The sequence below is a fragment of the Roseivirga sp. E12 genome, assembly GCF_017592825.1.
Lineage (GTDB): Bacteria > Bacteroidota > Bacteroidia > Cytophagales > Cyclobacteriaceae > Roseivirga.
Genome location: NZ_JAGFMD010000001.1, coordinates 403,701 through 461,371, shown reverse-complemented (window position 1 = coordinate 461,371; position 57,671 = coordinate 403,701). Strand labels below are relative to the sequence as shown.

The following is a 57,671-nucleotide window of genomic DNA, read 5'->3' as shown; positions in this document are numbered from 1 at the left end:
GGTGTTTAAGACAGATAACATTCTCTTGTCTTGGAACAACTATGAAAATGTGGCTTCCTTCTACACACTGTCTTTTGGTTACCTTATTTATATATCCCGATTAATTAACAACAGCCACACAAACCAGTTTAATCAATTGTTGAGCTATACAGATCTCTCTGAATCTCAAAGAACTGAGTGGTCAAATGAATTTAAACAACACAGAAGACTCTGGCCAGAAACCCTTATTGCCGCTGCCGTGGGCTTTGGGCATGCCTATTTTGCCATTATTAGAGTGATTCTTAAGGGAGAATCCACTTTTGAATATTTAAGTTGGTGGCGTGCTTTTCACCTGATCATGATCTGGATAATCATCACCCAATCTATCTCCATTTACACCAGAAATATGACCATCATGAATAAGCTATCTCAGCATATCAAGGTGGACCTTTTAAATCTCCAGCGCTTTATGCCATTAACAAGTGCAGGTGTTATCAGTATGCTTGCATTTACCGGAGTCTATGCCATTCTGTTCATATTTGCCTTCAATGTAAGTGATCTAACGACTAACCCTGCTATGTTGGTCTTGCTGCCCACTATTTGGATCATGATACGTAGGCCATTGAAAGGGGTCAGAAAAAGAATAATTGAAGCCAAACAACGAGAGATTACCTTGATTGAAGCCGCCATCGAAGGAGACAATGAAGCACTGAAACAATCTCGTATCGGCAATAACCTGCAGAACATTAATGTAATTGACCTTATCGGTTATAAGAAGACTATCGAGAACACCCTAGAGATACCTGTTAATATACCTACAGCATCGCGGTTTATCTTCTACCTTATTATTCCCGTACTGACTTGGATTGCTGCATCAATGGTCGATAAAGTCATTGACTACCTGATCAAGTAATAACAAACGTTTGCAGCCACAGAAGGCCTAATCACCATTTGAATAGTTTCAAGTATTCTTAAGAATTCCTTAGTTTTCTAATTCATTCAGACGCGCAAAATGAAAAACTCAAGCAGATTCTTTGTTCTTATCATGCTTTTCTCACAGGTCGCCTTTAGTCAGAAGCTTCCTGAACTTAAGATAGAACCACCTTTTTGGTATGCGAACATGCCTACGGAGAAACTTCAAATCTCCATTTATGGCAAAGATATTTCTTCCTGGAGAGCTAGTATTGATGCTTTGGGAATCACTTTGGTAAACCAAACCATAGGTGATAGTCCAAACTACCTATTCCTAAATCTTGAGATTAGTCCTGATGTGGCTGCCGGAAGCTTCAATTTAACCTTACACAAAAAGAAAAAGGCCTTACCTATTCAGTTTGAATTAAGACAAAGGCCTTCGGATAGCAATAGGAACCAAGGCTTTACTAGTGAGGATGTTATCTATCTCTTAATGCCTGATCGCTTTGCCAATGGGAATCCAGACAATGACACAGTTGAAGGAATGCTAGAGCCTGCACGAAGAGACGACCCTAGCGGACGCCATGGCGGAGATATTCAAGGTGTCCTTGAACAACTCGATTATATTAAAGAATTAGGTATGACAGCCGTTTGGTTGACCCCCGTTTTTGAGAATGATCAAACACCCGAATACAAGGCTTATCATGGTTATGCAGCTACCGATATGTATAAGATAGATAGGCGTTTTGGTAGTAATGAAGAATTTGTAGCGTTTGTAGAAGTTTGTCATGCTAAAGGACTGAAGGTCATAATGGATATGATTCATAATCATATTGGAGATCAGCACTGGTGGATGAAAGATTTGCCATTCAAAAATTGGGTGCATGATCAAAGTGTATATGGGAATACCAGCTACAGAGGTCCTGTGGCGTCAGATCCATATGCATCAAAACACGACAAGGACAGATTGATAAAGGGTTGGTTTGTGGATGAAATGCCAGACCTCGATCAACGCAATGAAACTTTAGCGGACTATTTAATTCAGAACACACTCTGGTGGATAGAATATAGTGGTGTTGATGGTATCCGTATGGATACTTATGTATACCCCTATAAAGAATATATGGCCCGCTGGGCAAAAGAGGTCATTGAGGCCTACCCCAACTTTAATATTGTGGGTGAATCATGGGTGGAAACTGTCGCTCATGAGTCATACTGGCAAGAAGATAGGGCTGGTGAAAATGATGGCTACAATTCTTATTTACCTAGCGTTACAGACTTTCAAATCCACTTTGCCGTCAGAGATGGCTTCAATTCGAATTTTGGTTGGGAAAGCGGTCTCATGAAACTTTACTATGCCTTATCTCAAGATCGTCTATATTCTGACCCAATGAAGAATGTCATCTTCTTAGACAATCATGACATTGGAAGAATCTTTTCTACCCTGGGAGAAAACCCCGACCATTTGAAGATGGCCTATACTTTTCTCTTGACCACTCGTGGGATTCCGCAGGTATACTATGGTACTGAGTTAGCTTTTAAACAAGGAACTCAAGGAGGAGATGGAGATAAAAGAGCCGAAATGCCTGGAGGCTGGGAAGGCGATGAAAGGTCTGTTTTTACTGCTTCAGGAAGAACGGAAGCTGAAAACGACATGTTCGACTATGTCAAAAAGATCACCAATTGGAGGAAAACCAGCGAAGCGATCCACCATGGAAAGCTTCTTCATTTTGTACCAGAGAGCAATAGTTACGTCTTTTTCAGATATACAGACAATGAACGGGTAATGGTCATTATGAACATGAATGACGAACCACTGACAATTTCCAGGCAAAAGCATATAGAAATGCTACGAGGTTATTCAGAAGGACATAATGCAATAACTGACGAAAAAGTCGATATTAGCAAGGACTTTACAGTGGCTGGCAAAACGACTACTGTATTAACCTTAAAGTAAAATATTAGCTTGGACACTTCGGGTTTACAGAATAGTTGCGATAATACCTTCTATGAATCGCTATTTCGAACCTTAGCCCCTACCATTCGAAACTTTCTCATCTATAAATACAGAGATGCCGAAAGAGCTGCTGATATGGTGCAAGAGGCTTTCCTCACCTTATGGAAGAACTGTGAAAAAGTGATGCCAGATATGGCAAAGGCCTATCTCTACAGAGTTGCTCAAAACCAAATGTTGAAGTTGGTGGATAAGGACAAGGTCAAACAAAAACACATCCAGTTCATTTCGAAAACTACTCACAACGAAGACCCACAATTTCAGATGGAGTTTTCTGAATTTGATGTGCAAATTCAGAATGCGATCAATGGACTATCTGAAGGGCAGCGGGAGGTTTTTCTTTTAAATAGAATTGAGAAGAAGACATATTCTGAAATAGCCGAGATGCTGGAGGTAAGCGTAAAGGCCGTAGAGAAGAGAATGCACAAGGCTTTAGTGAAAATTAGAGAAATTCATAAAAATATTTAAGACAGAGGTAGGGTAAAAAAGACCAGAACGTATTCAAGAGCATAGTTGGTATAAATGGCCGATAAAATAAACGATAGCGAAGACTTTCTAGCCAGATGGCTAAGTGGTGAATTGTCACCAGAGGAACAACGTGAATTCGAGAGTTCTGAGGAAGGTATTGCCTTTTCGAAGATTGTCGAGTCCACGGATAAGTTGGCTATGCCACAATATGATGTAGAGACTGAATTAGCAAAGCTAAAGGACAGACGCTCGCAAGAGGCACCAACAGAAACTAAAGTCATACGCCTTGGTGGATTCTTTAAATATGCCGCTGCTGCAGTTGTGGTAATAGGAATTTCCTTGATATACTATCTGACACTGCCTAACTATACTGTTTACGAAACTCTGGCGGGTCAAATTGAGACAATCACATTACCAGACCAATCGATCGTTACACTGAATGCTAATTCCAAGTTACGCTTTGACCCTGACGAGTTTGGTGAGAATAGACACTTGCTCCTTACGGGAGAAGCATTCTTCGAGGTTACAAAAGGCATAAACTTCGAAGTTGAAACAGATCAAGGTACCGTTAAGGTTTTAGGTACATCATTCAATGTTTGGAATAGAAACAACCTACTGGATGTTGTATGTTATACTGGTAAAGTAAACGTTAGTGAACAGGAGTTCTCCCAGGACCTTATACCGGGCGATGGCGTCAGAATTGATAATGGTTCGTTTAAACGTTCGTGGAAAAAGCAACTGAATGACGGTAAGCCTGTATGGATTACAAGTGGGGTAACCGAACTTGAAAACGTAACTCTAAAGGAAGCTCTGAATGAACTGAGTAATGTTTTTGGGATAGACATAAAATCAACACCAGAAATTGATATTATTCCGTTTACAGGTAACTTCCCTAATGATGATGTTATCGCGGCAATTAAACTCGTTCTAAGAGCTGACAATATTGAATATCAATACGACTCAACAAATCAAAAACTGGTACTTTCTGGTATCAAAGGCCAGTAAGCGCATAGCTCTACTCCTTTGTTTACTTATCCTACCCCTAACTGTTCAAGCACAGTCAGATGGTCAATACACAGCATCTAACCGTTCTTTAAAGCAAGTACTCAACGATCTTGAAAAGCAATTTTCAATTTACTTTTCTTACAACCCAGATGAGGTACGGGAGGAACGAATAAGCATTTCTGGTAACTACACCGGTCTTTCCAGTCTTTTGGGGCTTATCATTGGCCAAACCAGCTTAGAACTAGAACAGATCAAAGATGAATTCTATGTCGTAAAGAGACCTGAATCTAAGTACTTAGACATTCAGGTAATAGACGATGAAACTGGCGGACCTCTGCCCTATGCTACTTTTAGATTACTGGGCACCTCTCTAGGTCAAGTTGCTGGTATGGATGGGGCCATAAAGCTGGTCTTACCTAATCCAAAATCTGCAGTACTGGAAGTGTCATACCTGGGTTTTCAAACCACAACGGTAAATGTTGAAAGTATAAATACAAACGATCGATTTGTAATAAACCTGAAGCCCACCCCAATTGAACTAACTGACTTTGAAGTTAAGGAATACATTAATGTTGGAATTGGCTCTGATCCAAAAGCCAACAGTTTCAGAATACTGCCTCAGCAAATGGAAATATTGCCTGGTTTGTCTGAGAGAGATGTGCTTCTATCGGCACAAATAATATCAGGACTCACTTCCAATGATGAATCTGCTTCCGGTATCAACATAAGAGGTAGTGCGCCTGATAATACTCTGCTCTATTGGAATGATGTTCCTGTATATCATTCGGCCCACTATTTTGGCAATGTATCGAGCTTTATACCATCCTCAACAGGTTCTTTGGATATCTATAAGAATTACATTCCAGTCAGATATGGCGGAGCTACTGCTGGCCTTATTTCCATTGCCTCCAGGAATCAGATTGATGGAGAAACTAGAGCTGAAGCAAGTGTAAATATGACGCATGCCGATGTCTATGCGAAACTTCCGTTTAAAAGGGACTTAGGTTCATTTATGGTCGCCTTAAGAAGGTCTTATAACGATGCACTGCCCACATGGACCTATAACTCGTACTCCACAAAGCTCTTTGGTAGTGAAACCAGAGATGGGCAAGGCCTCTATCAAGTGACTGATAATGTAGCCGATTTCGAGAATAATCTAAGTTTTTACGACATCAACCTCAAATGGGATTATCAGCCCAATAGTCGCTCTTTGTTCACCGCAAGCTTTGTGAACAGCTCTAGCAGGTTTAGCTACCAAGAAGATGATGATTTAGAAGATGTCAACATTCAACAAAACCATGAAATCAAAAGCTATGGTGGTAATTTTGGTTATTCCTACCGCATCAATGACAAAAACTCTTTGAAGTCAAGTCTAAGTTACTCTAACTATGACATGTCATACGCTTTTAGCAACCTTCGAGACGATGTATCAGAAGATGATAATGACGAGTCTACCAGAAGTAATGCCATCAGGAACTTAGAATTGAGACTTTCAAATTCTTGGAGAATCAATGATTCAAACATTCTTGAATATGGCTACCAACTCAATCACTTTAATATTGACAATGTAATCTCGGAAACAGAATTCTTTGAAGAAGATGCTGTAACGGACATTAATTCAAATGGGCTTGTCAATGGGCTTTTCTTTGACTTAAATCACCGACCCAATGATAAATTGGAAGCAATCGTCAGTGGTCGGGTTACGCACGTTGGCACCTTAGGAGAAGCCTATTTTAGCCCACAAGCCAAGCTCAACTACAGTTTGAAGCCCAATTTGATTCTTAAATCATCTGTAGGACTTTATCATCAATACTTGAGTACCATTCAAGAATCTGATTTTACTTTGTCCAATGCCGTTGAAAGGCATTGGTTGCTTTCCGATCTTAATGAAGATGAGGACGAAATAGCAACAGTACCCATCATATTCAATCGCCAAGCCACTTTGGGCTTTATCTACAATGAAAAATCTTGGCTGATAGACTTAGACCTTTACCTCAAAGACATCGATGGTATTTTGGCCATAAATCAGGGCTTTGGCTTTGAAAGTGACCAGGCTTTTGAACCTGGCTTCGAGCTTATTCAAGGTATTGATTTAACCATCAGAAAACGTTGGAAGTACTTACGTGCGTGGATGAGTTACAACTTCCAAGACTCGAAAGTTGAGCTTAATTCTATCTTTGATAATCCATTTCCATCTTCTTTTAACATTAAACATCAACTAAGACTTTCAACCACTTACAACTGGAAAAATTGGGAATTTTCTCTTGGCTACATCTTTAAAACAGGCTTGCCATTCACTCCAACTCCAACCCTCACTACTACTACTGATTCTGACGATGATGACGATGATGATGACGATCCTGACACAGGAAGTGATGACATTATATACGACCTTGAATACGTCTCCCCTAATACCCAGCGCCTCCCCAACTACCATAGAATTGATCTCTCTGTTTGGCACAAGTTTGGAAGCGATAATAGTCGTATAAAAGGTGAAGTTGGACTCAGTATTATCAATTTGCTCAACCGCAAAAACACTTTTAACAGAAGTTATTCAGTTGATTTTGATCGCAATAATCAGATCTCAGTCCTTGAACGCACGAAGTTTTTCCTTGGGTTTACCCCAAATATCAGCTTCAGAATTTGGTTCTAGAATCCATCATGACAAGCATATAAAAAGGCCATCTCGATAATTCGAGATGGCCTTTAAGCTTATTGAGATTGACTAGTGACTACTCGCCATCGTCATCATCATCTTCTCCATCGTCATCGTCTTCCGTGTACTCACTGACAAAAGACCCATCCTCAGCAAAGATTAGCACAACATCGTTTGACAACTCTATATAATACTGCATCTCCTCAGCATCATACCACGCCTCTTCAATTTGCTCTCCAGCATAATTAGCGGTCACGTAATCCGAAATAGCAGTTGGTAGGTCAGCAAGATCAACTTCTTCACAGTCGTCTTCATAGTCACCATCATCCTCATCTTCTTCAATGAAATTGCCATCCTTATCGAAGATCACTACAATCCCACTATCTAAGAAGATCAAGTATTCCTCATCTTCCGTATCAAACACGGCAAATTCAATAACAGCGCCAGCATAATTAGTCGCTATATAGTCCTTAATAGACTGTGCTAAAGAATCAATCTCTACGTCCTCGTAGTCATCATCCTCGTAATCGTCCTCGTAGTCATCTTCATCAAACTCATCTAAAAGTGTTCCATTAGTGTCGAAAACAAGCACTATTCCAGATTCTAGTACAACCACATACTCACCGTCTTCAGCATTAAGACCAGCGATATCTATTCCGACTCCATTGTGATTGGCGATTAGGTAATCGAGTATAGGCTGTGGAAGTGATGCAGAATCTACTTCTTCAAAATCATCTTCAAAACTACCGGCATACGCCTCTAGATTAAACGAGATGATAAACTGCTCTGAAGCATTAAAAACAAGCACTGTATCATCATCAAGAAGAATTATATACTCACCGGTTGTGGTTAACCATGCTTCCTCAATTGTCAATCCAGCGTGATTGTCCGTTACATATTGTGTAATAGCGTCTGGAATAGTCGTTACTTCTTGCCAGCTATCCATGCCAGAAGTATCATAGTCCTTAGAATCGACAAACCTTAATCGAGACTTACTAGCTGCATTAGCCTGGACTTCAGTAGGAACTGTATCCGTATTTTGATTGTCACATGACATTACAACTGTCATGATTGCCAGGGTCATTAGCCCCATCATTGTTCTGAATTTTTTAATCATTTTCATCATTATTAGTTTAGAATACTTTAAAATCAATCATTCACTTGGGCGTGGCTGGTGACCAAACCCTCTACTTCATTGGTACTCTTAGGTGAGGACTTTTCAGTTAATCATCGTTGTCATCATCGTTATCATCGTTCTCGTTATCATCGCCACCCATGGTGTCTCCTTGTGTCACTTGAACATCCGATCCACTGGCAGTTCCGTCTGCCTGTGGGTTAATTTGTTCACAGCTAGTAAAGCCAATGATGGCCAATAGCGTAATGAGCATAGTTAGTCTTTTCATTTTCATATCGTTTAAGCAAAAACCCTTAGCATATTGCCATTCAACTCCGTATTGTAAATGGTTAGGCCATTTCTTCCATTTCCATTCAATCCCGCGCCATCCAATCTAAAGCGGGCACCATGAGCAGTACAATACCACTCTCCATTCCTAAGAATCACTTCCTTTCTTGGGTCATGTGAACATGTCCTGGTTGCAGCTACATATTCCCCAGTTGTGGCCCTAGCCACTACAACCTGATTATTGACTATTACATATCCACCATTATTTGATAGATTTGAGTTCACTGCTGCATTAAGATCTAGTGTAAAGTCGATTGCAGTAGATGTACCCGGTTGATCAGGGTTGATGTTCTCAACAGCACAACCTCCGAGGCAAGTGGCGGTGAGTGCAAATGCAGCTCCCCCTCCTAGTTTTTTTAAAAAGTCTTTACGTTTCATATTATTTTATAATCATTATTACATATTAACATTTATTCATACATACATATATTATTTTATTAGAATGTAAAGTTCATCCCAATACTGAAAATATCTGCAGTCAAGCTTGGCGTTCTTGTATAATGCCCATATTTGAAATTGATCTCTTTGAGCGTAAGAAGTCTATTGTTTCTACCTGGTAGTCTCATGGCCCCAATTCCATCCGCTGGAGAATACCTCACGCCTATACCATATTGATGACTAGAGAGGTTACTTAAGTCATAGTCTGATGTGTAGTACTGAAATTCACCGGTGTGCTGCCCAAAGGATGCGAAATAGTTCGCCTCGGATTGGGTGTGGTACCTGTAGAAAGGATAAATCGAAAAGAAGCGATTCAACTTGATTGGTGCTTCTAAGGCAAGCGTATGTCCTATAATTCCCCAATCATCCCAATAGAAACGATAGTAAGCTCTTAGCAGCAAGTAATCAGTCGCGTAATAGTTTAAACGAACACCTACAGGGATTTTCAATCGATTAAACGGCAGCCTCTCCACCCTGGCTTCAGTCTGGTTAGTGAAATACACTCTATGGAATGGCGTACTTAGCAGCCCAGATTGTGTTACTACATCAGCAGATATACTTGCCTGCATACGTCTATTGATAACAGTAGAGAAGCTTGCTGATATACTGTAGGACCTTCTTTGATCCGTAGTTACCCACTGTCTATCTCTGAGCTCCCTCGGATATATAATCTCCCAACGATCTATGAAAGCCTGAGCAGAAAGCCCGAAGGTTCGATTACCATCAAGTGAGGTCTTAGAGACATAACCGGATAGTTGTATGGAATTATAATCATACTCTGTAGAACCACCCACCTTAAATCCCCAAGTCAAATCGTTCTTTGCTTTGCGGCTATATCCGAAGTTTGCATGAACACGCGTATCCTTGCTGGATGCAGAAGACACGAAGTCATCTATATTATCAGTTGAAGCCGAAGAATACATGTCAAAACCTCCATCTATCGTAACTGTGTTCTTTTCGTCCAGCACAAGATTGACAATGATCTTGGATGTCAAATCAGTTAACTGCTCGGTTCCTAAGCCACCCGTAACTGGTGAGTTGTTACCATCTTGCGAATAGTAACTAAAGAGAAGACTGATGTCTGACTCTGCCAGTTTCTTTATCTCAAATGCAGAGCTGTCTGCTTTTGACTTTTCACTTTGAGCCCACAGTTCGCCTGTCCATGCAAGCAGAAGAGAGAGAACTATTACTTTCCTTAGTTGCATCCGCATCCCCCACCTACTTTACCACCGTTAGCGCCAGAGGCACCTTCTCGATAAGATTGAAAATTGATACAGAAATAGTCTATCGACCGAGCGCTCAAAGACATCTCTTGATCGTTTAGATACATTTTTTGATACCCTTTGACGCTTGTGCAAGATTGTGAAAGCATGAAGCCAGCTCCTGCCAATACGCCAATAAGTAGTCTTTTCTTAGTCATGATTTTATCCTTAATGTGATCTTAGTCGTTATGATTTGTTGCTGATCTCCAATCGATCTGATGTCACTAATTCATCCCCATCTGTGATGATTAAGCATTCGACTCCCTCTAATTGATTGATGAGATAAATTCCTTTTTCTACTCCGAGCACAAACACACTTGTCGAGAGTGCATCCGCTAACTCCGGGTTTGCACTTACTATGGTGACACTCTTTATTCCTGTGGTTGGGTAACCCGTTCTTGGGTCGATGATATGAGCATAGCGAACTCCACCAAACATGACGAATCGCTCATAGTCTCCTGATGTGACAACAGATGTATTGTTTACCGCAAGCCACGATAAGACTTTCCCCTTTTGTCTTGGGTCAGCAATTCCTACTTTGAATGTTTCTCCATCAACGTCTTTACCCCAGGCAATCAAATCTCCCGCTGCATTCACTACCCCACTTTTGATGCCTAAGGCAGACATTTTTTCTTTAGCTTTTTGAGCGGCATATCCTTTGCCTATAGCCCCAAAGCCTATTTTCATTCCTTTTACCTTTAAATAAACTTCTTGCTTTGTTGGGTTGAGTTGGATGTTTCTAAAGCCAATTTTAGACTTAGCCTGAGCGACTATTTCCTCTGATGGCATGGCTTCCATTGATCCATCGAATTTCCAAATCCGATCCATGGAAGCATATGATATATCGAATGCACCATCTGTAATAGCCGATATCTGAATCGCTCTTTGAATTAATTGATACAATTCCTTATCAACCTTTACAGGTTTAATACCTGCATTCTTATTGATCAAAGAGGTCTGAGAATTTGGATCCCATGAAGAGATGAGCTTTTCTATGCGGCTTATTTCTGTAATACCCGCATTGATGCCATACCAGGCCCTTTGCGCATCTGTATGAAATGCACTGATCTCAAACCTAGAGCCCATTAACTCCAGTACTTTGTGGTGCTTCTGAGGCTGTTGTGCCAAGGCGGCACAACAGCTTATCAGAAGACTCACGGTCAAAAACTGTCTCATTTTAAAAATTGGTTGAATTGAAGAATGTAATCTTGAGGAGTCTTGGTTTTATCGAAACCAAAAGTGCCTAATGCTTTACCTGAGGCATCAGTAAATACAGCTAATGGAAACTCTCCATTTGGATTGTACTTGGCTGCTAGAGCCTCATTGTGTAGTGTCTGCTCTTTAGAAAGCTTATTTTTCTTTCTGTAAGGAAAATCGGCCTTTACAAGGACCAGGTTTTCCTTCGCATAAACGATAAACTTATCTGATTCAAATAGTTCCTTGTGCAGTTGTATACATGGCTTGCACCAGTCAGATCCTGAAAAAACAACCAATATGGTTTTTTGTGATGTTGCTGCCTGAGCTTTTGCTTCTTCGAAGTCGAAAGTCCAATCAACTGAATCGTTGAAAGGTAGCAGTGTAAATGAGAGTATCAGAAGTAAATTTTTCATCTAGTGTTTTGGTATAATCACTAGAGAATACTGGAGCTGCGACTTTACCCCACCCCTTGCTCAGAAAAAAAATATCTAACGCGAAAAGACTTCTTAATTCATCAATGAGAATGTACTCAGAGGAACTTTTAGGGACTTACCCCTCAATTCGATCTCTCCAATACTTCTTTTTTCAAAAGGTATTTTCTCAGAGAATAGATCAAATACATCTTCCGAAGCTAATAGCGACACCTTTAGCTCATTACATTTAGCCTGAATTCTAGCGGCCGTGTTCAATACATCGCCAGAATAAGTAATATCTCTTTTGACAATGCCGATCTCACCTGCAATAACTTTTCCAGTATGTATCCCGGCCTTAAATTCAGGTATAAATCCATACCGCTCTTCGTATACGGCCTTCTTTTCTTGGATCGATCGCTTGATATCAAAGTAACACTTCAGGCAGTGATGATCAGAAATGCCATCCTCTACTGTCCAGGTAATTACTACCTCATCTCCCACATACTGATAGATCTTGCCCTTATTGAAAATTATGGCATTGGTCATGTCTGAAAAGTAGTCTCTCAGAAACTTATGATACTTTAGATTACCAAGCTTTTCTGCCGTTGCCGTTGAGGATTTTAAATCGAGAAACATAAATACACGATCTTCTTCTCGTGCTTTATGATATTTTCCTAAGATTAGTTTACCCAGAAGACCATGTCCGAACTTATCATTGATCTGAAGGAGCAATTGAGTAGAACCAACAACTATGGACCATAGCATTATGTTTCTTAGATGTATTGAGTCAAGCAAATAGGCCCTATAAGCATCAATAAAACCCTCTTGCCCAATGGGGATCCCAGCATTTAAAGGCACGAGTATGAAACCCATAACAAAGGTTATAACACTCACTACGGAAATATAAACCATGACTATTGTCAATATTCCGTGCCAGTACGGCCGATCGATTAAGCGGTCATGGAGATAGAACACTAGAAATGAGGCACCTATAGCAATCGCAATGAGCGTTGATATAATATGAAAGGTCAGGTTCCCTCCGAAGGAGTACAATGCAGTAGTTCCCAATGAATAAGACGAATTGACTGTCCAGTGGTCTACAAGGGCAAAGACTATTGATATAGATAGCCAAGCCACTGAGATTACTCTCATCTTCGACCACTTTATCCTTAGTTTCTCATTCATTGCATACAAATTAGTGATTATAATTGATTGCTTACCAGTAGCAAATCTATATGTGTTAATACAGGAATACTAATTTCAATAGATTACTAAAATATTTAGTAAATTAATATAATGAATCGATCAGGACATGCTGATTTACCTCTTCACTATGGTACTGTACCACCTTGGCTAGCCACTAGAATGGCCCAGCTAGGAAGGGCAATCACCGAATCCATCCTTATTGAATATGGACCACACACTTTTATTCAACGTATGAGTGATCCACTCTGGTTTCAATCTTTAGGTGCTGTTATGGGAATGGACTGGCACTCTTCAGGCATTACCACTTCGGTAGTCGGTGCTTTAAAAAGAGCCATCAATCCTATCTCCGATCAGTTAGGTCTTTATGTATGCGGAGGCAGGGGTAAATATTCGAGACAGACACCTCAGGAACTGATGAAGATTGCCATGAAGACCGGCCTGGACGGGGATGAATTGGTCAGGTCGAGTAAATTAAGTGCTAAGGTAGACAACACGTCCATTCAAGATGGCTTCTCCATTTACCTACACTCCTTCTTCTTAGCCAAAGATGGTCAATGGTCGGTGGTGCAACAAGGAATGAATGGTGCTACAGGATATGCTAGGCGATATCATTGGCACTCGCAGGCTTTTCAAGATTTCTTAAAGGAACCTCATACTTCCGTGGTTGGTCCAAATCAGGGAGAAATACTCAATCTCACCGCCAATGAGGCAGATAAGACAAAAGATGGGATTCTTGAATTGACTAAGGAAAAGCCAGGCATAATCTCACGGGAAGCACAGCGATATGTGTTAATGCCTCCGCATCATGAAGTAAGGGCTAAGGATATTGACCTTAAGAGGTTAGGAAGCGTTTTGGCACTTGCTCACGATTCGGATATTAACAACTTCGAAGAATTACTTCTATTGAAGGGTGTTGGTCCGCGAACTCTCCAGTCTCTGACACTAGTGAGCGAGGTAATCCACGGTACACCATCCAGATTTACAGATCCCGCTCGGTTTTCCTTTGCCCACGGTGGAAAAGACGGACATCCCTTCCCTGTGCCATTAAAAACTTACGATGAAACGCTTAACATCTTAAGGACTGGTTTAGAAAAAGCCAAGATTGGTCACAGTGACAAACTAAGAGCAGTAAAAAGTCTCAGTCAAATTGCACAGCGCCTAGAAGACTCATTCACTCCTAATGCCAACTTTGAAGAAGTCATCGCCAAAGAAAGAGCAGAAAGCTACAAGTATGGAGGAATGACAGTGAAGGGTCCCGCAAAAAAACCAGCCGCAAAGTCGAGCCCACAGCTACAACTCTTCTAGTGCATTAAAGGTGACTCATCACTGAATTCTTGCCCTAGATTGTGAAGCTTTTTAGTATGCTGAACTAAGGCACTGGCGAAAGTCTTATGGCTATAATATGGCACCCCAAATTCAGCTGCGGTTTCCCTTACAATCTTAGAGAGTTTTCTGTAGTGAACATGGCATATATTGGGAAATAAGTGATGCTCAACCTGATAGTTAAGACCACCAATAAGCCAAGAGAACACACGGCTTCCTGGAGCATAGTTGGCTGTAGTTTCCAATTGATGGACAGCCCAATCTTTTTCAATAGCTCCATCCTCATCCATTTTCGGAAACTCAACATCTGGCATGATATGGGCTGTCTGAAATACCGCGCTAATGCAGATCCCTGTGACCATATGCATACTTAGAAAGGCCAAAAAGATAATACCCGGACTGAACGGCAGAAAGATCATTGGTAATACCAAAGCATAGATATAATAAAGTGTCTTCCAAATCGCAACCTGAGCCATTTGCTTTCTATAAGTCCCTTTACAACCTACAAGGCCCATTTTCCAGTATCTATGTACTCTTATGAAGTCCTTGGTTGTAATCCATGAAATGGTAGAGATAGAATAGAAAAACCAAATATAAATGTGCTGATAGCGATGTGCTTTCATCCATTTTCTATTCGGAGAAAACCTTAAGAATGGTGGTGTATTGATATCATCATCAGCCTCGTCAATATTAGTATATGTATGATGCAATACATTGTGCTGGATTTTCCATACCCCAGCGTTTGCACCAATGACATTCATAGAATAGCCCAGTAATCGATTGACAGTCTTATTCTTAGAATAAGAGCCATGAATTGCGTCATGCATGACGCCCATTCCAATACCAGCCATACCAAAGCCACTGGTCAAATAAAGCACAAAAAGGAGTCCTATACTGGTAACTACTCCGACATTGATGAGTACAATAGGCACTATAAATAGAGACAACATCAAGATGGTTTTGAATACCATACCTGCATTGGCTTGTTTACAAATACCCTTTTCTGAAAAATAATTGTTCACGCGACTCTTTACAGCGCGAGAAAATTCAGAGCCTTGGCCCTTCTGAAATTTAGGATGCTTGATAGTGATAGTTTTTAAAGCAACTATTAGGCCTCAGTGCTGAGATTAATCTCACTCGTTCTTCTGAAAGGAAACAACTAATAGTCAATAGTTTTCGTCTGATTTACCTTCTTCGGCCCCTGTTTCTTCGGCCTGCAGGATTTGCGGAGTGTTTAGACCTATTATTACCTCCCCGGTCATTCCTATTGTTGCTTTTTCTATGATTTTGCCTGCCTGAAGGCTTTCCTTCTTCGTCTCGATTGACACGAATTGAACGTCCTTCGACCTCAATATACTCAAAGTGTTTGCTCAAACCATCATCATGCTTAGAATCTAGGTTAAAAAAGCTACAATTTTTTTGAATCGATAGGTCTGAGAAGAGTCTACGGCCAATTCCGGTAACATCCGACAAGAAATGAATCAAGTCGGCTTCCGTGATCCCGTCCATAGTCCCAACATTGATGAAATAGCGGTTCGCCCCTTCTTTTGTCCTTGATTGACGATCTTTTCTTGGCTTGTCTCTTTCGCTTCCTTTTCCTTGACCTTCGTTAAGGTCGTCCATACCTCCACCTTGTACCATTAAATGATCAAGTTGAGTGGTGATTAGTCGTTTGAGAAGATCTTCCTTGCTCAATTCAGCAAACTGACCGTGCAAACTATTAAGAATCTCTTCTGCTTTTTCGTCAACCTTGGTATTGAGAATCAAACTTGCCCAATTATTTAGGCGGTTCACTTTCAGTTCGTCAATCGTTGGGATAGTCACCTTTTCAAAGGTGATATTCATCTTCCTTTCAATATCAGTGATCTTTCTCCCCTCACGTGGATTGATAAAGGCCATGGAGATACCTTTATTTCCAGCTCTTCCCGTTCTTCCACTCCTGTGTGTATAGCTTTCTAATTGGTCAGGAAGCTTATGGTGGAAAACATGGGTTAAATCATTGACATCAATACCTCTTGCCGCTACATCGGTGGCAATTAATAATTGCATAGACCTGCTTTTGAAACGCTTCATGACGGTGTCGCGCTGTCTTTGAGATAAATCGCCATGTAAGGCCTCAACAGAATAACCAATCTTCGAAAGCTCATCAGCAATCTCTTGAGTATCCATTTTAGTTCTGCAGAACATAATCCCCTTCATATCAGGTTGAATGTCCAAGAACCTCTTCAGTGCCGAAAGCTTATTATCGGACTTAGTAACTACATACTGATGAGAAATATCTTTGTTACTCTTTTGTTCAGCATCTACAGCGACCTCCAGAGGGTCTTTCATGTAGGTCTTTACCAATCGTCTTATCTCCTTTGGCATGGTGGCTGAAAAGAGCCAAGTAACTCTATTCTCTAATGTATGTGATAGAATTTCATCGATATCCTCTTTGAAACCCATATTGAGCATTTCATCTGCCTCGTCCAAGACAACATACTCTACATTCTCAAGCTTAATTGCTCTTCTTTTGATAAGGTCCAATAAACGACCTGGAGTTGCTACTACAATTTGAGTAGGTCTCTTCAGTGCTTTAATCTGGCGGCTGATATCAGCTCCACCATATACTACTTCTACATTGACGTCCTTCTTACTCTTGGAGAAGTTAACCAACTGCTGTGCCGTTTGCTGACCTAACTCTCGTGTCGGAGCCATAATCAAGGCTTGTGTAGCCGGATTCTTGGAATCTATAAGATCGATCAGTGGTAAACCAAATGCTGCAGTTTTTCCTGTACCGGTTTGTGCTAAGCCAATAAAGTCTGTTGGATTGTTTTCCAACAACATGGGTATGGCTTTTTCTTGAATTGGGGTGGGCTGTTCAAAGCCCATATTTTGTAAAACATCACAGATTGGCTGTGACAGTCCTAATTTGCTAAAATGACTCAATGGGAATTATTATATGATTCGCAAAGGTAACCATATGCTTTGGTAATCCCTCTAAGTCTGTGATTTATCTACAAACCTTAAAACAGCTCACCTTGTACGCCAAGAGAAACTTTAAGGCGCGAGATGGGTGCTCTCGACTTCATAGGTCCTATATCTAACCTTGAGGTTTTAGTAGGTCTTTTCAATGTCATTCTACCTGACTTCCCTAATGCCTGATCGATTAACTGTTTCTCAAAATGAATCAAGCATTTAAGGTTTTCTAATGCGGGCTCTCCATCCGTCAAGTGAATCAATTTTTGATCTATGCGATGTACAGCATCCTTGGCAAGCTTCAGCCCTTCTCGATAAGCTTGTGGAGCTTCTTGCTTACTGCATGCAGCAATACTCGATGGAATACCAATGGCTAACAGGCTGATCTCATTGATCAAGCCCGCCATGTTGGTTTGTGTGTATTTACCAGCCAATTGATGTGTAGCAGCCACGATTTCCATGCCTTGCTCCAATATTTTTAAACTTCCAAAAGTCTTCATCTTAAATATTTTAAACCTAACGCCCCTTTCAATCTCCGCCACCTGGTATGGCGGAGACTGGCCAGTTAAAACTGGCACGGGACTAACCTAAACATTAATTAAGCCCTAGCAACTCTCCTTCTGATTTAGCAAAGGGCAGTGTCGTCAAACTTTCCCAGGTATTAAAAGGTGCTTTTCTCTTTAGTATGTGTAATCGAGTAATTCTAAAATTGTTAGTATAAGGTGTATGCTCGTAATCGCGTACGGCTTCCATAAACTGAAATGCATTTAAATCACGGGCAATATTCATTGCAGGCTGATAGTGCTTATTCAGAAATGCAAGTGATATAAGCTCCTTAAAAAGCCTCAACCTCAGTTGATGATAAACATCTAGAAGTGATTGCTTATTAAGGACATCGAGGAACACACTCTTGTCCATTCCATTGAACCCAAACCCATTCAAAAAAACCTCAAAGCCTTTTACTTCATCTAGTACATCTTGAGTGGCCCTTAATATCCTGTCTTCTCTTTCTTCTGGCTGAAAGAAGGATACTAAACGAATGTGAGCACATGAATTCTGACCTGAGTATGATCCATACTTCATGAAGAATTCCTTCTTGAACTTCTTGACTTCTTCATTGATTTCGGCATAAGGGAGCGCGATAACCAAGTACTCACTGAGGGTGGTATAGGTGAACATGTTGCTGGTGTTTTCAGTGATCATGATTCAAATATACTAAATATATTAGTATTGTAAACTATTATTTTTAGTAATCATTAAAAAACACTCCTACCCGCATAAAAACCCCATTTCAAAAAAACAAGGTAGGGTAAAAGTGTCTCAACAGTATTCATATCAAAGACCAAAACCATGAGAAAAACATCAGTGATACTAATTTCATTAGCGCTTACTATAGCAGCCTGCAGCAACTCTCCTGCGCCAGAGAACGATTCACAAGATCAGCTTACTAATACATTGAGCAATGACAGAATGCTCTTGGTATTATCCGCACCGTCAGTTAGCGATTCTTATTATTCACCCGCCTTTCAATTGATTGTTGATTTTCAGATAGCTTATGCTAAGCAAGTCATGAACAATGATAATATTGTTGTAATCGTGGATAGTGAAACAAAGCGTTTCTATGAAGGACATCTTCCAGAAGATATATTAATAACAGCAGATGTCTATGATATCTGGATGAGAGATTTCAGTACAATCAACCCCCTCTCCCCAGTACAGTTTACCTATACATGGGCTTCTATGACCCGTCAACAGAGCAGAGAAGTCCAAGGTAGCTTTAGCGAATTGGCCAACAGGCTAAACATACAACGCGCCAATACAAGTCTCTTGATCGATGGTGGTAATATTGTAGACAATTATAAAGGAAGGGTAATCACGACAACCCGCTTCTTAGAAGACAATAATCTCACACATGCTCAAGGCGTATCCCAACTCAAAGAATTGCTTGGAGCAAATGAAGTTGCCATCATTGAACCAGACGAAGAAGTACTGGCACATTCAGATGGGATGGTTAGCTGGGTAGATGACAATACGCTACTTATTAACGACTACAGCAATGACCCTGCTTTCAGGACACGAGTTTTGGATGAGCTTAACCGTGCATTCCCGGGTATAGCCATTATCGAAGTACCTGTTGACTATACCACCAACCCTCCGGGACAGTGGGACGGTTTCGAATCCGCCTGTGGCATCAACCTCAATGCAACCATCACTTTCAATAATATATATGTGCCTGTTTTCGGAATGGATCATGAACAAGAAGCACTCAGGCTTATGAGACAGAACACTTCAAAAAACATAATAGAAGTAAATGCGGAAGGAGTTTGTGCCATGGGTGGCAGTGTTAGGTGCTTGACATGGCAATTGACTGGAGCAAATGCAGAGAAGCTAATTTTAGCCGCTAGAAGTTAATAGGGCTTGCATTAAGCATTGGATTTTAAGAACTTCCTGTGATCATTTTTTAATTGACTATGGAGAAGAAAAACATTGAGGAATACTTTTCGAACGACTCCCCTCACCCTAAATCAATGCGCTTCTTAAGGAGCATCATCATGTCCTTTCCGTTTGAAGAAACTGTCAAATGGGCCTTCCCGGTTTATACGATCAATGGGAAAAACGTTGTGGGCCTTGGAGGCTTCAAGGCATATGCAGGTATTTGGTTTTTTCAAGGCGTGTTTCTTGAGGACGCTTCGCAAAAGCTAATCAATGCACAGGAAGGGAAAACACACGGAATGCGTCAATGGAGATTTATGTCCTTGGAAGAAATTGAAGACAATGAAGACTTGATCAGACTTTACGTTCAAGAAGCGATTGATAACCACTTGGCTGGAAAAGAATTCAAACCACAAAAAAAGGCTTCCAAGCCATTAGTAATTCCTGAAGAACTACAAGAAGCTTTAGATAGCATTGAAGGATTGAAAGAGAGCTTTGAAGCCTTTTCGCTAAGCAATAAAAGAGATTTTGCGGAGTACATTGCGAATGCCAAACGAGCAGAAACAAAACTAAGTCGACTGGAAAAAATCACCCCTATGATAAGTCGAGGCGAAGGGCTTAATGACAAGTATAAGCGCTAAATTACTCCTACTGGCACCGAACTTGTAGTGTCGACCTAAAAAACATTATGAAAAGGATTTATACAATTGCATTGATGGCACTGATGTCCGCTGGACTCTTTGCGCAAGAGCAAGAAGCCAATACTTTAAAAGTTCAGGGTTCAGCACAAATCGAAACGATTCCTGACCTGTTCCAATTTGACCTGAGGTTTACGGTCACAACAGAGGCACAACGTCAGTCTGTTGATAGTCTTGAGCATATGACCAACTATATGATTAAGTGCCTTAACAAAAAAGCCAAAATCAGTAAGGACAGTCTCAAAACGATCGGTTTCTATACGAATATCAATGACAACCGATATAGACCTGAAACAAAGACAACTTATACAGCCAGCCAGACATTGCAATTAAAAGTCAGCGCTGATAAAGAGCAGATTATAAAAATCTTAAATGTCATTGCATACACGAACCTACCTGTTAATGTAAATACGAGCAGCTATTTCAGCGATAAAGCAAAAGCCCAATCTGAAGAAGCATTAATCAATGCGGCATTTGACAACGCAAAGCGACAAGCTCAAATGCTCGCCAAGGCCGGTAGTTTCGAAGTCGGTGCAGTAAGAAGTGTTGACTATACACAAGGTGAACCTTTCCAGGTAAACGCCTTGGCTAGAATGGAGTCTATGGCCCTTAAATCGTCTGAAGATAGAAGCTTTGCTAATTTCAACCTAGCACCACAGACACTTCAGAAGAGTATCCGAATCTCATATTTCATTTATCGAAAAGAAAACTAGTGAAAGCCCTACTCTGCCATCAATTTGGTGAACCCGAGTCATTGACTATGTCTGATACTGAGACACCTAAACCAGGCCCTTCTCAAGTATTGATTAAGGTAAAAGCCTGTGGCGTCAACTTTCCTGATACACTGATCATTCAAGACAAGTATCAATTCAAACCGGAACTTCCCTTCGCCCCTGGTGGAGAAGTGTCTGGTATTGTCGAAGCCATCGGTTCGGAAGTCAAACATGTGAAACCGGGAGACAAAGTATTTGCTTTGACAATCTGGGGCGGTTTTGCTGAATTTGTCTTGGCCGATGCGCACAAATGCCTACCAATGCCTGACGGGATGGATTTTGTAACAGGTGCCATTACAATGTACACTTGTGGCACTTCATTACATGCCTTAAAACAACGAGGTACTCTCCAAGCTGGTGAAACATTGGTGGTATTAGGAGCAGCAGGTGGTGTTGGTCTAGCCGCAGTTCAAATCGGAAAACTCATGGGTGCACATGTCATTGCAGTGGCGAGCTCCGATGAAAAGCTCAATCTTTGCGAGGCATCTGGAGCTGATGAAACAATCAACTACACCACAGAAGACTTGAAGACACGCATCAAGGAATTAACCAAGGGAAAAGGAGCTGATGTTATTTATGACCCAGTTGGCGACAAATACTCAGAGCCTGCTGTCAGATCATTGGCATGGGGTGGTAGATATTTGGTGGTAGGATTTGCTGCAGGTGTACCCGCATCCATTAGACTGAATCTTCCATTGTTAAAGGGAGCTTCTATCGTAGGAGTTTTTTGGGGAGCCTTCGCTCAAAAACAGCCTAAAGAGAGTTTTGAGAACTTTCAGCAGATTCTTGGATGGATCAAATCAGGACAGTTAAAGCAGAACATCTATAGAGAATATCCACTTGAAGAAGGCGGACAGGCGATTCGAGATCTAATGGACCGTAAAGTGATCGGCAAAAACGTTGTGGTAATCTAGACCTCGTAATACGCAATACATTCTACACTATACGCAATACGCAATACGCAATACGCTCTGCAATCATCACTTCTCACAAAACACACCCTTCGGAAAGTAGATTTGGCGCAGATAGAAATCCATAATGCCATTTTTCACCAGTTTATGTTCACCAAAGGCTGACTCGTACTTTTTCAGTTCAGCCTCGGTGCCTTTGAATATCACCACTTGGCCTTGATTACCATCAAAAGCCATATCGCTCAAAATTTCTATGTCCTTTAATTCCTTCTGCAGCTTCTTCAGGTGGGTCAATGTGAAACGATTGGTCTTTGCTGCATAAGCACCATCCGTTTCAAACTTGTTTGTATAACGCACAATGAAGTATGTGGTCATTTCTATGGTCTCTTCTGGCACATCCCATAAAGTGCAGATTTTACCCATTTCCATATTGAATGGAATCACCTCCAATTTAAATCTACCAGCAGCAACAGCCGGGTCCGTATCGAGCACTGCCTGGGTTTGTTCAAGGTTAGTATCGAAGAGAAAAATTCCGCCACCGCCATAGAATGGTCCAGCAGCAATCATCTTTCTAGCTTTCACCAGCCGATTGATATTATCCATATGACCAGCTTGTAAACTATCAACCTGTGCCTTAGGAAGCTCAGCCCTATCCTCATTGGTATTAAGGAATACAAATGTGTATCGCCCCGCCATTGGGTCTTGCCCAAACAAAGAGGTGCTTATAACAAGCGCAAAAAGTACAGTAAGAAGTCTCATGATTAAAAAGTAGAATTCAAGTTAACAAAATTACACCGCTCTGTTTCTAATTGAAATGGAACACTTGATTTAGGGGATTCTTTCTCCCAGTAAACTGGGATCAGAATGACGTACCCTATTTATATACGCACTACTCATTACCCTATACGCATTACGCACTACCCAATACGCCCCAACAACCAATCACATCACAATTTGACTGTCCTTCAAATCATTAGCCTTGCCAATGTTTTAGATTGATTAAATTAAGGCTGAACTATTATTACAACTATGCTTCAAAAGAGAATCACAATCCTCCTATCTCTATTACTCACAGTTTTTACCCTTTCCGCCCAGGAAAAGCTAAACGACAAAATGGGGAACCAGCGCTTTCGATTTATCGGACCCGAGGGCAACCGAGCCATTGCCATTATCGCAGAGCCTGATAACCCGCAGGTTGCCTATATAGGTGCGGCCTCTGGTGGCCTTTGGAAAACCGAAGACATGGGCATCAACTGGCGACCGATTTTCGACCAGCAAGACATTTCCTCAGTTGCCGCGGTAGAATTAGCCCCTTCTGATCCAAAACAAGTTTGGGTGGGCACTGGAGAAACATTTGTGATTCGTCCAGCCCATGCCATGGGTAATGGTATTTACTTCTCACCTGACGGTGGAAAAACCTGGGAACACAAAGGGCTAGAAAAGACAGGTAGAATTGGTCGCGTGATCGTCCATCCAGAAAACCCTAAAGTGGTGTTTGCAGGATCACTTGGTCATACATATGGACCACAAAAAGAACGTGGTGTATACCGCACAAAAGATGGTGGTGACAATTGGGAACAAGTACTCTTTATTGACGAAGGTACTGGTGTGTCAGACATGGCCATCGACCCAGAGAACCCTGATATCATTTACGCTGCCATGTGGTCTGTTAACATCAACACCTGGGGTTTAAACTCAGGAGGTGCTGGAAGTGGCATCTATAAGTCAGTTGATGGTGGCGACAACTGGGAGCCATTGAATAAATACGGTTTAAATTTTGGTGCAGATCGACCTGTTGGTAAAACTTCGGTAGCAGTAGCACACAGCAACCCTAACATTGTTTATGCACTTTTCGAGGCTGAGAGTCCGGAAGTATGGCGCTCAGAAGATAAAGGCCAGAGCTGGACACTGATGAGCCAGGAGCACGCATGGAATGAGAGAGCCCCCTACTACACCCGCTTAAGAGTTAATACTGGCGACCCCGATGAAATTTATTCTATGACGGTTCGCTTTACACACTCGCTAGATGGTGGTAAAACACGTAATAGAAGACCTCCAAGAGGTGGTGGCGACAATCATGACATTTGGATCAACCCAAAGAATCCGGATCATTATATGGTAGCCCATGATGGTGGTGCCAGTATTACCTATAACCATGGTAAATCATTTCAACGTGTAGTCTTGCCGATCGCTCAGATGTATCACGTCTCAGTAGATGACCAGATTCCTTACAATGTATTTGGCAATAGACAAGACGGCTGGTCATATATGGGACCAAGCAACTCTTTGCAAGGCTACATTCCATTAGGTCTGTGGAAAGGCGTGGGAGGCTGCGAAAGTGGCTTTGCTAAACCCGATCCTAATGACAATAATATCATATGGTCTGGTTGTTATGATGGTGGACTGGATAGACATGACCTAAGAACAGGCCACTCAAGAGATGTTCGCGTATGGCCTGAAGCCGGTTACGGTTGGGCACCTGCCGACATGAAGTATCGTTGGCACTGGAACTTCCCGCTAAGTTTTTCTACGCATACAAAGCACCGTGTTTATACAGGAAGCCAATTTGTTCACCAATCAGATGATGGTGGCCAAAGCTGGCAAATCATCAGCCCTGATCTAACACTGAATGACAAAAGCCATCAGCAAAGTTCTGGTGGTGTTGCCATTGACAACCTGATGACCTTTGACGGCTCTACCCTTTTTGCTATTGAAGAGTCTCCCCTACAAGCGGGTATGATTTGGGTAGGCACTAATGATGGTCAGGTGCAATTGACAAAAGATGGAGGCAAAGAATGGGTAAACCTGACAGCCAACATCCCAGACCTACCAAAATGGGGTACTATCGCAAACATTCACCCTTCGAAATATGAAGCGGGAACGGCTTACATTACTGTTGACCTGCACCAAATGGGTGATTTCGATCCATACATCTATAAAACGGAAGATTCTGGCCAGTCATGGACAAAAATTTCAGATGGCATTCCTAAGTCAGAATCAAGTTTCGTTCATGTAGTAAAAGAAGACCCCAAGAGAAAAGGACTCCTTTATGCCGGTATTGACAAAGGAATATATGTCAGTCATAATGATGGTCAGACTTGGGACAGGTTAAGGCTTAACCTTCCTCCTGCACCTATCTATTGGTTGGAAGTCCAAGAGCGCTTTGACGACTTGGTGGTCGGCACCTACGGACGTGGTTTCTATATACTCGATGACTTAAAAGCTGTAAGAAACGCAGACAAATTGAGTTCCAAAGCCCAAATGGTGGACATTCGAGACACCTACAGGTTCAATAATCGCGAAAGTATCAAGACAGATGGACCGAGTAATAACTCTGGTCAGAACCCTGCAAATGGAGCGATCATTAACTACTACTTACCTGACAAAGTGGAAGGTAGCGTTAGCATAGAAATTAAGGATAAGAATGGCGAATTGATCCGTACCGTTAATGCCAGAAATAACAAAGGTGTAAACCGAACGGTATGGAACCTTCGATACGAATCGACTTATCGACCTAAGCTTCGCGTGGCACCTCCGGGCAGACCTTGGGTACAGCTAAATGGCGAAGGATGGAGACCATTAGTACAATGGGACCTAGACTTAAATGCGGGTCAGTTAGGCCCTAGAGTTGCTCCTGGTAGCTATGAGGCTCATTTGGTCATTAAAGACAAAGAAGGTAATGTGACTGAGTCAATGAGCAAGCCATTGACTGTGCTGAAAGATCCAAGAGCTGAAGGAACACAGGCTGATATTGAAGCACAGGTGGCCTTCTCGCTTGAGTTGAGAAATGCAATGAACTTGGCCGTGGTGAACATCAATGCGGTTGAAGTGCTGCGCAAAGAGCTTGATGCTATTATTGCAGAAGTAAGCGACAGAAGAACGCAACGCGAGGCCGTTCGATTGAAAGCCGTAGCAGAAGAAGTAGCAAGCAAACTCTATGACATCCATTTAACTGGAGCTCGTGAAGATGCCTTCCGCTCTCCTATTAAGCTCTATGGCCGTTTGAGTGCCTTGGCCAGTGATATTAACAGCAGTGGCATCGACTTTAAACCTACCAATCAGCAAGGCGAGGTAAAAGAAGTGCTTAGCGATAGGCTAGAAAATGCCATTGCACAATTCGATAAGCTGATCAAAGAGGACATTGAGAAGTTCAATAAGGCCCTCCAACGTAAGAACAGAACCATCGAGATAGAGAAAACTGGCGGGGACAAGTAGTTCGTTATCAGAAATCAGTAAATAAGAATGAGGTGTGAACAATTGCACCTGAATTCTGGTTTGCTGATTTCTAGTTTCTACTTTCGAAACCCTATGCTGATCGCCTTATCTATCATTGTTGCCCTAGCCCTAATCGTCTGGGCCTTCCTCAACTTCAACCCTCAGTTTGGAGCTAAAGTGAACAAGGACCTAGTCAAAAGGTATTCAGAATCTCCTCAGTGGAATGGAAAGATCTTCGAGAATCAGTCCGAAACGCTGATGGACATCAACCTCAAAACTCTACCTGGGTTACTGAAACAACAGTTTACAGGCAGAAAACTAAGAAGTCCTGAGCATGCTCTTCCCATCATTCCATTCGATCAGGAAGCCTTTAATCAAAATCCTGACAAACCCAAGTTTATCTGGTATGGTCACTCAGTGCTACTGCTTCAATTGAATGGAAAGAATCTATTGATAGATCCTATGCTTGGTCCGAATGCAGCTCCCATCGCTCCTTTTGCAGTAAAACGATTCAGTGACAATACGCTAGATATAATTGATCAATTACCTCCTATTGACATGCTTTTGATGACGCATGATCATTACGATCACTTGGACTATGCCAGTATCAAGAAGCTCAAATCAAAAGTAGATACCTGGTATGTGGCCTTGGGTGTTTCCAGACACTTAGAAGCTTGGGGTATTCCTGCTGAGACCATTTCCGAATTTGATTGGTGGGACAGTAAGACCTTCGAAGGCATTGACATTACTTTCACACCGAGTAGACACTTCTCAGGTCGTGGAATTAGCGATCGTGCCAAGTGCTTATGGGGAGGCTGGGTTTTCAAAACAGCCAACCACAACATCTATTGGAGTGGTGACAGTGGCTACGATGAACATTTCAAGGAAGTGGGTGAACGTTTAGGGCCTTTCGATTGGGGTTTTATGGAATGCGGACAGTACAATGAGCTCTGGCATCCCATTCACATGTTTCCGGAAGAAACGGTTCAATCGTCCATTGATGCAAAAGTTAACATCTCAGTTCCTGTTCACTGGGGAGGTTTCCCTTTGGCCCTACATACTTGGAAAGATCCCATTGAGCGTTTTACAGATAGTGCAAAGGCACAAGATCAGAAGATATCCACACCTGAAATCGGCTAGGTTGTGACATTTGGTAATGAACCAACAATCGATTGGTGGTCAGGTTTAAAGTAGCGTTCTTAAATCAACCCCTCTGTATCTCCCCTTGATAAGGGGAGAATTCTAATAAATATTAATTAGCCCGCATAAGCTTCTAATTACGCATCAGCCTTAATCATATGCCGACTTCCTTCCCAACCGAGAGTTCACTATTTTTAGATAGAAATACACACTATTATTATGAACGAATCAACAATAAAGAGTCCTGGCGTATACATCGATGAGATTAACGCCTTCCCAAGCTCAGTGGTCCCAGTAGCTACTTCAGTCCCTGCTTTTATTGGTTATACACCGCAAGCTTCTTATGAAGGAAAGTCCCATACCAATGTCCCAACCAAGATTACTTCTTTTGCTGATTTTCGAGCGATATTTTGTCTTCCAGACCCCGCGCCTCCAGCCGACCCAGCCAAACAATACAGCCCCCAATACTATTTGATAGCTCAGAAAGACAAACCAGAAAAGGGAGACTATCTACTTATTGGCACAACGTATTACTCAGTAGTCCCTGATCCAAACACAATCTATTATTTATATAATAGCATTCGCTTGTTCTATGAAAATGGAGGTGGTGACGCCTATGTTATATCTGTTGGAGAGTATGGACCAGCTGCAGAAAAACCAATGGAACTGGGCGATCAAATCATAAACCCAAATGTTCAACTTAACGATCTAGTAAATGGGCTCGAAATCTTAAAAAATGAAGAAGAGCCGACCATGTACATCTGCCCAGAAGCGACATTACTCTCTGTTGAAAACAATGGAACATTGATGCAATCAATGCTATCGCAATGTGAAGAAATGGAAACCGCCATTTCTATTTTCGATGTGATTGGTGGAAGAAACCCTGACCCAATCTTATGGACTGAAGACATTCAAACCTTTCGAAATAGTACTGGAGCACAGGGGCTGAAATTTGGCGCTGTTTATTACCCATTCATTGGGACTACTATTATGCAAAACAGTGACTTGGACTACACCAACTTTTTCGGTGGTGACTTGAAGCAACTTCAAGCTATACTGAGTCCAAAAGACACCCCAAATACTACTGTCAATACGATTATTCAAAATATTGAAAACCCTTCAGGTTCACCGTTGACGGTAAGCCAATACAATCAATCGTTACTCGTGGCTAGCCCAACTTACAGTACCATTATGGACCAGGTCTTGCAAGACGCCAATTTACTACCGCCTAGTGCGGGCATGGCTGGTGTTATTACAACGCTCGACAACCAAGTTGGGCCTTGGCAAGCTCCCGCTAATACATCAATTGTAGGTGCAGCTTCATTGCCTTTGAAAATTTCAAGTTCACAACAAGAAGATTTAAATGTAGATGCTGTTTCAGGAAAGTCAATCAATGCTATTCGCTTCTTCAATGGCCAAGGGATTCTCATTTGGGGGGCCAGAACCCTCGATGGCAACAGTATGGATTGGCGATATATTCCAGTCAGAAGAACCGTGACCTTCCTTGAGCAAAGTTGCAAACTGGCAGCACGGGCCTATGTTTTTGCTCCGAATGACAAAAACACTTGGGAATCGGTAAAAGCCATGATCAGTAGTTTTCTGACTTCCATTTGGAAAGAGGGAGGCTTGCAAGGTGCCACCGCTGGAGATGCCTTCTCAGTGGAATGTGGATTGGGTAGTACTATGACCGCAGAAGACATTTTAGAAGGTTTTATGAACGTGACTGTCAAGGTGGCTATAGTTCATCCTGCCGAGTTTATTGTACTCACATTCCGACAGGAAATGGCAAAGTCATAGCAAGAATCTGTCTTAAATCCTTTTGAGAAGACAACAACCCCTCTGTATCTCCCCTTGCTAAGGTGAGAATTTCCTCATGTGGTTTGTCCTTCTTTACGTCATTCCGAGGGAGCTTCGACCGAAGGAATCTCCTGATCTAGATGCTGAAACCTGCCTTTGTCGGCAGACAGGCAAGTTCAGCATGACGTAATCAATTAATTATGAGTTGTTCTTTAGACTTTCTGAGCCTGAGCGAAGAATCTACGTCCTGACGGAACTACTAACAAATCGAATAGGCACGTTATGCTGAGCCCTTTTGACGAAAGACAGGTTCAGGGTGACATATAAATTCAACGATCCGATCCGTTAGACTTTCTGAGAATAAAACGATTCCTTAATTTCAAGCCCAAAGCAGCTTTCAACCATTGAAAACGAAAACCTTTTTACTACTTCTACTCCTATCAGCGAGTACTTTTGCCTTCTCTCAAGACAGGTTTACCATAAGTATCCTTACCTGCTCTCCTGGCAGGGAAGTATATTCAGTTTTTGGTCATTCATCAATGCGTGTGATCGACCGACAGAAAGGAACCGATCAAGTCTATAACTTCGGCATCTTCGATTTTGATACACCCAACTTTGCTTACAAATTCCTAAAAGGGAAACTTCAATACTCCTTGGGCATCCAGCAGACACCACGCTTCATTCAAATTTACACTTCAGAAAACCGACTGGTTTCTGAACAGGTCTTAGACCTTACTAAAGAAGAGGAAATCGTGATAGTAAGACGACTTAATTATCTCTATTTACCAGGAAACAGGTTTTACTATTACTCATTCTTGAACAAAAACTGCTCTACGGAACTAAGGGATTTGCTGGTCAACATAAATGTGATACACTACGGTCAAGAAATGTCAATGTCAAATCGAGAATTAATCAACCCGTACCTTAATCATATTCCATGGATGCGATTAGGAGCAAATATGCTAATGGGAACGATGATGGATAGGCATTCGGATGACTTTCAAAGTATGTTTCTGCCTGATTACTTAAAAAGCGAAGTGAATCAGATGACCTTGAATGGGAATGATATCGTTCAAAATGAGTCAAACCTAAACCCTACACCGGAGGATCTAGGTACTAGTTATCAGAAGATTTTCTCGCCACTTCGAGTATTCTCAGCACTCTTCCTGATTTTGATTTTCTGGAGACCGAAATCCGTTCAAATTGCACTTTGTAGCCTTATTGGGATTGTGGGGCTATTACTTGGCTTGCTATGGATATTCTCAGGTCATCCTGAAATCAGGAATAACCTGGACATCCTGTGGTGCAACCCGCTTTACCTGCTTTATATCCCATTACTGATTCGAAACAAGAAGAGCAAAGCGCTTGCCTACACGCTCTTTGCAACCCTTATCCTAACTGTCATTATCTGGCTTTCAGGTGTTCAACAGTTTGATATCGCGGTAATTCCGTTAATGCTGATTTTGGGCTTGATTAATTATAAGGCACGCACAGCACCACCGACACGTCACCCTGCTCCGAACCTTCGGAGTGTTTCAGGGACTACCTAATTGAGATACTGAAACCTGCCTTTGTCAACAGACAGGCAAGTTCAGCATGACGTTTTATTTGTATGTAATGGAAGGTCTAAAGAGTATCCAATTCAATCTTTATATCTATTCAAGAGACTCTTTCGGATTGTCGTTCCTCCAATACCTCAGAGTGACGATCTTATTTATTTTGTACTACTAATTTTGGGTTACTATCTTATGCTTAGAAAATCAATACTTGATGGATTATCAAACATTTCAACCTCACCCAGATTTAAGTGCTCTTGTGAAATTCTATTGGACTTTGGAAGTTCCATATGACCCCAATAATCAAAAGCAAAAAATCATTCCCGATGGGTGTATTGAAATGACATTTAACCTTGAAGACAAAATCAAACGCTACATAACTGAAGACGAATACATCGTTCACCCACAATCCATGATCATGGGCCAAAGAACGAAATCATATTTCATAGAGCCCTTGGGTAATGTGAAATCATTTGCAATCTGTTTTTACCCATATGGTTTTGCAAACTTTGTAAGCACTCCTCTGGAAGATCTAGTAGATATTGAAACACCCATAGAAAGCCTTTTCGGGGAATCTGATGCCAAAGAGTTAGAACAAAATATTATCCAGGCCTCTAGCACTGCAGAACGAATTGCGGTTATTGAAGCCTTTCTTCTTAAGAAACTAAATCAGAATACCACAATCCAAAACATAGTAAAAACAACCGTTGATACACTTGTTTCCACAAATGGAAGTGCTTCGATCACTCAAATAATGAATGGCGACTTATCAAAAAGGAGGCAACTTGAGAGGTATTTTAAAAAAGAGATTGGTATTAGCCCCAAGCAATTAGGCAGAGTATTGAGGTTGCAGACAGCTCTAAATTTGCTTCTAAATAGTGATAAAAATCTCACCAGCATAGCCTACGAAAGTGAGTACTTCGATCAAACACATTTCATAAAAGACTTTAAAGAATTTACAGGCATTACCCCAAAAGAGTTTTTAGGAAATGAAAACATGGAGCTTTCCAGCCTTTTCTACAAATAGACCTAGTGTCGCATTTTTACAATTTCGTTTCTCGCCAGTCACGTTTTTTTGTCTTTACATAATTCCTTTCAAATCATGAGAAAAACTAGATTAACCCTCTCGATAATAGCTCTTACATTTTTTGTTTGTGCTTGCAGCAATAAAAGCAACTCGAGTTTAGAGGCAACCGCAGTTGATCCAATCACAAAACAAGATTCACAAATTATGAATAGCTATGTATCCATTTTTGAAATCCCTGCGACTGATATCTCTCGAGCTATAGCGTTTTACGAAGCCATTTTAGGGCTAGGAATTGAAAAAATAGACATACCTGGTATGCAGATGGGTCTTCTACCTTATGAAGATCAAGTGGTTACAGCTGTTATCATTCAAGGTGAAGGATATGAGCCTTCAACCAAAGGAATCACCATATATCTCAATGGTGGTAATAACCTTCAAGGCATACTCGACAAGGTCGTTGACAATGGCGGAGAGATTATCGTGCCCAAGACTCCTCATGCAGATGAGAGTGGCTTTTTTGCTTTGTTCATTGACTCTGAAGGGAACAGAATGGGCCTACATTCTCCCAACTAAATAGCAACATCTACCTCGGGAAACCTCAATTCCCTTGATCAGTCTCTACTGTTTCGGTTTTCTCTTCGTCTTTTTCCGGATAGAAGTGCTTATCATAGAAGTCAAACATACGTTGCCATTGATCATAATAATCACTTTCTACACTGGCCCAGCCTGCACCATGACCACCACGCATATAGTTGACCCACTGCACGTCTTTTCCTAGACGTCTCAAGGCATAATACATCTCACGTGAGTTCGTTCCGGGCACATTCCAATCGCCTTCACCACTTAAAAGCAAGTGAGGCGTATTAACACGATCAGCAAAAAACACCGCTGAAGTATTAAAGTATTTGATTGGGGCGTCCCAGAATGAGGCTCCTATCCTATCTTGCCCCACTTCTGCAGCAGCATAGTTTCTCGTTCCGATCTTCGGACTGTCACCCAAAAAACTGATAATATTCACCTTACCTGAGATATTGATAGCTGCGGCAAAGCGATCGGTTTGCGTGATTATCAACGAGGTAGCATAACCACCATAACTGGTACCATGGATACCCACTTTGTCATTATCTACCATTCCCTTGTCAACCAACATATTGATGGCTGAAGTAGCACCTTTGAGCCAACCTTCACCAGGATAACCTTGCTCCAAGTTCACCGAAGGTCTAAGCCCGAAGTAACCCTGATTAGCAATCAGGTTCATAGAAGAACGATAGCCATTGTTAAAGAATGTTTCATAAACCTCGAGTACCAGAGGATATTTCTTGCCTGGCTCATAGTCCACAGGATAATACAAGATGCCCTTAAGTTCTTTTCCATCTGCATCGCGGTAGCTGATCAATTCTGTATTTGTCCACTTCTTATTAACCACCCAAGGGTTAAGGTCAGTGAGCTGATTCTCAGCATTGAAGGCAAGTGTATTAGCAAAAACCTCATTCGGCTTATCTCCATCAGATTTGCTATACACCACTTTATTACCACCATCCGCAAATCTCCAGCCTGAGTAGAGATTGCTGTTAGTCATCAGGTCTTCAAACTGTCCCGAATTAATATTATAGCGCTGTATTCCTCTGTTCCATTCTTCCTTTTCTGAGTAAGAAACATAGAGATATTGTCCATCTCCAGACCATTTCACCACACTTCGGTTAGGCAATGCTTTCTTCTCTTCCTCATCTTCAGGGAATTCATAAACTTGTTTTAGATCAGAGCCATCTATATTAATGGTCCACCAACCACCTTTGGAAGTCAATAGCATTTTCTCGCCATTGGAATGCCATCTGGCAATCGAGAACTTTACCGCTTTCTTTTCCTCTTCATCTTCAAAAGCTTTGCCTTTGGTTAGGTTAATGGGCTCGTTTTCACCAAAAGCATCAAGTTTGTCCAAATAGACATTGCCAGAGTCCACCCAAGCAAATGACATAACGGACTCATCAAATGAGTAAGCTCGTCTTTTCTTATTTCGTTCGTAAATGTCGATCGCCTCGCTTGGCTTATCTAAGGCTATAAATGACGTTTGATATTCAACACCATCGTTTCGTTTGTAGGATGTTTTAGTTCTGAAAGTCTGTCCATACACAAGGTATTGACCGTTGTCAGATAGTCCTAATCCCCCATAACTACCTACTGGCAATAGGTCTACCATCTTACCAGATTTCAAGTCGACACTCACGACTTCAGCCTCGCGCGATGTATTACTGATCTTATCCCATTTCAAAAAGTCATCATTACCATCATAAACAACAATGGGTCCTTCGGTGGCCTCTTTATACTCAGCCATCGCCTTTTCCATCCAGCCATTTGCCCTTACGGAAAGCACTACTGACTTACCATCTCCACTGATGATAATTCCGGTATTTGAAGTCAAAATGCGCTCATCTTTTAACTTAGGGTACCGTACTTTCTTCGATTTAGTATCGTAGTAGGCCAAAACCAGCTTATCATCCTTTTGCTCAAAGAACACAAGCTTCTCAGCCTTGTCATCCCATGACAAATTGCTCACTCTGGCATTCTCAAAAACAACTGTCTCTGCACCAGAATCTGTATTGATGACAATTAGTTTTCCCGCTCTTAAATTGAGGTAACTAGGATCTCTAAAGCGGAAGTGGTCCGTACCGAATCGGGCACGACCATCTGCGATAATACCTGCTAGGTATTGTCCATCATTACTTAGAGTTTGACTATTTAGTGATTTAACATTGATGGCATCCTCGACTGTAAATGCCGTTTTTTGCCCCAAAACTAATGTTGTGAATGCAAATAGAATGACGAAGGATAGAATGTATCTTTTCATGATTGAGGATTTGAATCTCAAAATAGTCATTCGCTAAGAGAATATTAAGTCACTTTTTACGACTGGTTATTGAAGCCACGTAATCGAATCCTTCATCAATATTTAAACCAATGGTAATTTAGGATCGCCTACTTTTTCGTAAGCTTGCAATGAAATTATTCGACAATGAAAAGACTTCTTTTACCACTCGTTTTTCTTACTGCGATTTCGCTCACCGCTTCAGCTCCAGTCTACTGGGGTCAAATTGGGCATAGAACCATTGGTCATATTGCCGATGGCATGCTTTCTAAAAAGGCAACAAAGCATGTAAAACGTGTACTAGGCACCGAAACACTTGCTGAAGTGAGTACATGGATGGACGAAATTCGGTCTGATAACAGCTACCGATATGCTAACACCTGGCATTACTGCACTATTCCTGATGGTATGACTTATGAGACAGCCCCTACTCAAGAGGGAGGCGATGTCATTTGGGCTATTGAGAAGATTGTAAAAGAGTTGAAGGAAGGAAACCTCAGTGCTGAAGATGAAGCCAAGAACTTAAAGTTCTTAGTTCACTTGGTGGGCGATATACATCAGCCACTGCATGTTGGCAATGGTGAAGACCGCGGAGGCAATGATGTGAAAGTCCAATGGTTTGGAACGAACACCAACCTACATAGCGTATGGGATAGCCGTATGATTGACGGAAAACAGTTTAGCTATACTGAGTTTGCGAATTGGGTCAACCATGCACCGAAAGCACAAATAAAGGAATGGCAATCTGCTACAGTTAGAGACTGGGCAATGGAGTCAATGTCTTACCGAGATCAGGTATATGCCGTTCCTGAGAATGGTAGATTAAGCTATCGCTACTCCTATGACAACTTTGATTTAGTGAAGCAAAGAGTACTTCAAGCTGGCGTTCGTTTGGCTGGGGTTATCAATGAGATATACAAGTAAGAGCACCTAAGGCAACCTTTCCAACCGCGTTTCGCAGAAAAAACAAGAGGGTTCACAGAACTTTTTTGCCTGATTCTGATATCACCATCATCTTTTGGAAAAAAACATGATGCCAATATTCAGTATTATTCTATTCAGCCTATTTCACTTTGGGTATGCTCAAAATCAACAGACAAAAACACCTGTTCGCGAAGCCTTTAGCGTTCAAGAACTAGCCAACTGGCAGACCTATGGTATCGGTAAGGCAAGCGTAAGCAATGGCGAATTGATCCTTGAGGAAACCGCAGGTTCAGATGGTCTGTTCTTAGTCAGCCCTAAATCATATGATGGAGCAATAACAATTAATTATAAGGTGAAGGCTATGTCAGAGTCTTCCGTTCAGATTGTGCTATTCTCAGCCTCCGATGCCGGTGAGTCCATGGCCTTAACACTACCTAGTTCAAATGACCTTACACCGAGAGAAGTGTGGACATGGAGAACTACATTAGAACATTACAACCTCACATTTAATAACAGGTCTCACGGCATTAAGCCCTTCTTTTTTAAAAATATCAGTCCATATGAAAAAGGGTTTCGTTTAGATCAAAAGGAGAACGTAATGGAAACCCAACGCTGGTACAACGTTGAAATCATAAAGGGAGATAGCACAATTAAATTCACTCTTGACGATAAGGTAATCTTTGAAGTGAAGGATCATGAACCACTTGCTGGTGGTCATATTATGCTTAGAATTAGCGGTACCACTGGCGACAAAGTCATCTTTGCCAAAGCAGCTTACAAAGATTTTGTACTGACACACGGGTAAAAGATATAAATTGGTTGGGCTAATGGCATCAAAGAATAGCAGTCCAATTAAGCGTGAATATATTCTTCACCTAGTTTTATGGGGAGGAGTACTTCTGTTTCCCTACATCAAGTTCATAGAACGCGAGGGTGGTTACCCTGAAACCTTTTTGCATGAGCTCAATTCTATTCTTTTCATAGTTATACCGTCCTATGCATTTTATTTCTGGTGGCTACCTCTTATACCAGAGAAAAGATGGAGATGGCTCCCCTCACTTATTATAATATTTGTGGGCAGCATTCTGGGATATGAATTCACCGATAGTCTATTTCATGGTGGCAATTTTCAGCCTTTTTCATGGAAACAGTTTTTATCGGACGTAGTCAAAAATTCAGCCTTCATTCTATTTTTTCTTGCCCTTTACTTGATCAAACGATCCTTAAATCAAAAGCATCAATTGGATCTCATATCTAATGAGCAGGTACAAGCCGAGCAAACGATATTCGAGGCAAAACCTGGTATTCAGGCACCTGATGAGGTTCATTACATTTATGCAGACAAGACTACCTATAAGGTAAAATCGAGTGAAATACTCTTTCTGAAAGCTGAGGTAGACTATGTCAAAGTTGTAACGAGGGATCGTGAAATTCTCGTGTTAGACAGCCTTAGAAGGTGGAAAGAAGTGTTGAGTAATCAAGGTTTTTTACAGGCTCATAGATCATATTTGGTAAGAGTGGATGCTATTCTTAGTATCTCAAAAGGTAAGATAGAATTAGAAGGGCATACTTTGCCTGTCGGGCCCTCCTATAAACAAGTCTTATTGGAAGCTTTTAAAAATAGAGGAAGTTAAGTCGAAGTCCTTAGCGCTATTTCTTCTTCAAGTATTTCTTAGGCAACTTGTATTCGGGCGTCTCTCCCATCCAAAACACGCTAACGATCCACCAACGATCACCTCCATTTAGCAATTGAATACTGTTAATACCTCTTGCAAAGGGCTCTTTATCTTCTAGAGTTTTTCGTGATTCATAGGTACTGAAAACATGAGAGATGGTGCCGTAGGCCTCTGATTTTCTACTAATCTCCACTTCGAAGAAGCCCATTTTCTCCAAGTTTGCGCCCGCCTGATCTATATATTCCTGAACAGTCCAGGTTCTATACCCCACACCATCAGGCCCTTTACCCGTTGGCATTAATCTACCTTCAGGAATGAACAAGCTTTTCATACGGTCCCAATCTCTCTTTTCGCCTGCTGGGCCAGAAATCACATCATACAAAGCAGCAATAATCGCATCCGCAGATTTAACATCCTCAGGTTTAGCATCTTGTGCATATAAGGGTGCTGTTAATAAAAGGCAAACGGCTAGGCTAAAAAGTCTTTTCATGGTCTTAGTTTTTGGAAATTAAAGATAAGCAGATTTGGATCATTGGTCTTTCTTGCTGAAACCGTGGAAAATCTGACCGATGAATGTTTTCGGGAATTTGGACACTCCAGGAAAGCCCAATTTAATCGACTTACCACTTGAAGGAATATAGGCCGTTCCAAACAGATAATCCCACACGCTCAGTGTTAAGCCGAAGTTGACCCCACGCTGCCGATCTTCTGGCAAATCATGTGCATGATGCCACATATGCATATTCGGGTTATTAAAAATATACTTCAAAGGGCCCAAGTTGACTTTAATATTGGCATGATTCCAATGTCCTACTGCCAGAGTGAACATGTGTACAAAGAAGAAATCATCAATACCGAAGCCGATCATGGCAAGAGGAATGTACTCTATGGTTCGATATACTATAGTTTCCATCCAGTGATACCTCAAATGTGCTGCAAAGCCCATTTGCTCTACTGAGTGGTGAACCTTATGATACTCCCATAGTGCTGGTACTGCGTGAAGCAGCCTGTGTGTCCACCACTGAATGAAGTCCCTAATGATAAATAAGGCAAATAGCTGGGCAAACACGGGCCATGAACCAATTTCAATGGCTACTAGATTGCTGATACCAAAGTCGGCCAGCAGGCCATTGAAAGCATCTACCACCACATTGGAAAGCGCATTAAAGATGATCAGCGAGAACAGAAAGAAATTGAAAAACATATAGAAGGCGTCCAACCAGAAGTCCTTTCTAAACTTTGGCTGGTCCTTTCGCCATGGCCTCAGCCATTCCCAAGCCAGAAATATCAATGAGATACCAATCAGTGCCCAAAAGTAATTTTGCCAAATGGGTTTATAATCATACTGAAACGTGATCTCCTGCCATAAGTAATTGGCGTAACCTCTATATGCATCCCCTACTAACTGCCAGTCAATCATGCTAAAATTTTGGTCATTTCTATGCTCATCTGACCACTAACATAATCAATTACCCACTTTGAGAATAACTTTTCATGCTTTGCTATGAATATGCGTCATTACATACAAATGAAAATCAACCCTATGAAAAGGAAATACACATTGTTTAAAACAATCAGCCTTAGTTTGGTGGCTTTGTTTATGACGGCAATCGTTAATGATGGTTTTGCCCAAAGAAAAAAACGAAACCAACAGGCCGAAGCAGAAAAAGTAGCCGAAAAACCTACTCCTCCAAAAAAGGAGAAGACTTACCAATCTTTTGTAAAAGGAATGACTTCAGATGAAGGCTTATTCAAAGTTTACCAGAAGGATGGTAAAATCATGTATGAAATCCCGAAAGCTGAGCTTGGAAAAGACATGCTATGGGTAACCAGACTTGTATCTGCACCTGAGAATTTCGGTGGTGGCTTTGTGGGTTCAGGTTCTAAAATGATAGAGCAAGTAGTACGTTGGGAACACAGAGAAGGCAAAATACTACTTAAAAAAGTATCCTTTAATAATGTAGCGGACAGTACCGATGCCATCTACAAGTCGGTAATGAACAACAACTTCGCTCCTATTATTGGAGCATTTAAAGTCACTGGTCAGCCTGAAGATTCAAGTGCTTATCTAGTAGATGTTACCAAGTTTTTCACTGGCGATACACGAGCGATCAGTGCAATGAACTTTAGATTTAGATCACAGTTTCAGGTAAGAAGACTGGATGCTGAAAAGAGCTATACTGAGTCTGTAAAGAGTTTTCCTGAAAACGTTGAGGTACGTCAGGTAATGACATATGATGCCGGTAGACCTCCTTCAAATGGGAATACTGGTTTAATTACAATGCAAGTAGCCCAGTCTATGATTAAGCTACCTGAGAACCCGATGATGCCTCGTTTGGCCGATCAACGTGTGGGTTGGTTTACAATGGGCAACGTTAATTTTAGCTCAGACAAGTTGAAAGGCGATCAAGTTCGTTTCTTAAAGCGATGGAGATTAGAACCTAAAGATCCGGCTGCATACGCCAGAGGTGAATTGGTTGAGCCAGTAAAGCCTATCATATACTATCTAGATCCAGCAACTCCAGAAAAATTCAGAAAGTGGTTCAAATTGGGTATTGAGGATTGGCAAGTGACTTTTGAGGCCGCTGGTTTCAAAAATGCTATTATCGCCAAAGACCCACCTTCAAAAGAAGAAGACCCTGATTGGAGTCCGGAAGATACTCGTTACTCTACGGTAAGGTATATCGCCAACATGACCAGAAATGCAACTGGGCCAAGTACTGCCGATCCAAGAACAGGTGAAATCATAGAAAGTGATATTATCTGGTACCACAACCACTTGAGATCATACCGAAACTGGTATTTGATTCAAACTGGCGCTGCTAACCCTAGAGCCAGAACATTAGATACTCCTGCGGAAGATATTGGTGAAATGATGAGAGCAGTAATCGCGCATGAAATAGGTCATGCACTGGGCTTACCTCATAATATGAAAGCTAGTTCGTCTTACCCTGTTGAATCTTTGAGAAATCCTGAGTTTGCTCAGGAGTACGGTGTAGCACCAACTATTATGGATTATGCCCGCGTAAACTATATCGCTCAGCCTGGTGATGGTGTTACTAGATTTATCCGTAAAATCGGCCCATATGACAAGTATGTTATCAACTGGGGATACAGAGTAATTCCTAATGCCAACACACCTGAAGCCGAAAAAGCAACCTTAGATCAGTGGATCCTGGATAAAGCGGATGACCGTATGTTCCGATTTGGAAGCAGCAATGGTTCTAACCCTGAATCACAAACTGAAGACTTAGGCGATAATAGTGTTTTAGCGAGTACTTATGGTATGGAGAACCTAATGAAGGTTGTGCCTAACCTTCTGGACTGGACCACCACTGATGGTGAGAATTATGACGATACACGTGAAATCTACAACGAGATCATTGGACAGTGGAGACGCTTTGTAGGTCATGTCATTACCAATGTGGGTGGAATCACTGAAGACTTTAAGTCAACCGACCAAGAAGGTACTGTCTACAATGTAGTGTCTGAAAGCCTTCAGGTAGACGCTATGAACTGGATGAACAAGTATGCTTTCGCTAAACCAGATTGGTTGTTAGATGAGGAATTATTAAGAAAAATGGAAAGTCATGGCGCGGTAAACCGTATCAGAGCGACACAAGTATCTTTCTTAAACAGACTACTCGATCCTACAAGGGCACAACGTCTAATCGAAGCCGAAGCCTTCAAAGGAAGGAATACTTACACCATCTATCAGATGTTTGCAGATGCCAGAAAGGGACTTTTCTCTGAATTGGCTAGTGGCACAGCCATCAACACGTATAGAAGAAACTTACAGCGTGCATTTGTTGAGCGTTTAGAGTTTATGATGACCAACGAGGTAAATCAGTTTCAGGCCAGACAAGTTGATATGAGTCAGTCCGATATTCGTCCTGTTGTCAAATCAGAACTTAAAACGCTTCAAAGAGAGGTAAATAGTGCTATTGGAAGATATTCTGATAGGGCTAGCCGAGTACACCTTGAAGACTTAAAAGATAGGATTGCGGATATTTTAGACCCTAAATAAGCAATCGGAAGTCACATACAAAACCAAATTAAGAAGGGCCCCGTTCGGGCCCTTTTTTCATTCTAACTTTCAACTACAATTTGACATTAAAGAATGCATGGGACCACGTACTGACCCCATGCCTGACACAACCAAAACTTTTGGGCAGAATTGCTTAAAAAACGCCCTGAGAATTGACTTGACTGATTGTCTTTCGCTTCGCTAAAAATCGCCTAAACGAAGCATTAATCGAAACCCCAATATCCAAGCACAGACCTGAAATCAAATTGAGAGCAATCAGCTCATGATCATCGTGCTTTCAATGCTAATATGTGGGATCAAATGGCAGTCTAAGGCCGACAATTGGCATTCATAGAATATGGATCAATACCTGATCACTTATATCTTATAAGTGTTGTTGGTTCCACTTTTTGAGAACCTGCATGAGGTTGTCCTTTTTGCGCACAGAAACAGGTAAGGTAGCGCCATTGGCCATAATGAGATACCCTCCTTCGTTGCGCTCAAACCTTTTGATATGATTGACATTAACTAGATATGAGTGGTGAATGCGGATAAAGCTTGAACGGTTCATATACTCTTCATATGATTTGAGGTTCTTTGATACAAGAATCTCTTCGTTATCCATAAGTACAAAGCGGGTATAACTTCCCTCGGCCGCACACCAGAGAATCTCATTTACATCCACCAAATGCATGCATTCTGAATCACTTAGCACGATCTTGTTTTGCTCGATCCTCTTACTCAGGTGGCCTTCCAAAACCTCAATTCGAGTCTTCAAATCAAGCGTGCTTTTATTATTCCTTACCTTATCAACTGACTTTATAAGATCCTCTGGATCAATAGGTTTAAGTAGAAAATCTAAAGCACTACATTTAAATGCATCAATTGCGTATTTGTCATGTGCTGTAATAAACACTACATGGCCAGCTACCTGTGGATTTGATTTGATCAAATCTATACCGCTGCCATCATCCATTTCTACATCAAGAAAAATCAATTCCGGAGATAACTGATCAATCAGGAGCTTACCCGATACACAGCCATCGGCTTCACCCAAGACATTTACCGAAGGGCAATAGATTTCCAGAAGCTTGACTAAAGCTTCTCTGATTTTAGGCTCATTGTCTATGATCACTGCATTCATTGAACAAACTGAATTGGGAGTTCAAAAATCACCTCGGTACCGATTATCTCCTTGTTATCACTGAGCTTATCTTTGGCAATAAAGGAAATATTTCGCTTCAACTGCTTTTTCAATAGCTCTATCCTATCCTCGGTAATCTTAGTGGCCATTGGCTCATGATCATCATCTAAACCGGCTTTTTTGAGCGAAGTGGCTTTTGAAAGTCCAACGCCATTATCTTCTACCTTGAACCTCAAAACATCATCTTCCTGCTTAAAACTTACCAAGATGAGCCCATTCTCCATTTCGGCAATTCCATGTTCCAATGAATTCTCGATAAATGGCTGTGCAAACATGGGAGGAATCAATATCTCAGATATATCATCGGCAGTATCTATTTCCATTCTATAGTCAAAGCGATTGTCAAAACGAATCTTTTGCAAATCTAGATAGTGTCTTAGAGTCGATACTTCGGCATCTAGCGAAACTAAGTCTCTCCTACTATTTTCGAGGATTCGCCTCATCAACTTGGCAAACTTTGATAAGTAATTCAAGGCATTGGATCCTTGTCCTTTGTCGATCAAAAACAATTGTATTGATGAGAGGGCATTGAATAGAAAATGTGGGTTCAATTGAGACCTGAGCAGGTCATTTTTAGCCTTTTGCTTGGCCAGTTGCTCTACTTCAATTCTGCTTTTAAATAGTTTGTAGAAGTATAGAAAGGAAACGATCAAAAGCAGTGTCAGCGTACCAAAAAACCACAATTGAGTCCGCTCACGCGCTTTACTTTCTTTTTGCAAAAGGTTTAGCGCAGCTATTTTATCTTCCTTCTCCTGATTCTCATACTTGGCAGAAAGCTGCTCTATCCTTTGATTGGCCTTGACTTGATTTAAACTATCCTGAAGCACACTTCTTTCTTGTTCATAGCTCAAAGCGTTCTTGTAATCTCGCCTGTCGCTGGCCAGCTCGACTAACCAATTCAAAGCATTCATCTCATTTCTTGTTACTTCAAATTCCCGCGCAAGCTCTAAACTCTTTTCTGCATAACTATATGCTTCATTTAATCGGTTTTGAGCCGCCAGGGTCTTACTCCTGTACAAATGAGAAGTGATCAAGAAACCGTATTCTTCTATAGGCGTGACTTCATCTCTCAGTTGATTGGCATATCTTAGAGCTCCACGATAGTCTCTCTTCAAGTAAGAGCCAATGGTCAATGAATTCAAAGCATGCCATTTAACAGCTATCTCATTGGTCACCAATGCCAGGTCGTAAGCTCTTTTGGCGTAATAAAGAGATGAATCTCCTACTTCCATTCTGCTATAAGCTGTGGCTAGGTTGCCAACTGCTGTGGCAATCTGGGATGAATCTTTTAAGTCTTCGGCTATGACGAGCGATTTGTAATAGTATTTAACAGCCAGGTCATCCCTGTCCAAACCAGCATAAGTAACGGCAATGGCATTTACGGATGCCGCCTCAACTTGGCGCCTACCGATCTGCCTCGAAATATCCAGCGCTTTCTCATAATATACTAATGCAGAATCATCTTTATCTTGTCTAGAGAAGAGGTTACCAATAAAATAAGTGAACTGAGCATAATAAAGGGAATCCCCATTATCCAATGCATAGTCTATCGTTTCGTCCAACAAGTCTCTTGACTTGACTACTTCATCCTGATACTTAAGATGGATAAACCTGACATTGACTGCTTTGTAATAAACAGGCTTATATTGCTTTTCAGAGCTAATTTTCAATACTGAATCGATGGTGTTCGCGAACTGAGAAAAACGTGGTTCATAGGTAGATTCATCGGTATAATTAAAAGTGAATATGACACGATAAAGTGAATCTAAAACACCGGTCAGGGCTTTCTCTTCATCATTTTGAGCAAAAGAAATCTGACTTATAGATAGCAGGATACCAATTATGAGTCCAGCCCTCATCTTAATTGGAGTCATTGTCAAGCTTAGTTTAGTGGTTGCTGTCCCAATTTAGGGCTTTGAAACAATACCATCCTCAAAGCTTCTCATCAATTGATAAGTGTTGCCTTTGAATTGATATTTGTGCACTGACGAGACAATCAGTTTACCCCCAAAATCATTATTGAACCACTCTCATATTTGACTTTGAAATGACAGCACCTTTGGAGTATATTATCCCCTTGAACAAATCATAACTAAATTGCTAAATATGAAATCGCTTCGAATGTTACGCCTACACTTAGTGTTGCTGCTTTCATTCACAGTATTGCAGACAAGTTTATTTGCTCAGAGTGATCCTACGGGAACATCTGCGGTAACTACTACTTATGCAATTACCAATGCTACGGTCATCACAAAACCGGGTAGTGAAATGAAAGGTGCCACCGTGGTAGTTAAAAACGGATTAATAATAGGTGTTGGAACCAATGTTTCCATACCGGATGATGCAGAGGTAATCGATGCTTCTGGATTATATGTATACCCTGCCTTTATTGATGGCATGTCCAACACAGGTGCTAAAAGACCTGATAACTTACCAAGACCTCAGAACCTTTTTACACCGGACCCTCCTAATGATTATGCGGGTATCACACCTGAAAACAGTGTACTGAGCCAAATCGACATCAAGAGCAGCAGCATTACTAATATGAGAAAAGTTGGTTTTGCCATTTCTCACAGTGTGCCTTACGGAAGAATGCTACCAGGTTCTGGTTCATTAATTGTTCTTAATGAAGCGACTCATATGGATGAGATTGTTATGGCAAAGGATGTTGCGCTTTACGCGCAATGGGTAGGTGCTCCTGGGGCATACCCTGGAAACATCCTAGGTATCATGGCTAAGTGGAGAAACCTTTACCGCAATGCGGAAAACCACAAGAACCACACAGAACTATATGCCCAAAACCCTGCTGGTCTACCAAGACCCGTTAATGATAGAGTGAGCTTGGCTTTCCACCCTGTAATAGGAAAAAGCAAGCCTGTAATGTTTGACGTAAGCAGTATGCTTGATGTAAGACGAGCAATGCGACTTCAGAATGACTTGGGTTTCAACCTAATGCTTTCTGGTGTTAAGCAAGCATGGGATTTGGTAGACGAGCTAAAAGCCAGCGGTACGCCAATTTTCCTATCTCTCGACCTTCCGGACGAACCAAAAGATTCAAAGTCTGATGACAAGTCTGACGAGGTGAAGTCACTAGAAGCAAGAAGAATGGAATTCTATAAGACACATGTTGGCCAGGCTGCTGCCCTTCAAGCCGCTGGTGTTAAGTTCGGCTTCTCTGCTAGAGGCGCTAGTGCTAGTAAAATCAAGAAGAACGTTATGACCCTGATCGAAAATGGTCTAAGCGCAGATGATGCATTGGCAGCACTGACTACCAATCCGGCTTCAATGCTTGGTATTGATCAAGTGACTGGTTCTGTTGAAAGTGGAAAGATGGCTAACCTAATGGTTTCTACTGCTCCTTACTTCACAAAGGACTCTCAAATAAAAATGATGTTTGTAGACGGCACTAAGCATGTTTATGATGTCAAAGAAAAGAAGGCTAAGAAAGATGACAGTGCAACCGAAGAGGAGGCTCCTGCCGCTGCTGGTGGTGACGCACTTGTTGGTACTTGGATTTATGAGCTAGTTACTCCAGGGGAACCTCAAGGAGGAAAAATGATCATTAAGAAAGAAGACGGTAAATACACAGGCGTACTTACAAGTAATGATGGAACACCGGACAACGACATGAACAACATCAATTTTAGAGATGGTGAACTAACATTCGATTTTGACATCGATGCTGGCGGCCAATCTGTAACTGTTGTAGTTGAAGGTAGCATCTCTGGTACTGAATTTGACGCTCAGGCATCTGTTTCTGTAGGCGGTCAGAGCTTTGAATTAGGATTTACTGCTACAAAAGACGGTAAGTAATCGACTCAAAAAGACACAAATCATGAAAATGAAAAATATACTAACCCTTCTCCTCGCCTTCTTTAGCACGATGGCATTGGCACAAGTCCAAAAGGGAGATTTATTAATTAAGAATGGAACTGTATTGACAGTGACCAATGGTACACTTGAGAATACTGACGTACTGATAAGAGACGGTAAAATCTCGAGAATCGGTAAAGGACTTCGTGCTCCTCGTGGTGTTGAGAGCGTTGATGCTACTGGCAAGTTTGTGATGCCGGGTATTATAGATGCTCATTCCCATATAGCGGGTAGTGCAATTAATGAAGGTACAAGTCAAGTGACTGCTGAAGTAAGCATGGAAGATGTTGTCAATCCACTTGACGTATCTATCTACCGTGCTTTGGCCGGTGGTGTTACCAGCATCCACTTAATGCATGGCTCTGCCAACGTAATTGGTGGTCAGAATGAGACAATGAAACTTAGGTACGGCACTACTAACCCTGATGACCTTAGGTTTGAAGGTGCTCCAAGAACAATCAAGTTTGCTCTTGGTGAAAACCCAACACGTGGTGGTCGTTCTAGAGGAATTCAGCCTCAAAGTCGTATGGGAGTTGAGAACATGCTTCGCAACTCGTTTACTCAAGCTGTTGCCTACCGTAAAAAGTGGGACGCTTACAATGCTGACAAATCAGCTAGAAAAGTTGCTCCTGAGTATGACCTAAGAATGCAGACGCTTGTTGATATTATGAATGGTGATGTATTAGTACACTGTCACTCATACAGAGCTGATGAGATTTATATGTTAATGAAGGTGTTCAGCGATTTCGGCATCCCGAAATTGACATTCCAACATGCCAACGAAGCTTACAAGGTAGCACCAGAACTAGCTGCTTTTGGAGCAAGCGCTTCTGTCTTCGCAGATTGGTGGGCATACAAATTAGAAGTGTACTACTCGACTGCTTACAATGCAGCTATTTTAACTGAAAATGGTGTAACAACTTCTATCAATTCAGATTCTGGCGAGTTAATCAGACACCTTTTCCACGAAGCGGCTAAAACGCAGAAATATGGAAACCTGTCTGATGATCAAGCCCTAGCCCTAATCACACTGAACCCTGCTAAGCAATTGGGTATTGATAATAGAGTTGGTTCTATTGAGGTTGGAAAAGATGCAGACATCGCAATCTTTGACGGTCATCCACTATCAGTTTATGCCGTTCCTTTAATGACATTTGTTGACGGTGTTAAATACTTCGACAAATCAATTGACAAAGGTGATGTAAGACTTTATATCAACCCTGAGTCTTCGATAGAAGAAGTTATGATCTATGACAGACATGATGATCACAGATGCCTAGAAGGTGCAAATGTGCTATCACTTGAAGAATTATTCTCTAACAAAAAATGATAAGAGAAATGAAAAATATAAGAACATTATTCGCAGCACTACTAATGCTTGCCATCATTCCTCTTATGTCATTTGCACAGGAGGATGATCAAGTCATGAAAGCGCGTTCAGGCAAGTTTGCTTTGACCAATGCCAAGATTTATACCGTCACCAACGGTATTATCGAAAATGGCACCATCATCATTAACAATGGCATTATTGAAGCCGTTGGCGCCAATGTAAGTATTCCAGCCGATGCTGAAGTTTTTGATTACCAGGGCAAAGAGATTTACCCTGGAATGATTGATGGTGGCACTACATTAGGCCTTGCTGAGATTGGAAGTATTTCTGAAGCCAATGACTTTAGAGAATTCGGTACCTTAACACCTCAAATGCAGGCCTTGACGGCAGTGAATCCTAACTCTACAGCTATCCCTGTAACAAGAGTGAGTGGTGTTACTACTGTTTGGACAATGCCAAGAGGCGGAGTACTTTCTGGTACAGCTGCTACTATAAACCTTTTTGGGTATACACCTGATCAAATGTTTGCAGGATCTAAAGGAATTGTCATGAACTTCCCTTCTACCGGTGGTGGAAGAAGATTCAGAAGACTTTCTCCTGAAGAGGCTAAGAAGAGACAAGAAAGAGCCTTGAAAACCGTCAATGCTGCATGGGACAAGGCTGAGCTATATGCTAAGTTGGAAAACTCTGATGAAGTTAGATCATACCCTGAGATCGAGGCGCTTGTGCCTGTAGTAAAAGGTGAGATGATGCTTTTCATTGAAGCTAATGCCGCTAAGGACATTGTTGCTACAATTGAGTGGGTAAAAGAAAGAGGCTATAAGCAAGTAATCCTTACGGGTGTTGCTGAAGGCTGGAGAGTTGCCGATCAGATTGCTGAGTCAGGACTTCCAGTGATAACCGGACCTGTGCAGGCCATTCCTACGCGTCAGTCAGATGCTTATGATGCAGCTTATGCTAATCCAGGTATTATGTCAAAAGCAGGTGTTAAAGTTGCTTTAAGAACAATGGATTCTGAAAACGTAAGAAACCTTCCTTACCATGCTGGTTTTGCAGCTGCCTATGGAATGGGCCGTGAGGAAGCGTTAAAAGCTATCACAATCAATGCTGCGGAAATTCTCGGTATTGGTGACCAGGTTGGATCCATCGAAGTGGGTAAGAAAGCTAACATTTTCGTGGCCACTGGTGATCCATTCGAAACAGCAACAAAAATCACTGACCTATTTATTGATGGTTATAAAGTACCAATGACTTCACGTCAAATTAGACTTTATGACGAATTCCTAAATAGAACTCCTAGTGTCGACAAGGACAAAAAAGCCATCGACATTAAGAAGAGATAACCAACTCAACCTCAACCTTAGAAAAGGCCCCGACTTGTCGGGGCCTTTTTTTATGCACAATTCAACTATTTTTACAGAATCATTGTTAAGCTTCGTAATCGGAGAAAATCATGGGTAAAAGAGTAGTAGTAGGACTTTCTGGTGGGGTTGATTCAAGTGTCACTGCACACTTGTTAGTAGAGCAAGGGTATGAAGTGATTGCGATGTTTATGCGCAATTGGGTGGATGACTCCGTTATTATTTCCGAGGAATGTCCTTGGGTAGAAGACAGTAATGACGCTTTGGCAGTGGCTGAGAAGCTGGGAATCCCATTTCATGTTATTGATCTAAGTGAGCAGTACAAGGAACGTATTGTAGACTATATGTTTGATGAATATGAGAAAGGACGAACGCCTAATCCAGATATTCTTTGCAATAGGGAGGTGAAGTTTGACATCTTCCTGAAGGCTGCCATGAAGCTAAAAGCTGACTTTGTTGCTACAGGACATTATGTTCAAAAGGAAACGATCACAAAAGACGGTAAAGAAGTTCATAGATTATTAGCCGGTGCCGATCAGAATAAGGATCAAAGCTACTTCTTATGTCAGCTTAATCAGGAACAGCTTGCAAAGGCCCTCTTCCCTATTGGTCATATGCAAAAGTCTGAGGTAAGAGAAATTGCCAAATCACTAGACCTTGTTACAGCAGAGAAGAAAGATTCTCAAGGACTATGCTTCATTGGAAAAGTAAGACTCCCCGATTTTCTTCAACAACAGCTTGCTCCAAAGACTGGGGAAATCCGAGAGCTTGAACCGGGTGCCAGTAATTTCAAAACTTACAATCCTCAGGTTAGCATCGATACTAATGCTAAACATGAGTCGCTAGTGTCGTTGACAACTCCGTATAGCTATAGCCCTGATGACGGAAAGCTAGTTGGAGAGCATAATGGAGCACACTACTTCACTATCGGTCAAAGAAAAGGACTAGCTGTGGGTGGCACACCTGAGCCTCTTTTTGTTATAGAAAAGGATACTGAGCACAATGTGATCTATACAGGTCAAGGCGATAATCATCCTGGACTTTTAAGAAAAGGGCTTTTTGTCCCCAATGAGAACATTCATTGGGTAAGAGAAGATCTTCAGTTGGAAGTTGGTCAGTCGAAAAGATTTGATGCCCGAATCAGGTATCGTCAACCACTAGAAGCAGCTGAGCTTTTTCTAGAAGAGAATGGTCTTTATGTCATATTTGATGATCACCAAAAAGGCATTGCGCCAGGGCAGTTTGTGGCTTGGTATGATGGCAATGAATTAGTGGGTTCTGGAGAGATCTCCTAAGCCCACTTCCTTCCCTCCTTAAATATCAATTAAACTTTTTGTGCTGTTGATTGTCTTAGAATTAACAAATCTAAGATCATGAGAAAAACATTTTTATTGATGAGTATGCTTTTGTTTATCGGCATGGCTGCTCAGGCACAAAGAGGTGGCGGTCAAAGAGGACAAAGAATGAGTCCAGAAGAAGCTGCTAAGACGCAAGCAGAGACCTTCCAAGAGAAATTCGGTCTTTCAGACGATCAGTACAAAAAGACATATGATGTACTTTTAGCTACAGGCAAAGCTCGAAATGAGAAGCTTCAGGAAATGAGAGCCAGTGGTGACCGAGCTGGAATGCGTGATGTAATCACCAAGTTCCAAGAAGAGAATGACAAGAAACTGAAGGCCATATTCAATGAAAAGCAATGGGCTTCATATGAGGAATATAAAAAGGAAATAGCCGCTCAAAGAGGCGGTAGGCGCGGTGGTGGAAACTAACCGTTTTGCTTAGTATGTTTTTGGTTGTAAAAAAGCCCCGACTGTAATCGGGGCTTTTTTTTATGGATATATGTCTAATAGACACTATTCGTACCTCAATGACTTCACTGGGTTTTCGTTAGCTGCTTTGACTGCTTGCGTAGCCACCGTGATCAAAGCAACTCCCAAGAGTGTTACGGCCGGAATAATAAATAGTAATACTGAGAGGTCTATTCGATAAGCGTAACCCGATAGCCATTCATTCATTCCAAAATAAGCGATCGGCAAAGCAAGGACTATTGCAATCGTAATGAGTTTCAAAAAGCTAGAAGAGAGTAATTGAATAATCGTTGATACACTTGCTCCTAGCACTTTTCTGATACCAATTTCTTTGATTCGCTGTTGCACCTCATAAAGCACCAAACCGAACAAACCTAGTACCGCTACAAAAATTGTGATGCCTGCAAAAGTTGTAAATACAGTTCCAAATTGCCTATCCGCTTTGTACTGCTTTTCAAAGTTTTCATCTAAGAAGAAGTAGTCAAAGTCGCTTGCAGGATACACCTCTCGATAAGCAGACTGAATATCACTTAAGATAGTCTTATAACTCTCTCCTGGGTTTTGTCCTCCATTGACTCTAATAGATACATAGTTCGATGCATTAGCATCCTTATCGAACCAAAACATTGTTGGATCAACCTTTGTCTTTAGGGAGTGGTGATTGTAATCAGCAAACACACCCACAATAGTAGACACTATTCCGAAACGATTGATTTTTGAGCCTACAGCTGCTTCATTTGATTCAAAACCAAAGACTTTTCTACCAGTCTCATTAATCATTACGCCTTCATATAATGCTTCTCTTTCAGGCACTAACTGTTCCAAGTTACTGTCAAACGTTCTTCCAGCCAGAATTTCGAACCCAAAGGTTGGTACGAAGTCTTCGTCTACTCTATAAAATGACCAGTTGACTCCGTCACCTACTTCGCCTTCGATAGTCTTCATACCGGTGGTTGTATTCATATCGATAGTTCCTTGACCGAAAACTGTTTCAGAATAGGTAACAGCGGATACTTGAGCTATTTTTTTAATTTCTGCTTTAAATGTATTTCGCTTAGAAACTTGCTGCTCATCTTCATCTACAAGGATTGGTGACTTAATGACTATGGTTTGATCAATATCAACTCCTAAAGATTGAGACCTCATGTGATTCACCTGCTTGTATATAGTGATTGTACCAACTAACAGCAGCATAGTGATCATGAACTGAAATACTACCAATCCCTTACGCAGGATCAAACCACCTTTAGAATCCTTTAACCTGCCTGTAAGTACGGCAAGCGGACGATAATTTGACAATACTAAGGCAGGGTAGATACCAGAGGCTATAGACCCAACAAAGAAGATTCCGACCACTTGCATCAGTAAATCAGGTTCGCTGAAAACATTGAATGAAAGTGAAACGCCTGCTAGGTTGTTGAAGAACGGTAGCACACCTTGAATACAAGTGATTGTAAGTATCAGCGCAAGAAAATTCAGCATTACAGATTCCATCAAGAACTGGAATACCAATGATTGCTTATTCGAGCCGAGTACCTTTCTTACACCTACCTCTTTACCTCGCTCCATAGCTCTAGCCGTGGAAAGGTTTATATAGTTAACCCAAGCGATCAACAGTACAAACCCGGCTACCACCAAAAGAATATTGACTATGGACTGGCTACCATTTACATCTGCTTCGTAAGTCTTATCTGAATTAAGATGTATTTCAGTTAGTGGTTGAATGACTAAACTATCACCTCTATCGGCAAAAGGGCCTGTTTTAGAGTAATATGACGTATTAAAACGTTTTTGAAAATCGTTATCTAGGGGCTTATTAGCCAATACATACATGAACTCATTGTTTCCACCAAAATTGTCATAGCTGCTACCCATGTACTTCACAGCACTCGCGTAAGAACCAAGTACGTCAAACTTAAGGTGAGCATTTTCAGGGACATCCTTTATTACTCCCTTCACGATCATGGGCACCTCAGCACCACCTGGAACTACGGTTAGAATCTTTCCAATGGGATCCTCATCACCAAAGTACTTCTTAGCCGTGCTTTCAGTAATTACCAATACATCTGGATCTTCCAGAGCTGTTTCGGGATCACCCAGAACCATCTGCCAATCAAATATCTTTAGCCATGCTGGGTTTGCCCAGTACAACCTATCCTCATTAAAAGCTTTATCGCCATTCTTCAAGAGCATTCGACCAAAATGCCTTGCCATCGCATAATCTTCAATTTCTGAGAATTCTTCTTTTGCCAGCTTACCCGCTGCTGGATAGCACTGTGCATCAGCTACCTGAAAGTCCTCGCCATTATAGATATCTACAGTGATTCTATAGATGTCATCCGCGCGATCATGAAACTTATCATAACTCATTTCATAGCGAGCATATGTTAAAATGAGCAAGCAGACTGTCATGCCAACAGTTAAGCCTAATATGTTGATGAATGTGAAAGACTTTCTCTTTTGAAAGTTTCTTAATGCGACAAAAAGATGATTTCTAAACATGATATTTTGAGTTTTATCTGACAAACAAGTTGCAATGCCTGTACCAAAACACTATAACACTCATTTTCAAACACTTAAGATATAATGGATTAAAAAAAGCGTATCATGATGACACACTTTTGTTTCATGATGACACGAATCAATCACTCATACCGTAGCGAATCTACAGGGTTTTTGAGCCCCGTTCTGATCGAAAGTATTGAAGTAGTTATTAAGGTAAGCAGAACTATCGCTAAAACCGGAAGAATAAACACCGTAGGTCCCAAGTTAGTAGCAAAAGTGTAATTCTGTAGCCATTGGTTTACCAAATAATAGGTGACTGGGATACTCAGTACTACTGCAATGACAATAGGGTAAATAAGCTTGCCTGAGACTAGAACAACAACATTTAGAAGTTTTGCACCTAATACCTTTCTAATACCTATCTCCTTTCTTCTCAGTGATACAGCATGAAGCGTGAGACCGATAAGCCCCAGGCAGGAGATCCAAATGCCCAAAAGCGTAAATAGGTTGAAGGTTTTAGCAAATGTCCTGTCTTCCTCGAACTGTCTTTGAAAGAACTCATCTAGGAAGAAATATTCGAATGGATTACCGGCAAAATGTTCTCGGTAAATTTTCTCCAAAGACTCTGTTACACCCTGTGCATTGCCTGCAGAAATCTTTAGACTGAAATAATTATTGGCCCAAGGTGCCAACAGGTAAGCTGTAGCATTATAGCCCTTCTTAAACGATTCTTGCATATAATCATCGACTACACCAATAACACGTCTTTCTCCGAAGGTCATTACTTTCTGATCAATGGCTTGCTCAGGTGAAGTGAACCCAAGCGCTTTTAAGGCTGAATTGCTCAACAGAATGCTACCTGTGTCACTCAAGATTTCTTTATCAAAATTTCTACCTGCTAGTAGTTTTAAGTCCAGTGTATTGAGATAGTTATCACTTACTCCGATAAAATGGATAGAAGCAGACTCGCTTTCTGATGCCCCTTCCCTCCTTACATCGTTATTAATCCAGGAGATTTCTTTTCCAGGAACAACAGTCGAATGAGAAGCTTCAATAACCTGAGGAGTTGACTCTAGCCTTGCCATGAAGCTCTGTAGCTTGGTGTCCAAATTGGTGTTTCCACCGGCAGCTGGACCTTTGATTACCAAAACTTGATTTGGGTCGAAGCCCAAATCCGCATTGAGCATATATTGAATTTGCTCTCTAACAGCGAGACTACCTACCAAAAGAAAACATAAGATGCTAAACTGTACCACCACTAAGCTCTTTCTTAAAAACCCTGACCTTCCCCGTACATTTGTCTTTCCTCGTAACACTTCAGAGGTCTTAAGTTTAGACAGAATCCAAGCTGGGTAAAGCCCAGAGAACAAGGTGCCCATTACAAGAATGATTATGAGTGCTAAAAATTGAGCAGTACTGAATGTGAGACCAATGGGAAATTCCTTCCCTATGACCTCTGTGAATAAAGGCTTGGAGACTTGCATCAGGGTGAACCCTGCTGCCATGCTTAAAAAATTAAAGAAGAACGACTCCACCATAAACTGTGTGAATAACTGTGCTTTATTCGCGCCTGCTGCCTTTCTCACTCCTACTTCTTTAGCTCTATCTAAGGCCTGAGCAGTGGTAATGTTGATGTAATTAAAGTAAGCAAGGATGATGATGAAGACAGAAATTCCTGTCAGAATCTGAAGTACCTGATAACTGCCAGTTGGGCCAACCTCGAACCGTACATTTGAATGCAGGTAAATGTCTTCTAGTGATCTAAGCTTATAAAGAGGTTGAATGCCTTGACCAATTGCATTTTGATAGTGCGTTTCGATAAAATCAGGAAACTTAGCTTCTAGTATTGAAGGGTCCACTCCTTCCTTCAGCAAAAGATAGGTTGGAAAGGCATTCCATCCGAAAGAATTGGCAGCCGTCTCCGTTGCATTTACCAGTGACTCGAAGGACACTAATACTTCAAAATCGAAATGCGTATTTGCAGGTAAGTCTTTCAAAATACCGGTTACCTTGACCACTACGTTGGTCATCCCATTCTGAAGATAGACTGCCTCATTTAACACATCTTTTCTACCAAAAAACCTCTCAGCAGCACTTTCGGTGATGACAATTGAGTTAACCTCATCAAGAACAGTCATTCTATTGCCTGCCAGAAAGTCAAAGTCAAATAACTCAAAGAAACTACTATCTGCATAAAAGAGTTTCTCTGACTCAAAGGGTTCATCATTGACTTTTATGAGGTTAACCATATGGTTTGTACCCCATATTTTACTGAAAGTCTCAACCTCCGGGTAGGCTTCCATTAATGCTGGACCACCACCTGCCGCCAAACCAGCACTTTTGTCATGACGATCGGCACTGATCTTTTCATATTGAACACGATAAATTCTATCGCCCTTCTGATGAAAATTATCGAAGCTATTTTCGAACGAAATAAAATCTAAAATCAGCAGGAAGGCACAAATACCAATCGCTAAGCCACAGATATTAATAAAAGCAAAGACTTTCTTCTTCTTGAGACTTCTGAGAACTATAGAAAAGTAATTCTTGATCATGAGAGTGCTATTAGCTTAGAGACTTGCTATAAATAAATTTGTGACTATTCGTACCGAAGTGAATCGGCAGGGTTGGCAAACACAGTCTTTATTACCTGATACAAAACCGTCAGAAGAGTTAGTACAGAAACAATTAGGACGGGAAGTAGGAAAAGCGTCCACGATAATGTCGTTCTACTGGCAAAGGCATTGAGCCATTGATCTACGAAGTAGTACCCAATTGGCATAGCGATTATCGATGCTAATAGCATCAATAGTATGTATTCCTTGGTCAATAAATAGAATATACTATTGACAGAAGCACCAAGTACCTTTCTAATACTAACCTCTCGAGATCGCTGACCGATGTTATAAAGAGATAGTCCGAATAAGCCTAGGGAGGTAATAACAATCGCTAATAATGAGAAAAAACTAAAGATCTGTCCAAATAGGCGATCTGCCTTGTACTGTCTATCAAAATAAGCATCCAAAAAGAAATAGTCGAAATGGCTAGAAGCAAAACTCATATTAAATGCACTTTGTACTCGTTCAATTGTAGCGCCAACATCAGAAGCATCGACCTTAATCGAGTAAAATTTATCACGATCGCGATACGTATATATATGAGGCTTTGCATTTGCCTTTAGCGATTCTTGACTAATGTCATCGACTATTCCTACCAAGCGATAAGGAGCCGTTTCATAATAGATGGTTTGGTTAATCCATTTCTCTAAGTCCTCTGATCCCAACAGATGTTCTGCAGCCGAAAGACTCAAAATTACTGAAGTTGAATCAGCAAAATCTGTTGAAAAATTCCGTCCGTACAGCACTTCAATTTGATATAAATCGACAAAAGAATCATCTATCGCCAGATCTTTGGCATAAAGAGATTTATCATCAGCATCAGGTCCTAAGGCAACCCATCTCATTCTAGAAATTTCATAACCTGGAATTTCTGAGGAGGCACTTATAGCGCTGATATCGCTCATCTGTCTCACCTTATTGATAAAGGTTGATTTACTAGAAGACCTATTCTCTTGTTCGACAAATGGTTTTTTCACAATCAAAGTCCTGTCAATATTCATTCCTAGGGACTCTTTTTGAATAAATTCTAACTGAGACTTAACCACTACTGTACCCAGAATGAGTACTACAGCAATCACATATTGGAAGACAGTTAAGCCTCTTCTCAATTGAAGCCCAGACTTGCTCACCTTCGACTTTCCCTTTAAAACACTACTTATTTTCTGACCTGAGAACAAGACAGCCGGATATAAACCGAAAAGCAAAGAGCCAAGGCAGAACAGCACAGCAAATCCTAAAGTCACGTTGAGATCGTTACCTGAAAAATAGTTGACTTCGATTCCGATCAATGATTCGAAAAAGTTTCGGCTAAGCTGAAGGGCTGTCAACGCCAAAACCAGTGCAAATAGATTGACCAACAAAGACTCAGACAAAAACTGACCAATCAACTGTCTGCGATAGCCGCCCATTACCTTCCGAATGCCTACCTCCTTTGCTCTTTCTACCAACTTTGATGTGCTCAAATTAATGTAGTTGACCCAGGCAATCACCATAATGAAAACTCCGATAATGGAAAGAAACAGCACAGTAGATTTATTCCCGTTGGCCTCTAATTCGTAACTGTGATGTGACGTTAAATGAATATCCGGTATGTTTTGAAATTTAAAATAAATGCCCTCTTCCTTATACCACGTCTCTC

Annotated in this window: 46 protein-coding genes (2 of these 46 cut by a window edge); 25 read left to right on the top strand and 21 right to left on the bottom strand. The window is 41.3% G+C overall.

Annotation, left to right across the window (positions count from 1 at the left end; translation table 11 throughout):
• The 5 genes from J4E76_RS01985 to J4E76_RS01965 all read left to right on the top strand — a co-directional run.
• On the top strand, window positions 1-892 hold the 3' portion of the coding sequence (locus tag J4E76_RS01985; protein ID WP_208500867.1) for a hypothetical protein. Its footprint begins 143 nt before the window's first position; only the last 892 of its 1,035 coding nucleotides appear in the window; the start codon falls outside the window, past its left edge; the stop codon is at window positions 890-892.
• 99 nt (window positions 893-991) lie between these two features.
• Complete coding sequence (locus J4E76_RS01980; protein WP_208500866.1) at window positions 992-2,848, top strand: glycoside hydrolase family 13 protein; 1,857 nt, start codon at window positions 992-994, stop codon at window positions 2,846-2,848.
• 9 nt (window positions 2,849-2,857) lie between these two features.
• The gene (locus J4E76_RS01975) at window positions 2,858-3,373 is read left to right on the top strand and encodes an RNA polymerase sigma factor (RefSeq protein WP_208500865.1); all 516 of its coding nucleotides are present in this window, start codon (window positions 2,858-2,860) and stop codon (window positions 3,371-3,373) included.
• A 54-nt stretch (window positions 3,374-3,427) separates the two neighbouring features.
• Window positions 3,428-4,378 carry a FecR family protein gene (locus J4E76_RS01970; protein WP_208500864.1) on the top strand — a complete coding sequence of 317 codons (951 nt, stop codon included), beginning with the start codon at window positions 3,428-3,430 and terminating at the stop codon, window positions 4,376-4,378.
• Window positions 4,317-7,031 (top strand): carboxypeptidase-like regulatory domain-containing protein, encoded by a 2,715-nt coding sequence (locus tag J4E76_RS01965; protein WP_208500863.1) that lies wholly within the window; start codon window positions 4,317-4,319, stop codon window positions 7,029-7,031. Before J4E76_RS01970 ends, J4E76_RS01965 begins: the two co-directional genes overlap by 62 nt.
• 79 nt (window positions 7,032-7,110) lie before the next feature.
• On the opposite strand, the gene J4E76_RS01960 is transcribed toward J4E76_RS01965, so the two are convergent.
• From J4E76_RS01960 to J4E76_RS01925, 8 genes are all read right to left on the bottom strand, one after another.
• Window positions 7,111-8,157, bottom strand: a complete 1,047-nt coding sequence (locus J4E76_RS01960; protein ID WP_208500862.1) for a PepSY-like domain-containing protein — start codon at window positions 8,155-8,157, stop codon at window positions 7,111-7,113.
• 100 nt (window positions 8,158-8,257) lie between these two features.
• Window positions 8,258-8,437, bottom strand: a complete 180-nt coding sequence (locus J4E76_RS01955; protein WP_208500860.1) for a hypothetical protein — start codon at window positions 8,435-8,437, stop codon at window positions 8,258-8,260.
• 11 nt (window positions 8,438-8,448) lie between these two features.
• The gene (locus J4E76_RS01950; RefSeq protein ID WP_208500858.1) at window positions 8,449-8,874 is read right to left on the bottom strand and encodes a Rieske 2Fe-2S domain-containing protein; all 426 of its coding nucleotides are present in this window, start codon (window positions 8,872-8,874) and stop codon (window positions 8,449-8,451) included.
• A 59-nt stretch (window positions 8,875-8,933) separates the two neighbouring features.
• The gene (locus J4E76_RS01945) at window positions 8,934-10,145 is read right to left on the bottom strand and encodes a DUF3570 domain-containing protein (protein ID WP_208500857.1); all 1,212 of its coding nucleotides are present in this window, start codon (window positions 10,143-10,145) and stop codon (window positions 8,934-8,936) included.
• Entirely contained in the window at window positions 10,130-10,354 is a 225-nt protein-coding gene (locus tag J4E76_RS01940) for a DUF4266 domain-containing protein (protein ID WP_208500856.1), read from the bottom strand. Before J4E76_RS01940 ends, J4E76_RS01945 begins: the two co-directional genes overlap by 16 nt.
• A gap of 28 nt (window positions 10,355-10,382) precedes the next feature.
• Window positions 10,383-11,372, bottom strand: coding sequence for an FAD:protein FMN transferase (locus tag J4E76_RS01935; RefSeq protein WP_208500855.1), 990 nt, complete (start codon window positions 11,370-11,372; stop codon window positions 10,383-10,385).
• Entirely contained in the window at window positions 11,369-11,806 is a 438-nt protein-coding gene (locus tag J4E76_RS01930) for a thioredoxin family protein (RefSeq protein ID WP_208500854.1), read from the bottom strand. Before J4E76_RS01930 ends, J4E76_RS01935 begins: the two co-directional genes overlap by 4 nt.
• A gap of 93 nt (window positions 11,807-11,899) precedes the next feature.
• Window positions 11,900-12,991, bottom strand: a complete 1,092-nt coding sequence (locus J4E76_RS01925) for an adenylate/guanylate cyclase domain-containing protein (protein ID WP_208500853.1) — start codon at window positions 12,989-12,991, stop codon at window positions 11,900-11,902.
• A 111-nt stretch (window positions 12,992-13,102) separates the two neighbouring features.
• Here J4E76_RS01925 and J4E76_RS01920 point away from each other — a divergent pair, with 111 nt between their 5' ends.
• A complete protein-coding gene (locus J4E76_RS01920) occupies window positions 13,103-14,317 on the top strand; it encodes a DUF763 domain-containing protein (protein ID WP_208500852.1) in 1,215 nt (404 codons plus the stop codon).
• Here J4E76_RS01920 and J4E76_RS01915 read toward each other — a convergent pair.
• From J4E76_RS01915 to J4E76_RS01900, 4 genes are all read right to left on the bottom strand, one after another.
• Window positions 14,314-15,357 carry a fatty acid desaturase gene (locus J4E76_RS01915; protein ID WP_370592785.1) on the bottom strand — a complete coding sequence of 348 codons (1,044 nt, stop codon included), beginning with the start codon at window positions 15,355-15,357 and terminating at the stop codon, window positions 14,314-14,316. The genes J4E76_RS01920 and J4E76_RS01915 overlap by 4 nt on opposite strands.
• Window positions 15,358-15,520: 163 nt before the next feature.
• On the bottom strand, window positions 15,521-17,206 hold the full coding sequence (locus J4E76_RS01910) for a DEAD/DEAH box helicase (RefSeq protein WP_236017258.1): 1,686 nt from the start codon (window positions 17,204-17,206) through the stop codon (window positions 15,521-15,523).
• A gap of 134 nt (window positions 17,207-17,340) precedes the next feature.
• A complete protein-coding gene (locus J4E76_RS01905) occupies window positions 17,341-17,793 on the bottom strand; it encodes a hypothetical protein (protein WP_208500848.1) in 453 nt (150 codons plus the stop codon).
• 94 nt (window positions 17,794-17,887) lie between these two features.
• Window positions 17,888-18,496 (bottom strand): 2'-5' RNA ligase family protein, encoded by a 609-nt coding sequence (locus J4E76_RS01900; RefSeq protein ID WP_208500846.1) that lies wholly within the window; start codon window positions 18,494-18,496, stop codon window positions 17,888-17,890.
• Between the two features lie 147 nt (window positions 18,497-18,643).
• Between J4E76_RS01900 and J4E76_RS01895 the strand changes: the two genes are divergently transcribed.
• From J4E76_RS01895 to J4E76_RS01880, 4 genes are read left to right on the top strand one after another with little or no spacing between them, the layout of a single operon-like run.
• Window positions 18,644-19,705, top strand: a complete 1,062-nt coding sequence (locus tag J4E76_RS01895; RefSeq protein WP_208500845.1) for an agmatine deiminase family protein — start codon at window positions 18,644-18,646, stop codon at window positions 19,703-19,705.
• A 59-nt stretch (window positions 19,706-19,764) separates the two neighbouring features.
• Window positions 19,765-20,367 carry a YdeI family protein gene (locus J4E76_RS01890; protein ID WP_208500844.1) on the top strand — a complete coding sequence of 201 codons (603 nt, stop codon included), beginning with the start codon at window positions 19,765-19,767 and terminating at the stop codon, window positions 20,365-20,367.
• Window positions 20,368-20,414: 47 nt separating this feature from the next.
• Entirely contained in the window at window positions 20,415-21,137 is a 723-nt protein-coding gene (locus J4E76_RS01885; RefSeq protein WP_208500843.1) for an SIMPL domain-containing protein, read from the top strand.
• Window positions 21,137-22,111, top strand: a complete 975-nt coding sequence (locus tag J4E76_RS01880) for an NADPH:quinone oxidoreductase family protein (RefSeq protein ID WP_208500842.1) — start codon at window positions 21,137-21,139, stop codon at window positions 22,109-22,111. The genes J4E76_RS01885 and J4E76_RS01880 overlap by 1 nt, the downstream gene beginning before the upstream one ends.
• 66 nt (window positions 22,112-22,177) lie before the next feature.
• On the opposite strand, the gene J4E76_RS01875 is transcribed toward J4E76_RS01880, so the two are convergent.
• Complete coding sequence (locus tag J4E76_RS01875; RefSeq protein WP_208500841.1) at window positions 22,178-22,867, bottom strand: YciI family protein; 690 nt, start codon at window positions 22,865-22,867, stop codon at window positions 22,178-22,180.
• Between the two features lie 270 nt (window positions 22,868-23,137).
• Between J4E76_RS01875 and J4E76_RS01870 the strand changes: the two genes are divergently transcribed.
• The 6 genes from J4E76_RS01870 (at window position 23,138) to J4E76_RS01845 (ending at window position 32,416) form a co-directional block, all read left to right on the top strand.
• Window positions 23,138-26,323, top strand: coding sequence for a glycosyl hydrolase (locus J4E76_RS01870; RefSeq protein WP_208500840.1), 3,186 nt, complete (start codon window positions 23,138-23,140; stop codon window positions 26,321-26,323).
• 27 nt (window positions 26,324-26,350) lie between these two features.
• Window positions 26,351-27,463, top strand: coding sequence for an MBL fold metallo-hydrolase (locus J4E76_RS01865; RefSeq protein ID WP_236017257.1), 1,113 nt, complete (start codon window positions 26,351-26,353; stop codon window positions 27,461-27,463).
• 219 nt (window positions 27,464-27,682) lie between these two features.
• Entirely contained in the window at window positions 27,683-29,260 is a 1,578-nt protein-coding gene (locus tag J4E76_RS01860; RefSeq protein WP_208500838.1) for a phage tail sheath C-terminal domain-containing protein, read from the top strand.
• A gap of 404 nt (window positions 29,261-29,664) precedes the next feature.
• On the top strand, window positions 29,665-30,810 hold the full coding sequence (locus J4E76_RS01855; RefSeq protein ID WP_208500837.1) for a DUF4105 domain-containing protein: 1,146 nt from the start codon (window positions 29,665-29,667) through the stop codon (window positions 30,808-30,810).
• A gap of 220 nt (window positions 30,811-31,030) precedes the next feature.
• Entirely contained in the window at window positions 31,031-31,843 is an 813-nt protein-coding gene (locus tag J4E76_RS01850) for an AraC family transcriptional regulator (RefSeq protein WP_208500835.1), read from the top strand.
• A gap of 204 nt (window positions 31,844-32,047) precedes the next feature.
• On the top strand, window positions 32,048-32,416 hold the full coding sequence (locus J4E76_RS01845; RefSeq protein ID WP_208500833.1) for a VOC family protein: 369 nt from the start codon (window positions 32,048-32,050) through the stop codon (window positions 32,414-32,416).
• A gap of 25 nt (window positions 32,417-32,441) precedes the next feature.
• Here J4E76_RS01845 and J4E76_RS01840 read toward each other — a convergent pair whose 3' ends face one another.
• Window positions 32,442-34,688: a prolyl oligopeptidase family serine peptidase gene (locus J4E76_RS01840; RefSeq protein WP_208500831.1), complete on the bottom strand. Its 2,247-nt coding sequence runs from the start codon at window positions 34,686-34,688 to the stop codon at window positions 32,442-32,444.
• Window positions 34,689-34,853: 165 nt separating this feature from the next.
• Between J4E76_RS01840 and J4E76_RS01835 the strand changes: the two genes are divergently transcribed.
• The 3 genes from J4E76_RS01835 to J4E76_RS01825 all read left to right on the top strand — a co-directional run bounded on the left by J4E76_RS01835 (window position 34,854) and on the right by J4E76_RS01825 (window position 37,264).
• The gene (locus tag J4E76_RS01835) at window positions 34,854-35,630 is read left to right on the top strand and encodes a S1/P1 nuclease (RefSeq protein ID WP_208500829.1); all 777 of its coding nucleotides are present in this window, start codon (window positions 34,854-34,856) and stop codon (window positions 35,628-35,630) included.
• A 106-nt stretch (window positions 35,631-35,736) separates the two neighbouring features.
• Window positions 35,737-36,435 (top strand): DUF1961 family protein, encoded by a 699-nt coding sequence (locus J4E76_RS01830; RefSeq protein ID WP_208500827.1) that lies wholly within the window; start codon window positions 35,737-35,739, stop codon window positions 36,433-36,435.
• Window positions 36,436-36,457: 22 nt separating this feature from the next.
• On the top strand, window positions 36,458-37,264 hold the full coding sequence (locus J4E76_RS01825; RefSeq protein ID WP_208500825.1) for a LytTR family DNA-binding domain-containing protein: 807 nt from the start codon (window positions 36,458-36,460) through the stop codon (window positions 37,262-37,264).
• Window positions 37,265-37,280: 16 nt separating this feature from the next.
• Here the strand turns inward: J4E76_RS01825 and J4E76_RS01820 are convergent, their stop codons facing one another.
• Both J4E76_RS01820 and J4E76_RS01815 read right to left on the bottom strand, forming a co-directional pair.
• Window positions 37,281-37,796 carry a hypothetical protein gene (locus tag J4E76_RS01820; protein ID WP_208500824.1) on the bottom strand — a complete coding sequence of 172 codons (516 nt, stop codon included), beginning with the start codon at window positions 37,794-37,796 and terminating at the stop codon, window positions 37,281-37,283.
• 39 nt (window positions 37,797-37,835) lie between these two features.
• A complete protein-coding gene (locus J4E76_RS01815) occupies window positions 37,836-38,726 on the bottom strand; it encodes a sterol desaturase family protein (protein WP_208500822.1) in 891 nt (296 codons plus the stop codon).
• A 123-nt stretch (window positions 38,727-38,849) separates the two neighbouring features.
• Here J4E76_RS01815 and J4E76_RS01810 point away from each other — a divergent pair, with 123 nt between their 5' ends.
• Window positions 38,850-41,333: a zinc-dependent metalloprotease gene (locus J4E76_RS01810; protein ID WP_208500820.1), complete on the top strand. Its 2,484-nt coding sequence runs from the start codon at window positions 38,850-38,852 to the stop codon at window positions 41,331-41,333.
• Between the two features lie 385 nt (window positions 41,334-41,718).
• Here the strand turns inward: J4E76_RS01810 and J4E76_RS01805 are convergent, their stop codons facing one another.
• Both J4E76_RS01805 and J4E76_RS01800 read right to left on the bottom strand, forming a co-directional pair.
• Complete coding sequence (locus J4E76_RS01805) at window positions 41,719-42,477, bottom strand: LytTR family DNA-binding domain-containing protein (protein ID WP_208500818.1); 759 nt, start codon at window positions 42,475-42,477, stop codon at window positions 41,719-41,721.
• On the bottom strand, window positions 42,474-44,411 hold the full coding sequence (locus tag J4E76_RS01800) for a histidine kinase (RefSeq protein ID WP_208500816.1): 1,938 nt from the start codon (window positions 44,409-44,411) through the stop codon (window positions 42,474-42,476). The genes J4E76_RS01805 and J4E76_RS01800 overlap by 4 nt, the downstream gene beginning before the upstream one ends.
• Window positions 44,412-44,658: 247 nt before the next feature.
• Between J4E76_RS01800 and J4E76_RS01795 the strand changes: the two genes are divergently transcribed.
• The 5 genes from J4E76_RS01795 to J4E76_RS01775 all read left to right on the top strand — a co-directional run bounded on the left by J4E76_RS01795 (window position 44,659) and on the right by J4E76_RS01775 (window position 50,870).
• Window positions 44,659-46,350: an amidohydrolase family protein gene (locus J4E76_RS01795; protein ID WP_208500815.1), complete on the top strand. Its 1,692-nt coding sequence runs from the start codon at window positions 44,659-44,661 to the stop codon at window positions 46,348-46,350.
• Window positions 46,351-46,378: 28 nt separating this feature from the next.
• Complete coding sequence (locus tag J4E76_RS01790) at window positions 46,379-47,740, top strand: amidohydrolase (RefSeq protein ID WP_208500813.1); 1,362 nt, start codon at window positions 46,379-46,381, stop codon at window positions 47,738-47,740.
• An 8-nt stretch (window positions 47,741-47,748) separates the two neighbouring features.
• Window positions 47,749-49,083: an amidohydrolase family protein gene (locus J4E76_RS01785; RefSeq protein WP_208500811.1), complete on the top strand. Its 1,335-nt coding sequence runs from the start codon at window positions 47,749-47,751 to the stop codon at window positions 49,081-49,083.
• 110 nt (window positions 49,084-49,193) lie between these two features.
• Window positions 49,194-50,396, top strand: a complete 1,203-nt coding sequence (gene mnmA, locus J4E76_RS01780; RefSeq protein ID WP_208500810.1) for a tRNA 2-thiouridine(34) synthase MnmA — start codon at window positions 49,194-49,196, stop codon at window positions 50,394-50,396.
• 78 nt (window positions 50,397-50,474) lie between these two features.
• Window positions 50,475-50,870 (top strand): hypothetical protein, encoded by a 396-nt coding sequence (locus tag J4E76_RS01775; protein WP_208500808.1) that lies wholly within the window; start codon window positions 50,475-50,477, stop codon window positions 50,868-50,870.
• An 84-nt stretch (window positions 50,871-50,954) separates the two neighbouring features.
• On the opposite strand, the gene J4E76_RS01770 is transcribed toward J4E76_RS01775, so the two are convergent.
• The 3 genes from J4E76_RS01770 to J4E76_RS01760 form a co-directional block, all read right to left on the bottom strand.
• On the bottom strand, window positions 50,955-53,411 hold the full coding sequence (locus J4E76_RS01770) for an ABC transporter permease (protein WP_208500806.1): 2,457 nt from the start codon (window positions 53,409-53,411) through the stop codon (window positions 50,955-50,957).
• A 143-nt stretch (window positions 53,412-53,554) separates the two neighbouring features.
• A complete protein-coding gene (locus J4E76_RS01765) occupies window positions 53,555-55,969 on the bottom strand; it encodes an ABC transporter permease (RefSeq protein WP_208500805.1) in 2,415 nt (804 codons plus the stop codon).
• 44 nt (window positions 55,970-56,013) lie between these two features.
• Window positions 56,014-57,671: the 3' portion of an ABC transporter permease gene (locus J4E76_RS01760; protein ID WP_208500804.1), read on the bottom strand. Its footprint extends 760 nt past the window's final position; the window shows 1,658 of its 2,418 coding nt (coding positions 761-2,418); its start codon lies beyond the right edge, outside the window; its stop codon occupies window positions 56,014-56,016.

Excerpts from the sequence above, each read along its gene's own strand:
- J4E76_RS01980 (WP_208500866.1), top strand. The coding sequence starts at position 992 with ATGAAAAACTCAAGCAGATTCTTTGTTCTTATCATGCTTTTCTCACAG.
- J4E76_RS01970 (WP_208500864.1), top strand. The coding sequence starts at position 3,428 with ATGGCCGATAAAATAAACGATAGCGAAGACTTTCTAGCCAGATGGCTA.
- J4E76_RS01960 (WP_208500862.1), bottom strand. The coding sequence starts at position 8,157 with ATGAAAATGATTAAAAAATTCAGAACAATGATGGGGCTAATGACCCTG.
- J4E76_RS01955 (WP_208500860.1), bottom strand. The coding sequence starts at position 8,437 with ATGAAAAGACTAACTATGCTCATTACGCTATTGGCCATCATTGGCTTT.
- J4E76_RS01950 (WP_208500858.1), bottom strand. The coding sequence starts at position 8,874 with ATGAAACGTAAAGACTTTTTAAAAAAACTAGGAGGGGGAGCTGCATTT.
- J4E76_RS01945 (WP_208500857.1), bottom strand. The coding sequence starts at position 10,145 with ATGCGGATGCAACTAAGGAAAGTAATAGTTCTCTCTCTTCTGCTTGCA.
- J4E76_RS01940 (WP_208500856.1), bottom strand. The coding sequence starts at position 10,354 with ATGACTAAGAAAAGACTACTTATTGGCGTATTGGCAGGAGCTGGCTTC.
- J4E76_RS01935 (WP_208500855.1), bottom strand. The coding sequence starts at position 11,372 with ATGAGACAGTTTTTGACCGTGAGTCTTCTGATAAGCTGTTGTGCCGCC.
- J4E76_RS01930 (WP_208500854.1), bottom strand. The coding sequence starts at position 11,806 with ATGAAAAATTTACTTCTGATACTCTCATTTACACTGCTACCTTTCAAC.
- J4E76_RS01925 (WP_208500853.1), bottom strand. The coding sequence starts at position 12,991 with ATGAATGAGAAACTAAGGATAAAGTGGTCGAAGATGAGAGTAATCTCA.
- J4E76_RS01920 (WP_208500852.1), top strand. The coding sequence starts at position 13,103 with ATGAATCGATCAGGACATGCTGATTTACCTCTTCACTATGGTACTGTA.
- J4E76_RS01910 (WP_236017258.1), bottom strand. The coding sequence starts at position 17,206 with ATGGGCTTTGAACAGCCCACCCCAATTCAAGAAAAAGCCATACCCATG.
- J4E76_RS01905 (WP_208500848.1), bottom strand. The coding sequence starts at position 17,793 with ATGAAGACTTTTGGAAGTTTAAAAATATTGGAGCAAGGCATGGAAATC.
- J4E76_RS01900 (WP_208500846.1), bottom strand. The coding sequence starts at position 18,496 with ATGATCACTGAAAACACCAGCAACATGTTCACCTATACCACCCTCAGT.
- J4E76_RS01895 (WP_208500845.1), top strand. The coding sequence starts at position 18,644 with ATGAGAAAAACATCAGTGATACTAATTTCATTAGCGCTTACTATAGCA.
- J4E76_RS01890 (WP_208500844.1), top strand. The coding sequence starts at position 19,765 with ATGGAGAAGAAAAACATTGAGGAATACTTTTCGAACGACTCCCCTCAC.
- J4E76_RS01885 (WP_208500843.1), top strand. The coding sequence starts at position 20,415 with ATGAAAAGGATTTATACAATTGCATTGATGGCACTGATGTCCGCTGGA.
- J4E76_RS01875 (WP_208500841.1), bottom strand. The coding sequence starts at position 22,867 with ATGAGACTTCTTACTGTACTTTTTGCGCTTGTTATAAGCACCTCTTTG.
- J4E76_RS01870 (WP_208500840.1), top strand. The coding sequence starts at position 23,138 with ATGCTTCAAAAGAGAATCACAATCCTCCTATCTCTATTACTCACAGTT.
- J4E76_RS01865 (WP_236017257.1), top strand. The coding sequence starts at position 26,351 with ATGAGGTGTGAACAATTGCACCTGAATTCTGGTTTGCTGATTTCTAGT.
- J4E76_RS01860 (WP_208500838.1), top strand. The coding sequence starts at position 27,683 with ATGAACGAATCAACAATAAAGAGTCCTGGCGTATACATCGATGAGATT.
- J4E76_RS01850 (WP_208500835.1), top strand. The coding sequence starts at position 31,031 with ATGGATTATCAAACATTTCAACCTCACCCAGATTTAAGTGCTCTTGTG.
- J4E76_RS01845 (WP_208500833.1), top strand. The coding sequence starts at position 32,048 with ATGAATAGCTATGTATCCATTTTTGAAATCCCTGCGACTGATATCTCT.
- J4E76_RS01840 (WP_208500831.1), bottom strand. The coding sequence starts at position 34,688 with ATGAAAAGATACATTCTATCCTTCGTCATTCTATTTGCATTCACAACA.
- J4E76_RS01835 (WP_208500829.1), top strand. The coding sequence starts at position 34,854 with ATGAAAAGACTTCTTTTACCACTCGTTTTTCTTACTGCGATTTCGCTC.
- J4E76_RS01830 (WP_208500827.1), top strand. The coding sequence starts at position 35,737 with ATGATGCCAATATTCAGTATTATTCTATTCAGCCTATTTCACTTTGGG.
- J4E76_RS01825 (WP_208500825.1), top strand. The coding sequence starts at position 36,458 with ATGGCATCAAAGAATAGCAGTCCAATTAAGCGTGAATATATTCTTCAC.
- J4E76_RS01820 (WP_208500824.1), bottom strand. The coding sequence starts at position 37,796 with ATGAAAAGACTTTTTAGCCTAGCCGTTTGCCTTTTATTAACAGCACCC.
- J4E76_RS01815 (WP_208500822.1), bottom strand. The coding sequence starts at position 38,726 with ATGATTGACTGGCAGTTAGTAGGGGATGCATATAGAGGTTACGCCAAT.
- J4E76_RS01810 (WP_208500820.1), top strand. The coding sequence starts at position 38,850 with ATGAAAAGGAAATACACATTGTTTAAAACAATCAGCCTTAGTTTGGTG.
- J4E76_RS01805 (WP_208500818.1), bottom strand. The coding sequence starts at position 42,477 with ATGAATGCAGTGATCATAGACAATGAGCCTAAAATCAGAGAAGCTTTA.
- J4E76_RS01800 (WP_208500816.1), bottom strand. The coding sequence starts at position 44,411 with ATGACTCCAATTAAGATGAGGGCTGGACTCATAATTGGTATCCTGCTA.
- J4E76_RS01795 (WP_208500815.1), top strand. The coding sequence starts at position 44,659 with ATGTTACGCCTACACTTAGTGTTGCTGCTTTCATTCACAGTATTGCAG.
- J4E76_RS01790 (WP_208500813.1), top strand. The coding sequence starts at position 46,379 with ATGAAAAATATACTAACCCTTCTCCTCGCCTTCTTTAGCACGATGGCA.
- J4E76_RS01785 (WP_208500811.1), top strand. The coding sequence starts at position 47,749 with ATGAAAAATATAAGAACATTATTCGCAGCACTACTAATGCTTGCCATC.
- mnmA (WP_208500810.1), top strand. The coding sequence starts at position 49,194 with ATGGGTAAAAGAGTAGTAGTAGGACTTTCTGGTGGGGTTGATTCAAGT.
- J4E76_RS01775 (WP_208500808.1), top strand. The coding sequence starts at position 50,475 with ATGAGAAAAACATTTTTATTGATGAGTATGCTTTTGTTTATCGGCATG.
- J4E76_RS01770 (WP_208500806.1), bottom strand. The coding sequence starts at position 53,411 with ATGTTTAGAAATCATCTTTTTGTCGCATTAAGAAACTTTCAAAAGAGA.
- J4E76_RS01765 (WP_208500805.1), bottom strand. The coding sequence starts at position 55,969 with ATGATCAAGAATTACTTTTCTATAGTTCTCAGAAGTCTCAAGAAGAAG.